Source organism: Mycobacterium sp. 852002-53434_SCH5985345, from assembly GCF_001667155.1.
Taxonomy (GTDB): Bacteria; Actinomycetota; Actinomycetes; order Mycobacteriales; family Mycobacteriaceae; genus Mycobacterium.
This window is the reverse complement of the sequence record NZ_LZIE01000053.1, coordinates 111502-168038: the sequence shown is the minus strand read 5'-3', so window position 1 is coordinate 168038 and position 56537 is coordinate 111502. Positions and strand designations below refer to the sequence as shown.

General features: G+C 68.3%; 56 protein-coding genes (1 of these 56 running past the window's edge). 28 read left to right on the top strand and 28 right to left on the bottom strand.

All coding sequences use genetic code 11. The annotated features are described in order from the left end of the window. Positions 1 to 45 precede the first annotated feature (45 nt). Positions 46 to 1167 (top strand): sorbosone dehydrogenase family protein, encoded by a 1122-nt coding sequence (locus tag A5756_RS12250; protein WP_066952473.1) that lies wholly within the window; start codon positions 46 to 48, stop codon positions 1165 to 1167. A gap of 21 nt (positions 1168 to 1188) precedes the next feature. On the opposite strand, the gene gatB is transcribed toward A5756_RS12250, so the two are convergent. From gatB to gatC, 5 genes are all read right to left on the bottom strand, one after another. Then, the gene (gene gatB / locus A5756_RS12245; RefSeq protein WP_066952471.1) at positions 1189 to 2700 is read right to left on the bottom strand and encodes an Asp-tRNA(Asn)/Glu-tRNA(Gln) amidotransferase subunit GatB; all 1512 of its coding nucleotides are present in this window, start codon (positions 2698 to 2700) and stop codon (positions 1189 to 1191) included. A 155-nt stretch (positions 2701 to 2855) separates the two neighbouring features. Beyond that, positions 2856 to 4040, bottom strand: coding sequence for a MinD/ParA family protein (locus tag A5756_RS12240; protein ID WP_232005344.1), 1185 nt, complete (start codon positions 4038 to 4040; stop codon positions 2856 to 2858). Between the two features lie 135 nt (positions 4041 to 4175). Continuing rightward, complete coding sequence (locus A5756_RS12235; RefSeq protein WP_066952469.1) at positions 4176 to 5207, bottom strand: ATP-dependent 6-phosphofructokinase; 1032 nt, start codon at positions 5205 to 5207, stop codon at positions 4176 to 4178. Positions 5208 to 5250: 43 nt separating this feature from the next. Beyond that, complete coding sequence (gene gatA / locus A5756_RS12230; protein WP_066952466.1) at positions 5251 to 6732, bottom strand: Asp-tRNA(Asn)/Glu-tRNA(Gln) amidotransferase subunit GatA; 1482 nt, start codon at positions 6730 to 6732, stop codon at positions 5251 to 5253. Next, on the bottom strand, positions 6729 to 7028 hold the full coding sequence (gene gatC, locus A5756_RS12225) for an Asp-tRNA(Asn)/Glu-tRNA(Gln) amidotransferase subunit GatC (RefSeq protein WP_066952464.1): 300 nt from the start codon (positions 7026 to 7028) through the stop codon (positions 6729 to 6731). The genes gatA and gatC overlap by 4 nt, the downstream gene beginning before the upstream one ends. A 96-nt stretch (positions 7029 to 7124) precedes the next feature. On the opposite strand from gatC, the gene A5756_RS12220 reads away from it, so the two are divergent. Further along, positions 7125 to 7781, top strand: a complete 657-nt coding sequence (locus A5756_RS12220; protein WP_156659460.1) for an amino acid-binding protein — start codon at positions 7125 to 7127, stop codon at positions 7779 to 7781. A 7-nt stretch (positions 7782 to 7788) separates the two neighbouring features. Here A5756_RS12220 and A5756_RS12215 read toward each other — a convergent pair whose 3' ends face one another. From A5756_RS12215 to A5756_RS12175, 9 genes are all read right to left on the bottom strand, one after another. Then, positions 7789 to 9033 (bottom strand): glycosyltransferase, encoded by a 1245-nt coding sequence (locus A5756_RS12215; RefSeq protein WP_066952460.1) that lies wholly within the window; start codon positions 9031 to 9033, stop codon positions 7789 to 7791. Positions 9034 to 9212: 179 nt separating this feature from the next. After that, on the bottom strand, positions 9213 to 12122 hold the full coding sequence (locus A5756_RS12210) for an RND family transporter (protein ID WP_066952457.1): 2910 nt from the start codon (positions 12120 to 12122) through the stop codon (positions 9213 to 9215). 7 nt (positions 12123 to 12129) lie between these two features. Next, positions 12130 to 12576 (bottom strand): MmpS family transport accessory protein, encoded by a 447-nt coding sequence (locus tag A5756_RS12205; protein ID WP_197505510.1) that lies wholly within the window; start codon positions 12574 to 12576, stop codon positions 12130 to 12132. A 158-nt stretch (positions 12577 to 12734) separates the two neighbouring features. Further along, entirely contained in the window at positions 12735 to 13331 is a 597-nt protein-coding gene (locus tag A5756_RS12200; protein WP_066952455.1) for a TetR/AcrR family transcriptional regulator, read from the bottom strand. A gap of 39 nt (positions 13332 to 13370) precedes the next feature. Further along, positions 13371 to 14486: a cystathionine gamma-lyase gene (locus A5756_RS12195; RefSeq protein WP_066952453.1), complete on the bottom strand. Its 1116-nt coding sequence runs from the start codon at positions 14484 to 14486 to the stop codon at positions 13371 to 13373. 4 nt (positions 14487 to 14490) lie between these two features. After that, entirely contained in the window at positions 14491 to 16572 is a 2082-nt protein-coding gene (gene ligA / locus A5756_RS12190; RefSeq protein WP_066952451.1) for an NAD-dependent DNA ligase LigA, read from the bottom strand. A 36-nt stretch (positions 16573 to 16608) separates the two neighbouring features. Continuing rightward, on the bottom strand, positions 16609 to 16932 hold the full coding sequence (locus tag A5756_RS12185; RefSeq protein WP_066952449.1) for a helix-turn-helix transcriptional regulator: 324 nt from the start codon (positions 16930 to 16932) through the stop codon (positions 16609 to 16611). After that, positions 16929 to 17411, bottom strand: coding sequence for an SRPBCC family protein (locus tag A5756_RS12180; protein WP_066952447.1), 483 nt, complete (start codon positions 17409 to 17411; stop codon positions 16929 to 16931). Before A5756_RS12180 ends, A5756_RS12185 begins: the two co-directional genes overlap by 4 nt. Before the next feature lie 67 nt (positions 17412 to 17478). Beyond that, positions 17479 to 18492 (bottom strand): methionine synthase, encoded by a 1014-nt coding sequence (locus A5756_RS12175; RefSeq protein ID WP_066952445.1) that lies wholly within the window; start codon positions 18490 to 18492, stop codon positions 17479 to 17481. A gap of 106 nt (positions 18493 to 18598) precedes the next feature. Between A5756_RS12175 and A5756_RS12170 the strand changes: the two genes are divergently transcribed. Next, positions 18599 to 19234: a sensor domain-containing protein gene (locus A5756_RS12170; protein WP_066952443.1), complete on the top strand. Its 636-nt coding sequence runs from the start codon at positions 18599 to 18601 to the stop codon at positions 19232 to 19234. Here the strand turns inward: A5756_RS12170 and mnmA are convergent. The 7 genes from mnmA to A5756_RS12135 all read right to left on the bottom strand — a co-directional run bounded on the left by mnmA (position 19231) and on the right by A5756_RS12135 (position 27525). Next, positions 19231 to 20307, bottom strand: coding sequence for a tRNA 2-thiouridine(34) synthase MnmA (gene mnmA / locus A5756_RS12165; protein WP_066952441.1), 1077 nt, complete (start codon positions 20305 to 20307; stop codon positions 19231 to 19233). The genes A5756_RS12170 and mnmA overlap by 4 nt on opposite strands. Further along, complete coding sequence (locus tag A5756_RS12160) at positions 20308 to 21486, bottom strand: cysteine desulfurase family protein (RefSeq protein ID WP_066952439.1); 1179 nt, start codon at positions 21484 to 21486, stop codon at positions 20308 to 20310. 53 nt (positions 21487 to 21539) lie between these two features. Next, complete coding sequence (locus A5756_RS12155; protein WP_066952438.1) at positions 21540 to 22388, bottom strand: 1-acyl-sn-glycerol-3-phosphate acyltransferase; 849 nt, start codon at positions 22386 to 22388, stop codon at positions 21540 to 21542. Beyond that, positions 22385 to 23245, bottom strand: coding sequence for a GNAT family N-acetyltransferase (locus A5756_RS12150; protein ID WP_066952436.1), 861 nt, complete (start codon positions 23243 to 23245; stop codon positions 22385 to 22387). Before A5756_RS12150 ends, A5756_RS12155 begins: the two co-directional genes overlap by 4 nt. Before the next feature lie 161 nt (positions 23246 to 23406). Continuing rightward, positions 23407 to 25113: a GAF domain-containing protein gene (locus A5756_RS12145; RefSeq protein ID WP_066952435.1), complete on the bottom strand. Its 1707-nt coding sequence runs from the start codon at positions 25111 to 25113 to the stop codon at positions 23407 to 23409. A gap of 624 nt (positions 25114 to 25737) precedes the next feature. Beyond that, positions 25738 to 26694 carry an electron transfer flavoprotein subunit alpha/FixB family protein gene (locus A5756_RS12140; protein ID WP_066952434.1) on the bottom strand — a complete coding sequence of 319 codons (957 nt, stop codon included), beginning with the start codon at positions 26692 to 26694 and terminating at the stop codon, positions 25738 to 25740. 39 nt (positions 26695 to 26733) lie between these two features. Further along, on the bottom strand, positions 26734 to 27525 hold the full coding sequence (locus A5756_RS12135; RefSeq protein ID WP_066952432.1) for an electron transfer flavoprotein subunit beta/FixA family protein: 792 nt from the start codon (positions 27523 to 27525) through the stop codon (positions 26734 to 26736). A gap of 229 nt (positions 27526 to 27754) precedes the next feature. On the opposite strand from A5756_RS12135, the gene A5756_RS12130 reads away from it, so the two are divergent. The 5 genes from A5756_RS12130 to A5756_RS12110 all read left to right on the top strand — a co-directional run bounded on the left by A5756_RS12130 (position 27755) and on the right by A5756_RS12110 (position 33818). Beyond that, entirely contained in the window at positions 27755 to 28564 is an 810-nt protein-coding gene (locus A5756_RS12130; RefSeq protein ID WP_066952430.1) for a bifunctional 2-polyprenyl-6-hydroxyphenol methylase/3-demethylubiquinol 3-O-methyltransferase UbiG, read from the top strand. Between the two features lie 26 nt (positions 28565 to 28590). Further along, positions 28591 to 30141, top strand: coding sequence for a glycoside hydrolase family 57 protein (locus A5756_RS12125; RefSeq protein WP_156659471.1), 1551 nt, complete (start codon positions 28591 to 28593; stop codon positions 30139 to 30141). Positions 30142 to 30154: 13 nt separating this feature from the next. After that, positions 30155 to 31399: a glycosyltransferase family 4 protein gene (locus A5756_RS12120; protein ID WP_066952680.1), complete on the top strand. Its 1245-nt coding sequence runs from the start codon at positions 30155 to 30157 to the stop codon at positions 31397 to 31399. 8 nt (positions 31400 to 31407) lie between these two features. Continuing rightward, a complete protein-coding gene (locus A5756_RS12115) occupies positions 31408 to 32763 on the top strand; it encodes a TIGR01777 family oxidoreductase (RefSeq protein ID WP_066952426.1) in 1356 nt (451 codons plus the stop codon). 68 nt (positions 32764 to 32831) lie between these two features. Continuing rightward, positions 32832 to 33818, top strand: coding sequence for a hypothetical protein (locus A5756_RS12110; protein WP_066952424.1), 987 nt, complete (start codon positions 32832 to 32834; stop codon positions 33816 to 33818). A 40-nt stretch (positions 33819 to 33858) separates the two neighbouring features. On the opposite strand, the gene A5756_RS12105 is transcribed toward A5756_RS12110, so the two are convergent. From A5756_RS12105 to A5756_RS12095, 3 genes are all read right to left on the bottom strand, one after another. Next, positions 33859 to 34536: a phosphodiesterase gene (locus A5756_RS12105; protein WP_066952422.1), complete on the bottom strand. Its 678-nt coding sequence runs from the start codon at positions 34534 to 34536 to the stop codon at positions 33859 to 33861. 80 nt (positions 34537 to 34616) lie between these two features. Then, on the bottom strand, positions 34617 to 35342 hold the full coding sequence (locus tag A5756_RS12100; RefSeq protein ID WP_066952420.1) for a hypothetical protein: 726 nt from the start codon (positions 35340 to 35342) through the stop codon (positions 34617 to 34619). A gap of 116 nt (positions 35343 to 35458) precedes the next feature. Continuing rightward, positions 35459 to 35953, bottom strand: a complete 495-nt coding sequence (locus tag A5756_RS12095) for a MarR family winged helix-turn-helix transcriptional regulator (RefSeq protein WP_066952418.1) — start codon at positions 35951 to 35953, stop codon at positions 35459 to 35461. Between the two features lie 339 nt (positions 35954 to 36292). Between A5756_RS12095 and A5756_RS12090 the strand changes: the two genes are divergently transcribed. From A5756_RS12090 to A5756_RS12050, 9 genes are read left to right on the top strand one after another with little or no spacing between them, the layout of a single operon-like run. After that, entirely contained in the window at positions 36293 to 37429 is a 1137-nt protein-coding gene (locus A5756_RS12090; RefSeq protein ID WP_369828630.1) for a polyprenyl synthetase family protein, read from the top strand. A gap of 27 nt (positions 37430 to 37456) precedes the next feature. Beyond that, positions 37457 to 38989 carry a phytoene desaturase family protein gene (gene crtI, locus A5756_RS12085; RefSeq protein WP_066952414.1) on the top strand — a complete coding sequence of 511 codons (1533 nt, stop codon included), beginning with the start codon at positions 37457 to 37459 and terminating at the stop codon, positions 38987 to 38989. Next, positions 38986 to 39942 carry a phytoene/squalene synthase family protein gene (locus A5756_RS12080; protein ID WP_066952412.1) on the top strand — a complete coding sequence of 319 codons (957 nt, stop codon included), beginning with the start codon at positions 38986 to 38988 and terminating at the stop codon, positions 39940 to 39942. Before crtI ends, A5756_RS12080 begins: the two co-directional genes overlap by 4 nt. Further along, entirely contained in the window at positions 39939 to 40262 is a 324-nt protein-coding gene (locus A5756_RS12075; RefSeq protein WP_066952410.1) for a lycopene cyclase domain-containing protein, read from the top strand. The genes A5756_RS12080 and A5756_RS12075 overlap by 4 nt, the downstream gene beginning before the upstream one ends. Further along, on the top strand, positions 40259 to 40570 hold the full coding sequence (locus tag A5756_RS12070) for a lycopene cyclase domain-containing protein (RefSeq protein ID WP_066952408.1): 312 nt from the start codon (positions 40259 to 40261) through the stop codon (positions 40568 to 40570). Before A5756_RS12075 ends, A5756_RS12070 begins: the two co-directional genes overlap by 4 nt. Next, positions 40557 to 41279 carry a class I SAM-dependent methyltransferase gene (locus A5756_RS12065; protein WP_066952406.1) on the top strand — a complete coding sequence of 241 codons (723 nt, stop codon included), beginning with the start codon at positions 40557 to 40559 and terminating at the stop codon, positions 41277 to 41279. Before A5756_RS12070 ends, A5756_RS12065 begins: the two co-directional genes overlap by 14 nt. After that, on the top strand, positions 41276 to 42811 hold the full coding sequence (locus A5756_RS12060) for an FAD-dependent oxidoreductase (protein ID WP_066952404.1): 1536 nt from the start codon (positions 41276 to 41278) through the stop codon (positions 42809 to 42811). The genes A5756_RS12065 and A5756_RS12060 overlap by 4 nt, the downstream gene beginning before the upstream one ends. Continuing rightward, on the top strand, positions 42808 to 43818 hold the full coding sequence (locus A5756_RS12055) for a DUF5914 domain-containing protein (RefSeq protein ID WP_066952402.1): 1011 nt from the start codon (positions 42808 to 42810) through the stop codon (positions 43816 to 43818). The genes A5756_RS12060 and A5756_RS12055 overlap by 4 nt, the downstream gene beginning before the upstream one ends. A 10-nt stretch (positions 43819 to 43828) precedes the next feature. After that, positions 43829 to 44188, top strand: coding sequence for a DUF2784 domain-containing protein (locus A5756_RS12050; RefSeq protein WP_066952678.1), 360 nt, complete (start codon positions 43829 to 43831; stop codon positions 44186 to 44188). Here the strand turns inward: A5756_RS12050 and A5756_RS12045 are convergent. Beyond that, positions 44178 to 44438, bottom strand: coding sequence for a hypothetical protein (locus A5756_RS12045; protein ID WP_066952399.1), 261 nt, complete (start codon positions 44436 to 44438; stop codon positions 44178 to 44180). The two genes, A5756_RS12050 and A5756_RS12045, sit on opposite strands and share 11 nt — an antisense overlap. A 104-nt stretch (positions 44439 to 44542) precedes the next feature. On the opposite strand from A5756_RS12045, the gene A5756_RS12040 reads away from it, so the two are divergent. The 6 genes from A5756_RS12040 to A5756_RS12015 all read left to right on the top strand — a co-directional run bounded on the left by A5756_RS12040 (position 44543) and on the right by A5756_RS12015 (position 48139). Next, a complete protein-coding gene (locus A5756_RS12040; protein WP_066952397.1) occupies positions 44543 to 44836 on the top strand; it encodes a lipopolysaccharide assembly LapA domain-containing protein in 294 nt (97 codons plus the stop codon). A 151-nt stretch (positions 44837 to 44987) separates the two neighbouring features. Then, positions 44988 to 45416 (top strand): hypothetical protein, encoded by a 429-nt coding sequence (locus tag A5756_RS12035; RefSeq protein ID WP_066952395.1) that lies wholly within the window; start codon positions 44988 to 44990, stop codon positions 45414 to 45416. Continuing rightward, the gene (locus A5756_RS12030) at positions 45416 to 46897 is read left to right on the top strand and encodes a DUF2867 domain-containing protein (protein WP_066952393.1); all 1482 of its coding nucleotides are present in this window, start codon (positions 45416 to 45418) and stop codon (positions 46895 to 46897) included. Before A5756_RS12035 ends, A5756_RS12030 begins: the two co-directional genes overlap by 1 nt. A gap of 13 nt (positions 46898 to 46910) precedes the next feature. Beyond that, on the top strand, positions 46911 to 47126 hold the full coding sequence (locus A5756_RS12025) for a DUF2945 domain-containing protein (RefSeq protein ID WP_066952391.1): 216 nt from the start codon (positions 46911 to 46913) through the stop codon (positions 47124 to 47126). 8 nt (positions 47127 to 47134) lie between these two features. Further along, entirely contained in the window at positions 47135 to 47395 is a 261-nt protein-coding gene (locus A5756_RS12020) for a DUF3140 domain-containing protein (protein ID WP_232005343.1), read from the top strand. Between the two features lie 159 nt (positions 47396 to 47554). Continuing rightward, positions 47555 to 48139 (top strand): MarR family winged helix-turn-helix transcriptional regulator, encoded by a 585-nt coding sequence (locus A5756_RS12015; RefSeq protein WP_066952389.1) that lies wholly within the window; start codon positions 47555 to 47557, stop codon positions 48137 to 48139. Here the strand turns inward: A5756_RS12015 and A5756_RS12010 are convergent. Both A5756_RS12010 and fni read right to left on the bottom strand, forming a co-directional pair. Further along, positions 48136 to 49386: a glycosyltransferase gene (locus tag A5756_RS12010; RefSeq protein ID WP_066952387.1), complete on the bottom strand. Its 1251-nt coding sequence runs from the start codon at positions 49384 to 49386 to the stop codon at positions 48136 to 48138. The genes A5756_RS12015 and A5756_RS12010 overlap by 4 nt on opposite strands. A gap of 11 nt (positions 49387 to 49397) precedes the next feature. Further along, positions 49398 to 50444 carry a type 2 isopentenyl-diphosphate Delta-isomerase gene (fni, locus tag A5756_RS12005; RefSeq protein WP_066952385.1) on the bottom strand — a complete coding sequence of 349 codons (1047 nt, stop codon included), beginning with the start codon at positions 50442 to 50444 and terminating at the stop codon, positions 49398 to 49400. 145 nt (positions 50445 to 50589) lie between these two features. On the opposite strand from fni, the gene A5756_RS12000 reads away from it, so the two are divergent. The 4 genes from A5756_RS12000 to A5756_RS11985 all read left to right on the top strand — a co-directional run bounded on the left by A5756_RS12000 (position 50590) and on the right by A5756_RS11985 (position 55194). Further along, positions 50590 to 52689 (top strand): MMPL family transporter, encoded by a 2100-nt coding sequence (locus tag A5756_RS12000; protein WP_066952382.1) that lies wholly within the window; start codon positions 50590 to 50592, stop codon positions 52687 to 52689. Next, positions 52686 to 53165 (top strand): TspO/MBR family protein, encoded by a 480-nt coding sequence (locus A5756_RS11995; protein ID WP_066952380.1) that lies wholly within the window; start codon positions 52686 to 52688, stop codon positions 53163 to 53165. Before A5756_RS12000 ends, A5756_RS11995 begins: the two co-directional genes overlap by 4 nt. A gap of 15 nt (positions 53166 to 53180) precedes the next feature. After that, entirely contained in the window at positions 53181 to 54509 is a 1329-nt protein-coding gene (locus tag A5756_RS11990; protein ID WP_066952378.1) for a deoxyribodipyrimidine photo-lyase, read from the top strand. A gap of 133 nt (positions 54510 to 54642) precedes the next feature. Next, positions 54643 to 55194, top strand: a complete 552-nt coding sequence (locus A5756_RS11985) for a DUF4333 domain-containing protein (RefSeq protein WP_066952376.1) — start codon at positions 54643 to 54645, stop codon at positions 55192 to 55194. A gap of 7 nt (positions 55195 to 55201) precedes the next feature. Here the strand turns inward: A5756_RS11985 and A5756_RS11980 are convergent, their stop codons facing one another. Continuing rightward, positions 55202 to 55939: an acyltransferase gene (locus A5756_RS11980; RefSeq protein ID WP_066952374.1), complete on the bottom strand. Its 738-nt coding sequence runs from the start codon at positions 55937 to 55939 to the stop codon at positions 55202 to 55204. A gap of 177 nt (positions 55940 to 56116) precedes the next feature. Here A5756_RS11980 and A5756_RS11975 point away from each other — a divergent pair, with 177 nt between their 5' ends. Next, positions 56117 to 56537 carry the beginning of a PQQ-binding-like beta-propeller repeat protein gene (locus A5756_RS11975; RefSeq protein WP_066952676.1) on the top strand. The gene runs 833 nt beyond the window's last position, so only the first 421 of its 1254 coding nucleotides appear in the window; it begins with the start codon at positions 56117 to 56119; the stop codon falls past the right edge of the window.

Genomic DNA, 56537 nt, shown 5'->3' with positions numbered 1-56537 from the left:
CAGGCATGTGGCGGCGGCGGGCGCACTATCCGTAGCCTGTCGGTCATGCGACTACGGCACTCGGTTCGGTGCGGGTTTGCCGCGCTTTGCGCGGTGGTGCTGGTCGCGAGCGGCTGCGCGCGGTTCAACGACGCCCAGTCGCAGCCTTTCACCACCAACCCGGAACTCAAGCCGCAACCCAGCTCGACGCCTCCCCCACCGCCGCCGCTGCCGCCGACGCCGTTCCCCAAGGCTTGCCCGGCTCCCGGCGTGATGCAGGGCTGCCTGGAGAGCACCAGCGGACTGATCATGGGGCCCGACAGCAAAACCGCGCTGGTCGCCGAGCGCACCACCGGCGCCGTCAAGGAGATCTCGGTCAGCGCCGAGCCGAAGGTGAAGATGGTCATCCCGGTCGACCCGTCCGGCGACGGCGGCTTGATGGACATCGTGCTGTCCCCGACCTATGCGCAAGACCGGCTGATGTACGCCTACATCAGCACGCCCACGGACAATCGGGTGATCCGGGTGGCCGATGGCGACATCCCCAAGGACATCCTCACCGGGATCCCCAAGGGGGCGACCGGCAATACCGGCGCGCTGATCTTTACCAGCCCCACCACGTTGGTGGTGCTGACGGGTGACGCCGGTAATCCGGCCGCCGCATCTGACCCGAAATCGCTGGCGGGCAAGGTCCTTCGCATCGAGCAGCCGACCACCATCGGTCAGGCGCCGCCCACGACGGCGCTGTCGGGCGTCGGCTCCGGTGGCGGCTTGTGCGTCGATCCGGTGGACGGCTCGTTGTACGTGGCCGACCGCACGCCGACGGCGGATCGGTTGCAGCGAATCACCAAGGCTTCCGAGGTCTCCACGGTGTGGACGTGGCCGGACAAACCCGGCGTGGCCGGCTGCGCGGCGATGGACGGGACCGTGCTGGTCAACCTGATCAACACCAAACTGACGGTGGCGGTGCGGCTGGCGCCGGCGACGGGTGCGGTCACCGGCGAACCCGACGTGGTGCGCAAGGACACCCATGCCCACGCGTGGGCGCTGCGGATGTCACCGGACGGAAACGTCTGGGGCGCAACGGTCAACAAGACCGCCGGGGATGCCGAGAAGCTCGACGACGTGGTGTTCCCGTTGTTCCCGCAGGGCGGCGGATTCCCCCGCAACAACGACGACAAGACCTAGCGGACGCTGCGAGAGCTCTCGTCAGCTCTGCCCGCAGGCGGCCAGCACCAGTTCGCGCACCCGGGCCGCGTCGGCCTGCCCCCGCGTGGCTTTCATCACCGCGCCGACGATCGCCCCCGCCGCCGCCACCTTGCCGCCGCGGATCTTTTCCGCCACATCGGGATTGGCTGCCAGCGCCTCGTCGACCGCGGCCTGGGTCACCGAATCGTCACGCACCAGCTCGAGGCCGCGGGATGTCATCACCTGCTCGGGTTCGCCCTCGCCGGCCAACACCCCCTCCACGACCTGGCGGGCCAGCTTGTTGGACAGCTTGCCCTCGTCGACGAGTGCGATCACCGCGGCGACCTGGGCTGGGGTGATCGCCAGTTCGTCGAGGCCGATGTTCGCTTCGTTGGCCTTCTGCACCAGGAAGTTTCCCCACCAGGCGCGCGCCTGCTCGCTGGCCGCGCCGTGCTTGACGGTCTCGATGACCAGTTCCACGGCGCCGGCGTTGACCAGATCGCGCATCACCTCGTCGGAAACGCCCCACTCCTGCTGAATCCTCTTGCGGCTCAGCCACGGGAGCTCCGGGATCGTCTGGCGTAGCCGCTCGACCAACTCGCGGCTGGGCGCGACCGGTTCCAGGTCGGGCTCGGGGAAGTAGCGGTAGTCCTGGGCCGTCTCCTTGGCGCGGCCCGGGCTGGTGTACCCCGCCTCGTGAAAGTGCCTCGTCTCCTGGATGATCCGGCCGCCGGATGCGAGGACGGCGGCCTGCCGTTGCATCTCGTAACGCACCGCCACCTCAACGCTTTTCAGCGAGTTGACGTTCTTGGTCTCGGTGCGCGTCCCGAACTCGGTCGTTCCGGTCGGCATCAGCGACACGTTGGAATCGCAACGCATCGAACCCTGGTCCATCCGAACATCGGATACGCCCAAGGCCCGCAACAGGTCTCGCAACGCCGTGACATAGGCACGGGCGATCTGCGGCGCCCGGGCACCGGTACCGACGATGGGCTTGGTCACGATCTCGATCAGCGGTACCCCGGCACGGTTGTAGTCGAGCAGCGACGTGGTGGCGCCGTGGATCCGGCCGGTCTCACTGCCCAGGTGGGTCAGCTTGCCGGTGTCTTCCTCCATGTGCGCGCGCTCGATCTCGACCCGCCAGGTGGTGCCGTCGTCCAACGGCGCTTCGAGGTAGCCGTTGATGGCGATCGGCTCGTCGTACTGGGAGATCTGGTAGTTCTTCGGCATGTCCGGGTAGAAGTAGTTCTTCCGCGCGAAGCGGCACCAGGGCACGATCTCGCAGTTCAGCGCCAGCCCGATCCGGATGGCCGATTCCACCGCCGTGCGGTTGAGTACCGGCAGCGATCCGGGCAGGCCGAGGCATACAGGACATACCTGGGTGTTGGGTTCGGCGCCGAAAGCGGTGGAGCAGCCGCAGAACATCTTGGTGACGGTCGACAGCTCGACGTGCACCTCGAGGCCGAGTACCGGGTCGAAGCGCGCGATGACGTCGTCGTAGTCCATGAGATCGGCGCTGGCAGCAACACTCATGCCGTCGATCGTAGTGGTGACCGCGAGCGCGGCGGAGCCGGGCGAAGCGGGTCACCACCATCAGGCGTAGTGGTGACCGCGAGCGCGGCGGAGCCGGGCGAAGACCGCGAGCGCGGCGGTGGGGGCACCTCCCGCTTGCGGGGGACCGGGCGAACTCAGGGCCAGTGCGGCGAGCGCGGCACCGGGAACCGATTGCGCTCCTCACCCCTGCCGGGGAACATGTCGGCCAGCACGGCCGCCATCTCCAGGTAACTGCGCCGGCTTTCCTTGCTCAGCCGATCCAGCTCGATCTGTTTGCCCTCGTGTATGTGGCGATCGAACGGCAGCACCACCGTCGCGGCGACGCGTGCGGACAATCGCTCGAGTTCCTTGGCGGCCAGCAGCTCTACCTTGGCCGGCTCGACGTGGTTGATCGCCAGTATCGTCGACCGCACCAGCGCTTGATATCCGTTGTTGCCCAACCAATCCAGCGTGGTCGCCGTCTTGCGTATCGCATCGATCGAAGTGCTGGTCACCACGACCAGCGCCCGCGCCTCGGGCAGGACCGCGTCCATCACACCGGAATTGAGGGCCTTGGCGCAGTCCACCAGCACCACCGAATAGTGATTTCGCAGCAGCGAAAACGCTTTCACCACATGGTGACGCTCGAGCCGCCAGTCGGTGTGCGCATAGTCGGGCAATCCGAGCACTTCCAGGCCGAAATTGTTCATGTAGGTGTGCGCCCGGACATCCGCATAATTCGTGATCGCCCCGTCGGCGAGCAGGTCGGCCATGTTCAGGGAGTTAGGACGGCCATGCCGCTCCACCAAATCCCCGGCGTCGATGTCGACGGCGATGATCCGGTCGTGGCGCACATCGGCGAACGTGGACCCCAGCGCCTCCACCACCGAGGTCTTGCCGGCGCCGCCTTTGAGGTTGAGGACGGCGATGGGAAATGCGCCGCCCACGACCGCGCGAATGCGGTTCCGCAGGTCCTCTTTGTACTGCGAGTCCTTGCCGGGGCCCAGATCAACGCCGGTCAGGCGATGGACCACCTTGCGCCAGTTGAACCGCGCGGAGCCCTCGTGTCCCCGCTGGTCGAGTCCGTCCAGCGCCGTCCCGCCCGGAAGTCGCGCCGGCCGCGGCGGCGCGGGGACGCGCGCGGGCCGGGCGGGCGGGGGCGCCTGGAACGGCGGACGGCGGATGGACGGATCGGAGCGATGGGCCTGCGGCACCGTGGCCGCCGCCGGATCGCCGTCGACGCGCCGAGGTGGTTGCGGCGGATTGAGCGGCGGGGCCGGGGGCCCCGCCGACGCCGCGGGATGCTGAACGACTCCGCGAACCGAACCGCGGTTGCTCACATCCCCGGTATAACCCCTGAGGACCAGTCCGGAAACCACCAATTTGCGCCGACGGGTCCTAAGCTGGTCCATCGCCGGGCAAATTCAGGCCGGCGTCAGCTCGAAGCCACCCAACGTTTGCCGAACCGGCCGGGATCACCCGAAGAAGGCGGCGGCGTCGTCGTAGCGACTTTCCGGCACCAGTTTGAGCTGGCGGACCGCGTCGGCCAGCGCCACCCGGCCGATGTCCTGCCCCCGAAGCGACACCATCTGGCCGTATTCGCCCGCGTGCGCGGCGTCGGCGGCGTTGACGCCGAACCTGGTGGCCAATACCCGGTCGTAGGCCGTGGGCGTCCCGCCGCGCTGAACATGGCCCAACACGGTCACCCGGACGTCCTTATTGATCCGCTTCTCCACTTCGGCGCCCAGCTGGGCCGCGACGCCGGTGAACTTCTCGTGGCCGAACTCGTCAATTCCGCCTTCGCGCAACGAGATCGAGCCGGGGACGGGTTTGGCACCCTCGGCGACGACGCAGATGAAGTGCGCATCCCCGCGCTGGAAGCGGCGTTTGACCAGCCGGCACACCTCCTCGACGTCGAAGGGCTGTTCGGGAATCAGCGTCATGTGCGCGCCGGAAGCCAGCCCGGCGTTCAGCGCGATCCAGCCGGCGTGCCTGCCCATCACCTCCACCAGCATCACCCGCTGGTGGGATTCGGCGGTGCTGTGCAGGCGGTCGATGGCCTCGGTGGCGACCGTCAGCGCGGTGTCGTGGCCGAAAGTGACGTCGGTGCAATCGATGTCGTTGTCGATCGTCTTCGGCACCCCGACAACGGGCACGTTCTCGTCGGACAGCCAGTGGGCGGCCGTCAGGGTGCCCTCGCCGCCGATCGGGATGAGGACGTCGATGCCGTTGTCGTCCAGCGTCTGCTTGATCTGGTCGAGCCCGGCCCGCAACTTGTCGGGATGCACCCGGGCGGTCCCCAGCATCGTGCCGCCCTTGGCCAACAGCCGGTCATTGCGATCGTCGTTCTGCAGTTGTATGCGCCGGTTTTCCAGCAACCCGCGCCACCCGTCCTGGAAGCCGACCACCGACGAGCCGTACCGGGCATCGCAGGTGCGCACCACCGCCCGAATGACGGCATTCAGCCCCGGGCAGTCGCCGCCTCCGGTGAGAACTCCGATCCGCATGCCCTCATCTTGCCCTGCCCGACACTCGCACGGCGACGAAAGGTCAGATGGCGGACGGCAGCGGGCCGCGGGCGGCCTCGTAGGCGGCACCCACCCGGTACAGGCGGTCATCGGCCAGCGTCGGCGCCATGATCTGCAGCCCGACGGGCAGGCCGTCGTCGGGCGACAACCCCGACGGCACCGACATGCCGCAGTGCCCGGCCAGATTCAGCGGCAGCGTGCACAGGTCGAACAGGTACATCGCCAGCGGATCGTCGACCTTCTCGCCGAGCGCGAAGGCGGTGGTCGGGGTCGCGGGCGACACGACCACGTCGACGGACTCGTACGCCTTGTCGAGGTCGCGGGCGATCAGCGTGCGCACCTTCTGCGCCTGGTTGTAATAGGCGTCGTAGTAACCGGCCGACAGCGCGTAGGTGCCGATCATGATGCGCCGCTTGACTTCCGGCCCGAAACCGGCGGCCCGGGTCAGCGCCATCACTTCCTCGGCGCTGTGCGTCCCGTCGTCACCGACGCGCAGGCCGTAGCGCATCGCGTCGAAGCGGGCCAGGTTGCTCGACACCTCCGACGGCAAGATCAGGTAGTAGGCGGCCAGCGCGTATTCGAAGTGCGGGCAGTCGACTTCGCTCACCTCGGCGCCCAGTTCGGTCAGCTGACCGACGGCCGCCTCGAAGGAGGCCAGCACTCCCGGCTGGTAGCCGTCGCCGCGCAGCTGCTTCACGACCCCGACGCGCACGCCCTTGAGGTCACCGGCCGCGCCCGCCTTGGCGCCCCCGACGACATCGGGCACCGCGGCGTCGACGGACGTGGAATCGCGGGGGTCGTGCCCGGCGATCACCTGGTGCAGCAGTGCGGTGTCCAGCACCGTGCGCGCGCACGGGCCGCCCTGATCCAACGACGAAGCGCACGCCACCAACCCGTAGCGCGACACCGTGCCGTAGGTGGGTTTGACGCCGACCGTCGCCGTCAGCGCCGCCGGCTGCCGAATCGAGCCGCCGGTGTCGGATCCGATGGCCAGCGGCGCCTGGAATGCGGCCAACGCCGCCGCGCTGCCGCCGCCGGACCCGCCGGGCACCCGGTCGAGGTTCCACGGGTTGCGGGTGGGCCCGTAGGCGGAGTTCTCCGTCGACGAGCCCATCGCGAATTCGTCCATGTTGGTCTTGCCGAGGATCGGGATGCCGGCGGCACGCAACCGCATGGTGACGGTGGCGTCGTAGGGGGACCGCCAGCCTTCGAGGATCTTGGAGCCGCAGGTGGTGGGCATGTCGACGGTGGTGAAGACGTCCTTGAGCGCCAGCGGCACCCCGGCCAGCGGCGACGGCAGGCGCTCCCCCGCGGCCACCGCCGCGTCGACCACGGCCGCCGCGGAAAGCGCCTCGTCGGCGGCCACGTGCAGGAAGGCGCGATACCGGTCGTCGGTCGCGGCGATCTGGTCCAGGCACGCCTGGGTGACCTCGACCGACGACAGTTCCTTGGCGGCGATCCGGGCGGCCAGGGTCGCGGCGTCGGCTCGGATGACGTCGTTCACTCGCTGTCTCCCAGGATCTGCGGCACGGCGAAGCGGCCATCGGCGGCCTCGGGCGCCTCGGCCAGCGCCTCCTGCTGGGTCAGGCAGGGGGTCGGCTCGTCCGGGCGGGTGACGTTGACGTCCTTGAGCGGATTGCCGGTCGCTTCGACGCCGGTGACGTCGACCGCCTGCACCTGGCTGACATGGGTCAGGATGGCGTCGAGCTGGCCGGCGAAGCTGTCGAGCTCGCTATCGGTCAGCGCCAACCGGGACAGCCGGGCCAGGTGCGCCACCTCGTCGCGGGAGATCTGAGACACGACAGGAAAGCCTAGCCGCGAGTGTGCGGGCGGGTTCAGGCCCGTTGGTTCTGCGCGAAAATGCAGTCCACGCATCGCTGTGTAACAGTGTTGGCCGTGCCGTCGTATCTGTTGCGCATCGAGTTGGTCGACCGCCCGGGCAGCCTGGGCTCGCTGGCCGTGGCGCTCGGTTCGGTGGGCGCCGACATCCTGTCGCTCGACGTGGTCGAGCGCAGCTCGGGCTATGCCATCGACGACCTGGTGATCGAGTTGCCGCTGGGGGCGATGCCGGACACGCTGATCACCGCCGCGGAGTCGCTTTCCGGCGTCCGGGTGGAGAGCGTGCGCCCGCACACCGGGTTGTTGGAAGCCCATCGCGAGCTCGAGCTGCTCGACCACGTCGCGGCCGCGGGCGACAAGGCGTCGCGGCTACAGGTGCTGGCCAACGAGGCGCCCAGGGTGCTGCGCGTCAGTTGGTGCACCGTGCTGCGCGGCACGGGCGATAAGCTGCAGCGCCTGGCCTTCAGCCCGGGCACACCGGAGACGCCGGCGGATTCCGCCCCGTGGCTGCCCATCGAACGGGCCGCGACGCTGGACAGCACGGGCGAGTGGGTGCCACAGTCGTGGCGCGACATGGACACCACGATGGTCGCCGCCCCGCTGGGCGATCCGCATACGGCCGTCGTGCTCGGCCGCCCGGGCCCGGAATTCCGGCCGTCGGAGGTGGCTCGCCTGGGCTATCTGGCCGGGATCGTCGCCACCATGCTGCGCTGAACGCCAGCTATGCGGGCACCGGGTCCAGCAGGCTGTTGTAGATGGCGATGATCTTCTCCGTTTGCACGGATTGACGGCCGCTGTCGCGGTGTTCGGTGGCGACGCCGGACATTTCCCGCAATCGGTCGCGGTCCGAGGCGAGCGCACGAATCGCCGCCGCCAGTGCGGACGGGGACGGGTCAGCGGCGAGGATGCCCCCGCCTTCCGGAACGGTTTCGCTCAGCGCGGGGTCGCAGTAGATGACGGGCGACGACATGGCCACCGCTTCCAGGAGGACGAGCCCCTGGGTGTCGAAATCATAGGACGTGAACAGCAGCGCATCGCTCGATCCCATCGCGACCAGGCAGGCTTCGCGGTCGACCCGGCCGTGCAGGCGGATTCGGTCAGAGAGTCCGGCCGAGTGGATGAGTTTCCTCATCGACGCCTCGAGGTGACCCTGGCCGTAGATGTCGAGTGTGCAGTTGTCGACCTGGGCGACGGCCTCGATCGCTTCGAGAGCCCGCTTCTCCGACGATAGGCGCCCACACCACACGAGTCGGAGCGGCTCGTCGTCCGACAAGGCGCCGACCACGGCCGTCCGGGCCCGGTCGACGACGTCATCGTCAAAGCCGTTGGAAATCGCCGATATTGGACGGGTCACCCCGCGTTTGGCCAGCGACCGCGCGAAATGCCGCGTCGGTGTGATCTGGTGGTCCACGGCTTGTGCGTTCGCCACCATGAACCGCCACGCCAGTCGCGAAGCCGCACTTTCCTTTTCGGGGGTCAGGTGGAATTCCTGCGCGAGGTACCGCTTCTGCACCTGACTGACCAATATCGCCAGGAACAGCGGGGCCGGGGTGGCTTGCTCGAAATACGTGTCGTAGCGAGTGTGTTTGGTCTGAACCACCGGAATGCCGTGGCGGCGAGCGGCTTCCACCCCGGCTATCGCCACACCCAAGTCACCCTGGGTGTGCACGATATCGATGGGTCCCCGGCTGCCGAACGCCTCGTCGATGATCGCGCGATTCGCCTTGGAGGGCCACACCAGAACAAAGTCCTCATGCCTGCCCAATTTGCGCATGATCGGGTCGATGACGGGCACCGGCTTCAATTCGACGACGCAGGGGTCCGGATCGACCGCGCCGGGCATCGGTGCCGTGAAGACCGTGACCCGGTGCCCACACTGCTCGAGCGCACGACGCTGGGTGGCCACCGAAACCTGCGTCCCCCCGAGGCCGTCGGGATGGAGATCGGTGAACAGTGCGACATGCATGGGAGAACCTCGCGAAGAGTTGAGTCGGGTGACGGTTGCCCATCGGATTTGGTCGGCAACCTACGATCGCCCCGCCCGCTCTGCCACGAGGGAGACCAAGCGGTCGTCGGACGCATCCTACTGACCGGCCCGGCGCCCCGCGCGGGGTGTGGCGGCGCGGCGGTTGCGACCGGGCTAAATCAGTGCGCCTGCGAGTTCGATCCCGCCAGCACCGCATGATCGTCGTCGTCCCACAGCAGCAGCTGCCGGACCGCCGGCCGCGAACCGTAAGGCCGCAGCATGGTGCTCGCCGGGCGCGGCCGCACCCGCTGCGGCCACCAGAACCACCGCCCGAGGATTTTTGCGACAGAGGGCGTCATGAACGAGCGCACGATCAGCGTGTCGAACAGCAAGCCGAGACCGATCGTCGTGCCGATCTGACCGAGAACCTGAAAACCGCTGAACACGAACGCACACATGGTCACGGCGAAGACGATGCCCGCCGAGGTGACCACCGACCCGGAGCCGGCCATCGCGCGGATGATGCCGGTGTTCAGGCCGGCATGAATTTCTTCCTTGAACCGCGAGATCAACAGCAGGTTGTAGTCGGATCCGACCGCCAGCAGCAGGATCACGGCAAGCGCGAGCACGACCCAATACAACTGGATGCCGAAGAGGTACTGCCACACCAGAACCGACAACCCGAACGAGGCGCCCAGCGACAGGGCGACGGTGCCCACGATGACGAGCGCGGCGATCAGACTGCGCGTGATGATCATCATGATCAACAGGATGAGACTCAGCGCGGCGAACGCCACGATCATCAGGTCGTACTTGGCGCCATCCTGGATGTCCTTGTACGTCGAGGCGGTCCCACCGAGATAGATCCCCGCGCCCGCCATCGGCGTGCCCTTCAGGGCCTCGCGCGCGGCCTTGGCCATCGGATCGATGTGCGAAATGCCCTCGGGCGTCGCGGGATCGCCTTCATGCGTGACGATCATGCGCGCGGCCTTACCGTCGGGTGACAGGAACAGTTTCAGCCCGCGCTTGAAATCGGGGTTGTTGAAAACGTCGGGCGGCAGGTAGAAGGTGTCGTCGTTCTTGGCGGCGTCGAAGGCCCGCCCCAACGCCGTCGCATTGTCGATCGCGGCCGCGGTCTGCGCGTAAATGCCGGACAGCGTCGCGTAATTGGCCAACGTCAGATCGCGGTTGGTCTGCTGGCTGTCGATCTGCGGAGGTATGAGCGCCACCAGTTTCGGCTGCAGCGCGTCGAGTTTGTCGAGCGAAGCCGTGAGGCCTTCGAACTTTTCGGTGAGTTGGTCAATGCCGTCGAGCGCGTCGAAGAGTGATCGGAAAGCAAAGCAGATCGGAATGTCGAAGCAATGCCTTTCCCAGTAGAAGTAACTCCGCACCGGCCGGAAGAAATCGTCGAAGTTGGCGATCTTGTCGCGCAGATCCTGAATTGTGCCGAGAGTGTCGTGAAAGCTTTGAGTTTCGTCGTGGGTGGTGTTGGCCAACTGCTGCTGCAGCTCGTACTGCTGCCTGAGGATGTTGATGGTTTTGTTCAGTTCATTGGCCTGCTTGAGCGCATCCTCGGCCCGATCTCGTTGATAGGTCAGGTTTTCCTGCTGCGCCGCGCTGGAATTGCTGACCACGAACGCGAGCGAGCTGTGGACCAGTGGGGTGCCCAACGGACGGGTGATGGTCTGCACCTGCGCGACGCCGGGAACGTGAAATACCGCCTTGGCCACCTTGTCCAGGACGAGCATGCTTTCCGGGTTACGCATGTCGTGGTCGGTCTCGACCATGAGCAATTCGGGCTCGAGCCGGGCCCGCGAGAAATGCTTCTCGGCGGCGGTGTAGCCCACATTGGCCGGCGCGCTGGCGGGCATGTAGGGACGAGTGTCGTAACTGGTCTTGTATCCGGGCAAGGCGATCAGACCGACCAGGGCCAGCGCGCAGGCCGCGGCGAGAACGGCACCGGGCCAGCGCACGATGGCGGTGCCGATCCGCCGCCAGCCGCGAGTTCTGACCGCGCGCTTGGGGTCGAAGATGCCCACCCTGGCGCCCAGGGTGAGGATCGCAGGCCCCAGGGTGAGCGCGGCGCACAGTGCGACGAGGATGCCCAGCGCGGCCGGAATACCCAAACTCTGGAAGTAGGGCAGCCGGGTGAAGCCCAGACAGGCGACCGCGCCGGCGACGGTCAGCCCCGATCCCAGCACGATATGGGTCGTGCCGTGATACATGGTGTAGAAAGCTCTTTCGCGGTCTTCACCGGTTCCGCGCGCTTCCTGGTAGCGGCCCACGAAAAATATCGCGTAGTCGGTGCCCGCGGCAATCACTAAGAGCGTCAACAGATTCGTCGCATACGTCGACAACCCGATGACGCCGGCGTTCCCGAGAAACGCGACCAGGCCCCGCGCGGCCGACATCTCGATCAGGACCGTGGCGAGCACCAGCAGCGTGGTGAGCACCGAACGGTAGACGAAAAACAGCATCAGGGCGATCACGCCGACGGTGATCATGGTGACCTTCGCGGTTCCCTTGCTGCCGACGTCGAACTGGTCGGAGATCAGTGGCGCCGCGCCGGTCACGTAGGCCTTGACGCCGGGCGGCGGCTTCATGCGCTCGACGATGTCGCGCAGCGCCCCGACGCCCTCGTTCGCCAACGCCGAGCCCTGATTGCCCGCGAGGTTCACCTGAACGTAAGCGGCCTTGCCGTCGCTGCTCTGCGACCCCGCCGCGGTCAGGGTGTCGCCCCAGTAGTCCTGGACATGCTCGACGTGCTTTTTGTCCTGCTCGAGCCGGCGGATCATCTCGTCGTAGAAACGGTGCGCGTCCGCGCCGAGCGGCTTGTCGCCTTCCAGCACGATCATGGCCGAGCTGTCGGTGTCGAACTCGTGAAACTTTTCACCGATGCGCTTGATGGCCTTGAGCGACGGGGCGTCGGGCGAGTTCAGCGCCACATTGTGCGTCTTGCCAACCTCTTCCAACTGCGGCACCGCGATGTTGGTGATCGCGGCCAGCGCCACCCAGAACAGCAGGATGGGCAATGCGAGCCGGCGGATGGTGCGCGGGACGCGGGCCCGCGACTGTTCGTGGTTGCTCATCGGGAATTCATCCAGACTTGTCGAGGCAGAAGGTGTAGGCGTCGGCTTTGTCAACGGTGCGTTGGTCTTTCACTTCCCCGTTGACGGTGATGCGGCAGCCAAGACTGTCTCCGTTGCCCTGCGCCACGACGTTGCCGATGACCGCGGGCTCCGTCGTGGTGATCGTGAACGACCACGGCAACGGGGCGTCCTTGACTTGCTGCGGCTGGGCGTTGACATCAAGGTAGTTGATGGTCGCGGTTGCGCCGGGCCTGCCAAAGACCTCGAGCACCACCTGCTTGGGGTTGAACGGGACGATCTCGTTGGCCAGACCGCTGTCGGCCGAGGTGCTGCTCTGGGAGCCGAAGATTCCGTGCAGGCGATAGATGGCGAAGCCTGCGAGCACGACGACCAGCACCGCAACCATCACCATCCACCCGCGCTTGACGAGGGCTGCCAACGAAATCCCCTTCACCCGTTCACCTTTCGATCATCGGGCGACACCGTCACCCCCGAACCGACGGCGGCAGCCGGCGGGCCGGGCGTGATCGACAGGTATGACAGTACGGTACGGGACCGTACTGTACAAGAGACGCGAGCGTACACATTCCGTCTCGGCGGATTAACCCGCCGTTACGCGGTGGTTCTGGTCAGACCCGGGATGAGGAACCCGTCGACGAGCGCTTGCACGGTGCGGCGGGTGGGTGGCCGGCCGGGGATGATGGACCGGAAGATGAGGTAGCCCGGCAGCAGGTCCCAGAGTTCGTCGGTGATGACTTCCTCGCTGATCTCACCGCGGTCGACTGCCTGATGCAGCACATGCTGAATCAGCGCCTTGCGCTGCTTGAGGAATTGCTCCTGCAAAGCGTCGTTGAGCGCCGGGTGCCGCGACACCTCGACCATCACCGCGCGAATGGTGCTGGCGTGCTCGGCGCCGTGCTGACCGCACGTCTCCCCCAGGCTCAACAGATCGCCTCGCAAAGTGCCGGTGTTCGGCGGAAGCGCGACCTGGCGGACGCCTTCGATGAAGGCGGCCAGGACCAATTCCGCCTTCGAAGGCCACCGCCGGTACACCGTGGCCTTGCTGGCGTGGGCGGCACCGGCCACGGCTTCGACGGTCAGTTGGTCATAGCCGTGTTCCTGCAGCAGCCGCAGGGTCACGGCCAGTATCTCGGCCTCGCGGGGTGACCACGGCGATGCCTGCGTGCACTCCTCGACCGTCTGCGTCATAGCGCCCACGATAGGACCGCTTCGGCGATGCGGGCCACTTTATGACCGGATGATGTTGAGCGCCTGCTCGATGTCGGCGACCAAATCGTCGGTGTCTTCGATGCCCAGCGAGATGCGCGCGAACCCGTCGGGGACGTGATCGCCCCAGCGTGCGCGGCGGTCCACCGAGGTGTGGAGGCCACCAAAGCTGGTGGACGCGATGAGCAGCTCGCTGTTGTCGATGAGGGTGTGGACCGCGGCGGCGTCGGCCAATTCGGCCGAGACCAGACCGCCGAACCTGCGCATCTGCGCCATGGCCACGCGATGCGCCGGGTCCTCGGCCAACCCCGGGTAGCGGACCGCACGGACCGCAGGGTGGCGGGCCAACATCGTCGCCACCGCCCGGGCGTTCTGGCATTGACGCTCGAAGCGCAGACCGGCACTTGCCAGGCTGCGCAACAGCAGCCAAGCCTCGAACCCGCCCAGAATCGCACCGGCGAGCAGTCGTTGGCGCTCCGCGCCTGCGAGCAACTCGGGATCGTTGGTGGCCACGTAGCCGGCCACCAGGTCGCTGTGACCGGACAACGCCTTGGTGGCGCTGGCCACCACCGCGTCCGCCCCCAGCGACAGCGGCTGCTGACCCAACGGGGTGGCGGCGGTGTTGTCGACGATCAAGCGTGCACCGCGGCCACGGCAGACGGTGGCCAACCGGTGCAGATCGATCACATCCAACGCCGGGTTGGTGGGAGTTTCGGCCAGCACCACGTCGGCGGCCGCGGCAGCGTCATACATCTGCGGGCTCGACGCCTCGATGACGGTCACACCCGCGGGCACCAGGTCTTCCCTGGCCAAGCGGCGCACTTGGTAGTAGCCGTCGGCGGGCACCACCAGAGCCGATCCCGGCGTCGCCAGCGCCCGCAGCACGGCGCCGATGGCCGCCATACCCGAGCCGAACACCAGCGCACCGGTCGCCCCTTCCAGCTCGGCGAGCGCCGACTCCGCTTGCCGCCAGGTGGGATTCGAGCTGCGGCCGTAGCTGTCCGACGCGCCGGTTTCGTCGCCGGACAGGTGGTAGGCGGCGGCCAGCACCGCCTGCGGCGCCACCGGTTGCCCCGAAATCGCCTGTGGGCTGGCCGCTTTGAGGCTGCGGGTGGAATCGCCGTAGCGACCGCTCATCGGCCTAGTCCGCCGGTGTTTCCGGCGGGCCCTCGGCCAACAGCTTCCGGAAGCCGTCCTCGTCGAGGACCGGCACGCCCAGCTCGATCGCCTTGTCGTACTTGGATCCCGGTGCGTCCCCGGCGACGACGAAGTCGGTCTTCTTCGACACCGAACCGGCGGCCTTCCCCCCGCGCGCGATGATCGCTTCCTTGGCGTCGTCGCGCGAGAAACCGGCGAGCGAACCGGTGACGACAATCGTCAGCCCTTCCAGCGTGCGGGGCACGGTGGCGTCGCGTTCGTCGGCCATCCGCACACCGGCGGCCCGCCACTTGTCGACGATCGCGCGGTGCCAGTCGACGGTGAACCACTCGGTGAGCGCGGCGGCGATCGTCGGTCCGACACCCTCGACCGCGGCCAGCCGCTCGGTGGACGCCGCCATGATCGCGTCCAAATCACCGAACTCGGTGGCCAGCGCGCGCGCGGCCGTCGGCCCGACATGCCGGATCGACAGCGCCACCAGGACACGCCACAGCGCCACCGATTTGGCCTTTTCGAGGTTGTCGAGCAGCCGCCTGCCGTTGGCGGACAACGCGCCGGCCTTGGTCCGGAAAAGCTCGGTGCGCAACAGGTCTTCCTCGGTGAGGGTGAACAGGTCACCCTCGTCGGCGATCACCCCGGCCTTCAGCAGCGCGATGGCCGCCTCGTAGCCCAGCCCCTCGATGTCGAACGCTCCCCTGCCCGCGACGTGAAAGACGCGCTCGCGCAGCTGCGCCGGGCAGGACCGGGCATTGGGGCAGCGGATGTCGGCGTCGCCCTCCTTGGCGGGCGCCAGCGTGGTTCCGCATTCGGGACACGTTGTCGGCATGACGAACTCGCGCTCGGACCCGTCCCGGAGGTCGACGACGGGGCCGAGCACCTCCGGGATCACGTCGCCCGCCTTGCGGATCATCACCGTGTCGCCGATCAGCACCCCCTTGCGCTTGACCTCGGCGGCGTTGTGCAGGGTGGCCAGCCCCACGGTCGATCCGGCCACCTTCACCGGCGTCATGAACGCGAATGGCGTGACGCGCCCGGTGCGTCCGACGTTCACCCGGATGTCGAGCAGCTTGGTCTGTGCCTCCTGGGGTGGATACTTGTACGCCACCGCCCAGCGCGGCGCGCGCGACGTCGTTCCCAGCCGGCGCTGCAGCGCAAAGTCATCGACTTTGACCACCACGCCGTCGATTTCGTGGTCGATGTCATAGCGGTGCTCACCCCAATACCCGATCCGATCCTCCACGGCGGCGAGGCCACGCACGCGCGCGGTCTCTTCGGCCACCGGCAGGCCCCAGGTTTTCAGCGCGGTGTAGGCCTCGTGCAGCGTCTTGGGCGCGAACCCGTCGGTGCGGCCGATGCCGTGACAGATCATTCGCAGCTTGCGCCGCGCGGTCACCGCTGGGTTCTTCTGCCGCAGCGAACCGGCCGCGCTGTTACGCGGATTGGCGAACGGCGCCTTGCCGTCCTCGACCAGGCTGGCGTTGAGCGCCTCGAAATCGGCGAGCATGAAGAAGACCTCGCCACGTACCTCGAGCACGGCGGGAAGTGGCAAATCGGCACCGGCGGTAAGCCGTTCGGGCACGTCGTCGATGGTGCGCGCATTGAGCGTCACGTCCTCACCGACCCGGCCGTCGCCGCGCGTGGCGGCCCGTTCCAGCCGGCCGTCGCGGTACACCAGCGACAACGCCACCCCGTCGATCTTGAGTTCGCACAAGTAATGCGGCTCACGGCCGATCTCATTCTCGACGCGGTTGCTCCAGGCGACCAGCTCGTCGCGGTCGAACACGTCGTCGAGGCTCAACATGCGCTCGAGGTGCGCGGCCTCGGTGAAGTCGGTGGCAAAGCCCGCCCCGCCGACCAGCTGCGTCGGCGAATCCGGAACCCGCAGCTCCGGGTAACGGTCCTCCAGCGCGACAAGGTCGTTGAACATCTTGTCGAATTCGGCGTCGGAGACGATCGGCGCGTCCTTGATGTAGTAGCGGAACTGGTGTTCGCGGACTTCATCGGCCAGTTCCTGCCACTGTCGCCGGACCTCGGGCGCCACCGAATCAGCTTCTGGTGAGCTCACCCTCGCAGGCTATCCGAGAATGCCGACACTCCCGACTCAGTCCTCCACGTATGCCCGCAGCCGGTCCACCGCCGCATCCCACCGGCGCGACAACGCGGTGAGGTAGTCACTGGCCTGGGCCAAGGGGGCCGTCCGCACCGCCCACACCCGCTCGCGCCCCCGCTTGCTGCTGGTCACCAAACCCGCCGACTCCAGCAGCTGCAGGTGTTTGCTGGCAGCCTGTCGGGTTACCGGGATGACGCCGGTGAGCTGCGATGTCGAGCTCGGGCCCAGATCGCAGAGCCGCACGATGATGCGCAGCCGGTTCGGATCACCGAGTGCGTCGAAGAGCGGCGCGCCCACGGCGACGCGACCACTCATTCGCGGGCTTCTTCCAGATACCTGCGCACCAGGCCCGCCTGGATAGCCCACCCCTGGGCGTTGGCCTCGAACGAGGACGGGCGGCGCGCTTCGGGAATGTCCTCGAATCCGGATTCGGTGATGGTGAGCAGCACGCCATCGGCAGCCTCCGACAGGGTGAACTCGACCAGCGTGGTCGGCTCTTGCTCGTAGTCGACGTCCGGGTCGACGGCGAAGGGATGCCAGCGATAGGCGAACCGCCGCTGCGGCTCGACCGCGACGATGTGCCAGGTGCTTTTCACCCCGGCGTGCGGCTCCTGACGTTTGGCGACCTCGTCGTCGACCGTGGTCGGGCTGATCACCGCGCCGACCGAAGTCCCGGCGACGAAGGGCCCGTCGAAGCGGACGCCGAACCAGCGGCCGAACTCGTCGGCGTCGCTGATGGCCCGCCATACCCGATCCAACGGTGCGTGCAGCACGACGCTCTTCTCGATCCTCATACGCAACCTCCTGGTTGCCTATTAGTCCATCACGCGACCAGAAAAAGCGCAACTTTTTGGTTGCCTATCAGATGGCGTCGGGGTCCTCGGCGAACGCCTCGGCCGCCTTGCGGGCCAGCTCGATCGCCAAACGGGCCCACTCGGGCGTCGCACCGGCCAGGCCACACGCCGGGGTGACGCCGATGCGGTCGCGCAACGCCGAACGAGCGAAGCCGAGCCGATCCGTCACCGCAACCAGCGCGGCGGCCACCTCCTCGGTCGACGGCCGACGTGGCGGTGCGTTGCCGGCAACCACTCCCAGCATCACCGTGCGGCCCGATTCGACGAAGGCGGCGATACCGTCGAGATCCGCCGCGCCCAATGTGTTGGCGTCCACCGATACCGCATTAAAGCTGCTGTCCTGCAACATCTTCCACGGCAGTTCCGGAGCGCAACTGTGCAATAGCACCTCGCCTCCGACCGTGGCGACACAAGTGTCGAGCAGGGCGGCGGCCACCGCTTCGTCGAGCGGCGCCACCGGGCTCAGCGCCGTCACACCGCCCAGCCGCCCGCCCAATGCCCGCGGCAGCGCCGGCTCGTCGAACTGCACCACCACCGGTGTTTCGAGGCGGCGGGCCAGCGCCGCGCGGTGGGCGGCGACGCCTTCGGCCAACGACGCCGCCAGATCGCGCACGGCGCCGGGGTCGGTGATGGCCCGGTGGCCATTGGTCAGCTCTAGCTCGGCGGCCAGCGTGATCGGCCCGGGAGCCTGCACCTTGACCACGCGGTCGCCACCGCCCAGGCCGGCTACCTCCCAGGCCTCTTCCAGCGCGTCCATGTCCTCGTCGAGGAGACTCACCGCGCGACGGACGACCGCCCCCGGCCGAGCGGCAACGCGATAGCCGCGCGGCACGATGTCGATGGCCACATCGATCAGCAGCGCGCCGGCCCGGCCGAGCATGTCGGCGCCGACTCCGCGGGCGGGCAGCTCGACAATGTGGGGCAGCCCGCCGGCCAGCTCCCCGACGACGACCTCGGCGGCCTCCCGGGGCTTGATGCCGGGCCACGACCCGATGCCACTGCCGATCGCGAAAACACTCACCCGCCCAACCGTATTCGACGCCACCTCAGACGCCCATGGCCAGGGGTGTCTGCCGCGCGGCCGCACGGGTAGGTTCGACGCCGGAAGGGTGCGAAACGTGTCGCGGATGGCGAGATTGGCACGCCCGCTGCTGTGCTGCGGGGCAGTGGCGCTGGCTGCCGCGTGCACCCGGGTGGTGGACGGCGCGGCGGTGGCCGGATTCGGTGCCCCGCACAGGTCCGTGCACGGCGTCAATGTCGACACGGTCCTGCTGGACCAGTCGCGGATGCGCGCGATCACCGGCGCCGGCGAGCACCTCACGATCATCCCCTCCATGGACGGCACCAGCCTGGTTGACATCGACGCGCTCGCCGACACCACGCCGCACGAATGCCGATTCATCTACGCCGAGACGGCGACGTTCGGGCCCGAGGTCGAAGAGTTCCACAAGACGACCTTCCAGGACCCGCCCGACGGCGCGCTGATTTCTGAAGGGGCCGCGGCCTACCGGGACGTCGACACCGCACAGCGCGCGTTCGGCGCGTTGGTGACCACGGTCCGGGACTGCGCGAACGACTCGTCGGGCCAGCAATACGTCGGCGACTGGAAGGCCGACGCCGGTTCGCTGCACCTGCGGCCCGGTGGCTGCGGCCGCGACTACCGGCTGCGTTCGGTGGCCATTCTGGAGGTCACGTTCTGCGGCTTTGCGCAATCGGTGTCCGACATCGTGATGACGAACATCGTCGCGAACGTGCCGAACTAGCGCGCGGTGGCGGCGATGATGGCGCTGCCGAGCACCTCGTCACCGCCCGGGTCGGGGCGGTACAGCACCAGCGTCTGACCGCACGCGACTCCGCGAAGGGGGGCGCGCAACCGCACGACCAGCTCGTCGCCGACCAATTCCGCTACGGCACCTACAGTTTCACCGTGCGCCCGCACCTGCACCACGCACTCGACGGGACCAGACGGCGGCCGTCCCGCGGTGAAGACCGGCTCACGCCCGCGCAACTCGCGCACGTCGAGGTCGGCCGCCTCCCCTACCCGCACGGTCGCGGTGTCTGCGTCGATGGCCGTCACGTAGCGCGGGCGGCCGTCGGGCCCCGGCCCGGCGATGCCCAAGCCTTTGCGCTGGCCGATGGTGAAGCCGTGCACCCCATCGTGCTCGGCGAGCACAGCGCCGTCGGCGCCGACGACGGTGCCGCGGCGGACCGCGATGCGCTCGCCCAGGAATGCCCTGGTATTCCCGGACGGGATGAAGCAGATGTCGTGGCTGTCCGGCTTTTCCGCGACCGCGAGGCCGCGACGGGCGGCCTCGGCGCGGATCTGCGCCTTGGGGGTGTCGCCGATCGGGAACGTGGCGTGGCGCAGCTGCTCGGCGGTCAGCACGGCCAGCACGTAGGACTGGTCCTTGTCGCAGTCGACCGCGCGGCGCAGCCGCCCGCCGGACAGCCTGGCGTAGTGGCCGGTGGCCACCGTGTCGAAGCCCAGCGCGAGGGCTTTCGCCGACAGCGCCGAGAACTTGATCCGCTGGTTGCACCGCACACAGGGGTTGGGCGTTTCGCCGCGCGCGTACGACGAGACGAAGTCGTCGATCACGTCGGCCTGAAATCTCTCGGCGAAATCCCAGACGTAAAAAGGGATTCCGAGGACGTCAGCGACGCGGCTCGCGTCCGAGGCGTCTTCCTTGGAACAGCACCCGCGCGAGCCGGTGCGCAACGTGCCGGGCGCGGTCGACAGTGCCAGGTGCACGCCGACCACGTCGTGCCCGGCGTCGACCATGCGGGCGGCGGCGACAGACGAGTCGACGCCACCGCTCATCGCGGCGAGTACCTTCACTTAAGGAGCCCCCGCGGCGGCCAGTGCGGCCCGGCGGGCGCGGTCCACCGCCGCGGGCAGCACCTGTAACACCGCATCGACATCGGAATCAACGCTGGTGTGCCCCAACGAAAGTCGCAGGGACCCGCGGGCACTTGTCGGGTCGGCCCCCATCGCGAGCAACACGTGCGACGGCTGCGCGACGCCGGCGGTGCACGCAGACCCGGTCGAACACTCGATTCCGTTGGCGTCCAACAGCATCAACAGCGCGTCGCCTTCACAACCGCGGAAGGTGAAGTGCGCGTTGCCGGGCAACCGCAGCGGGTCGCGGGCACCGTTGAGGCCGACGTCCTCGATGCCGGTCAGCACCCCGTCGATCAGGCGATCGCGCAACGCCCGCAGCCGCGCGCTATTCGTTTCGAGGCTGTCCACCGCGATGCGGGCCGCGGCCGCCATGCCGACCGCGCCGGCGACATCGGCGGTGCCGGAGCGAATGTCTCGCTCCTGTCCGCCCCCGTGCGCCAGCGGGACACATGCCACGTCGCGGCGCAGCAGCAGCGCACCCACGCCCGGAGGACCGCCGAATTTATGCGCGGCCACGCTCATCGCCGAGAGCCCGCTGGCGGCGAAGGCCACCGGCAGCTGCCCCACCGCCTGTACGGCGTCGCTGTGCATCGGAACCCCGAATTCGGCCGCGACCGCGGCGAGCTCGGCGGCCGGCATGACGGTGCCGACCTCGTTGTTGGCCCACATCACCGACACCAGCGCGACGTCGTCATGGCTGCGCAGCGCCTCACGCAGCGCGGTCGCCGACACCGATCCGTCGGCACCGGTCGGCAGCCAGGTCACCTCGGCGCCTTCGTGTTCGACGAGCCAGTTCACCGAGTCCAGGACGGCGTGGTGTTCCACCTCGCTGGTGATGATGCGCCGACGGCTTGGTTCGGCGTCGCGGCGGGCCCAGTAGATGCCCTTGACCGCCAGGTTGTCGCTTTCGGTCCCGCCCGCGGTGAAGATGACCTCGGACGGACGCGCGCCCAGCCGGTCGGCGATCAGCTCGCGGGATTCCTCGATGCGCCGCCGCGCCGTCCGGCCGCTGGTGTGCAGCGAGGAGGCGTTGCCGACAGTGCCGAGCACCGCCGTCATCGCCTCGACGGCGGCGGGGTGCATCGGCGTGGTGGCCGCGTGATCCAGGTAGACCATGACGCGACCCACGATACCGGCAGGTCCGAGGGCCTCCGGAGCCCACTACTCTGTTAGGAGGCCACCAGCACGGGCCCGTGCCCGGCGGGCCGGGTCGCTCGCGCGCCCACCACCGACTGGCAGCGGCGCGCCAGGGCTCGCCGATCGGTCCCCGGGAGCTGCAGAGATTCGACGTGCACCCGCGCCAGCGTCCGTCGCACGGTCAGCAGCCGGCGGATGGACCCCACGAGGGTCTCGTCGCCGACGAAGGCCGGCACGGTCGAGACGCTGCCGTCGGCGTGGTGGTAGGTGAGTCGAAGCGGCTGCACCGGACGGCCGGCGTCGATCGCGGCCTGGAACATCGCGGGATAGAAAGCCCCGCCGTCCCGACCACACCAGGTGGTGCCCTCCGGGAAGCACACGACCGTCTGGCCGCCGCTCAGCCGGCGGGCGACGGTGTCCACCACCGCGGGCAGCCGGCGCAGACTGGACCGCTCGATCGGGATGATTTTCAGGATGCGGGCCACGATCCCGGTGGCGGGCCCGGTGAACATGTCGGCCCGCGCGACGAACGACCCGGGCAACACCGAGCCGATGGCGAAGACGTCGAGCCAGGACATGTGCGGGCTGACCACCAATACCCCGCTCAGGTTGCGAATCGGGCTGCCGGTGACCGTGATCCGGATGCCGAAGCAGCGCAACACCATCCGGCAGTAGATGCGCTGCACCCGCGTCCGCCCGGGCAGGGGCATCGCCAGCAGCGCCACCCCCGGCGCCAGCACTAGCGCCAGCATGAGGCGAAGCGTCACCCGCAGCGCGACCAACAGCGGCCGCGAGGCCGCCACCTCGCCGAGACGCACACAACCGGCGTCACACGTTGCGCGCGGGAGCCAGGAGTGCGCGCCGGCCGCGGAAGCGTTCATCGGTCGCCGCCGGCCATTTGCGAGGCCGCCGATACGGACCGGAGGCGTTTCAGATATCGGGTATCGGCGCGCCCCTTGTCGAGTAGGACGCAGAAATCACCCACCCCGAAGTCGGGGTCGTGCGCGGGCTCGCCACACACCTGGGCACCCAGCCGCAGGTAACCGCGCATCAGCGCCGGGACCGACGGGCGCGCGGGCGCCGGGATGTCGTCGAGGGCCGTCCCGTCGACGATCACCGGGCGGTGCGGACGCACCCGGTACTGCGCCGGTGCGGCGTGCCGGCTCAGGATGAAGTCGCGGACGCCGCGCAGCTGACGGCCCGGGGCCCGATTCTCCGGATCGTCGGAATCACCGCAGACCGGCACCGACACGCAGCCGGTCACGTAGTCGTAGCCGTAGCGGTCCAGGTAGGCCAGGATGCCCGCCCACATCAGCAGCACGACGCCGCCGTTGCGGTGGCCCTCGCGCACCACCGCGCGTCCCATCTCCACCAGCGACGGCCGGAGCGGGTCGAAAGCACGGATATCGAACTCCGTAGCGGTGTAGAGGCCCCCGGCCGCGATAGCGCCCGCGGGCGCCAGCATGCGGTAGCAGCCCACCAGTTCGCCGGTGCTGTCGTCGCGGACCAGGAGGTGGTCGCAGTGCTCGTCGAACCTGTCGACGTCGCGTCGGTCGTGGTTGTTCGTCGGCAGCGCGAAGCCGGGGGTGCTGGAAAAGACGTCGTACCGGAGCCGCTGCGCCGCCTCGATCATGCTGGCGTCGGTGGACAGCAAGAGCGAGTAGCGGGGCCCGGCGGGCGGGCCGGCCGCCGGGCGTTCCGGTTTGTCACTGGGTATGAGGACAGAAGCGATGCTCATGACACACAACGTGGCCGAGCCGATGAGCTAGTCGGCATCGGGGCTGTGACATGTCGGTGCACGTCAGATGACGAACTGTGGCGGAAACGGGGGCAAGGAAACAGCTGGTCAACGGCTGGGAAAACAATTGTCTAGCCGGCCGTCACCGACCGCATCCGGGGTCAGGGATTCTGCAGCGGCGCGCTCCAGCGCACCCGGGTGCCGCCCCCGGCAGGACTGGTGATCGCGCAATCGCCGCCAAGGTCTTTGGCGTGGCGGGCGATCTCGTCCAGGCCACCGTAGGAGTGATCCAAGGCGGCGCCGCGCCCGTCGTCGGTGATCTCGATGAGCAACTCATCGGTGACGGTGACCTCGACGGCGATGGTCGCGGCGCGCGAGTGGCGCACCGCATTGCTGAGCGCTTCGCTGACGACGGCTTCGGCGTGTTCGGCGAGTTCGTCGCTCACCGCGGTCATCGTCCCCGCCATGCGCAGCGTCGTTCCCTCGTTAACTTCGTCGGTGAGGCGCCCGAACGCGTCCTGGACGCGCTCGGCGAAACTGCGCCGTCGCGCCGGCGGGTGCTGCAGATCGAAGACCGTGCACCGGATGTCGCCGATGACGGCCTGCAACTCGTCGACGGATTGGGCCACCCGCGCCGCGAGTTGCGGTGAGCGGAGGCGGCCGACGACTCCCTGCAGTTCCATGCCTACGGCGAAGACGCGACTGATGACCTGGTCGTGCAGATCTCGGGCGATGCGTTCCCGGTCGACCAACACGCTCAAGTCCCTCGCGTTGCGTCGTTCGGTGGCCAGCGTGAGGACGATCGCGGCGTGATCGGCGAAGTCGCGAACGAGGTCGAGATGCTCTTCGTCGAAGGGAGCCGCGTCGGTGTTGCGCGCCACCACGATCACGCCCAGCGTCTGCTGGTCGGATCGAAGCGGCACCAAGATCGCGGGTCGCTCGCCGACGTCGGTGAATGCCGGGATGGGTCGGCGGAACGTCTCGGTGAGCAGGGGGCGGCCGGACCGGAATACGTCGCCCGTGGTGGATCCCCGGACCGGAACCTCTTGTCCCACAACCTCCTTGGCGTGCAGGCCGACCGCCGCGGACACCACCAAACGGTCTACGTCATCGCTGGGTTGATCCGGGTCGACCGGCACCAGGACGATCGCCTGCTCGGCGTCCGTCAGCTCTGCTGCGCGTTCGGCGATCAGTTGCAGCGGCGGCAGATCCGGGTGCGACTCCGAGAGCAGGGCGGTGCTGATCTCGCGGCTCGCGTCGGTCCATCGGGCACCCGCGCGGACCCGGTCAAACAGCCGGGCGTTGTCGATGGCCACCGATGCCGCCGACGCCAGTGCCCGCAACGTGATCTCGTCGGCCTCGCTGAAGGCGCGCCCGGGCCGGTCGTCGGTGACATACAGGCTGCCGAACACCGCGCCGCGGATGATGACGGGCATGCCCAGGAAGGCGCCCATGGGTGGGTGGTGCTCGGGGAACCCAACGGCGGCCGGATGTTCGGACAACTGCGCCAGGCGCAGCGGCTCGGTGCGGTCGCGGAGGGCGCCCAGCACCCCTTTGCCCACCGGCAGATGACCGACCAGCCGCACCGTGTCGGAATCCATACCGCTGTGCACAAAGGATGCCAAAAGCCCCTCCGGGCCCCATACCCCGATCGCTCCGTAACGGGCGCCGGTCATGCCGATCGCGGCGGCCACGATGCGGTGCAATATCGCGTCCAGTTCAAGATCGGAGCCGATCTCGATCGCTACTTGCAGCAGTTGTGCCATCTGTTGACGGTCGGCAACCAACTCGTCGAGCTGCTCATGCATCCGGCTGAGATAATCGGGGCGGCGCAGCCTAAAAGCCGATTTACCCTCGTCTTCGCGCATGTCTCGACCTTCCCCGACTGACGCCCGGCGGCCGGAAAGATAGTCGAAGCCCCAGCTGAAAAAAATGTTTGCTGGGCTGGGCAAGTCACCGTCTGGGGGTGGAGTCTTTTTACTAGAAAACCCACTGTATCAGTTAAAAGTGCGGGCTGCCCCAATATTGCTATGCGTTACGTATAGCCGTAACCTGCCGTTATGGCTGCGTGCCGCTTGCAGTGTTGGGAGTGCGGCACGGCCTTCTACGGTCGCGCCGACGCACACTATTGCAGCGGGGCGTGCCGACAGAGATCCCACCGCGCCATCGCCCGACGCCGTGCCGCCGATAAGGTCGTGCCCCTACCCGGCTTGGCAGGCGCCATCGCGCGGGCGCGACGAGCCCGCGAGTCGGCCCGCGCCGCCCGCGAACGTGCCATAGCCACCTGCGGCGCAGCGTCGGCAGCCGTCGCCTCGGTGATCCGTCCGACCGATGACGAAGACCGCGGTGAGCCGGCTCGCCCCAGTGATGACCGATAGCGACTTGGTAAAGCGCTACCACCCGCGCTATCGAATTCGGCGATCGGTCAATGGTTCCGTTGGTGCGCAAGAGCCCCCGACACGTTTGTGTCGGGGGCTCTTGGGCTAAGCGACTCAGCCCTTGCGTGCCTTGATGGCGTCGGTCAGCTGCGGAGCAACCTTGAACAGGTCTCCCACCACGCCGTAGTCGGCGATCTCGAAGATGGGCGCCTCTTCGTCCTTGTTGACCGCGACGATGGTCTTGGACGTCTGCATGCCCGCGCGGTGCTGGATGGCTCCGGAGATGCCCAGCGCGATGTAGAGCTGCGGCGACACCGTCTTGCCGGTCTGGCCGACCTGGAACTGGCCCGGGTAGTAGCCGGAGTCGACCGCGGCGCGCGACGCGCCGACGGCGCCACCCAGCGAGTCGGCCAGGGCCTCGACCACGCTGAAGTTCTCCGCGCTGCCGACCCCGCGACCACCGGACACCACGATGGTGGCCTCGGTGAGCTCCGGCCGGTCACCGGCGACCGCCGGTTCGCGGGCGGTGATCTTGGTGGCGTTCTCGGCGGGCGCGGGCACCTCGACGGTCACCTGCTCGCCGGCGCCGGCCTGCGGCTCGGCGTCGACGGCGCCACCGCGCACCGTGATGACCGGGGTATCGCCGTTGACCTGCGACTCGACGGTGAACGCCCCACCAAAGATGGAGTGCACCGCCTTGTTGCCTTCCTGGACGCCGACCACGTCGACCAGCAGGCCGGATCCGATCCGGGCGGCGAGGCGGCCCGCGATCTCCTTGCCGTCCGCGTTGGCGGAGAGCAGGACGGCGGCGGGCGCGTTCGACTCGGCCAGCGCGGCCAGCACGTCGACCACCGGCGTGATCAGGTAGTTCTCGGCGTCGTCGGACTCGGCGACGTAGATCTTGGCGGCGCCCGCCTCCTTCAACCCGTCGACCAGCGGCGCGGCCGTTCCGGGCTTGCCGACTACGACGGCGGCCGGATCGCCCAGCGCGCGGGCGGCGGTGATCAACTCGGAAGTGACTTTTTTCAGTGCGCCTTCGGCGTGCTCAACGAGCACCAAAACTTCAGCCATGGTTTCTTCGCTCTTCTCGTCTGTGGGTTGGGTGCTCGTCTAGATGATCTTCTGGCCGACCAGGTACTGGGAGATCTGGTTACCGCCCTCACCCTCGTCGGTGACCTTCTCACCCGCGGTCTTCGGCGGCTTCGGCGTCGACGACAGCACCGTCGACCCGGCGTTGGCAAGCCCGACCTCGTCGCTTTCGACGCCGATCTCGGCGAGGGTCAGCACCGTGACCTCTTTCTTCTTCGCGGCCATGATGCCCTTGAAGGACGGGAATCGCGGCTCGTTGATCTTCTCGGTCACACTCACCACAGCGGGCAACGACGCCTCGAGCGTGAACAGGCCGTCGTCGGTCTCGCGTTCGCCGGTGATCTTGCCGCCCTCGATGGACAGCTTGCGCAGGTGGGTCAGCTGCGGCAGGCCCAGGTACTCGGCGATGATGGCCGGCACGGCGCCGCCGGAGCCGTCGGTGGACTCGTTACCGGCGATGACGAGCTCGGTGCCCTCGATGGTGCCCAGCGCGCGCGCCAGCGCCCAGGCGGTTTGCACCACGCAGGAGCCGCGCATGCCGTCGTCCTTGAGGTGGACGGCCTTGTCGGCGCCCATCGACAGCGCCTTGCGGATCGCCTCGGTGGCGCGTTCGGGGCCCGCGGTCAGCACGGTCACCGAACCGTCGCCGCCCTCCCGCTCGCGGATCTGCAAGGCCTCTTCGACGGCGCGCTCGTTGATCTCGTCCAGCACCGCGTCGGCAGCCTCGCGGTCCAGCGTGTAATCGCCGTCGTTCAGCTTGCGCTCCGACCAGGTGTCTGGGACCTGCTTGATCAGGACCACGATGTTCGTCATGAGTGTGGTTCGTCCTCCTATTGAAGGAGCCTCGCAGCAGTCGACCACGAGACTTTCAGTACGCGTTTAGCAGCGCACGGTCGTGTTACTACTCGGTAACTTTGTGCAGCCTGCATTCACACCATAGCGGGTCGTACTGCACGTTCTTGCGGCATGTCTACCGTCGGCAACCGGGGGCTCCCCGCTCCCGGTTCGCGAATCCGACACTTCGCGTTAGCCTGCCTATGCGATGAGCGCAACCGTCCCCGACGTCCCCCGACGCAGCCCCGGCGATCCCTCGCCGTCGGCTGACCCCGTGCTGACGTTGACGGGCGAGCGCACCATCCCGGATCTGGACGTCGAAAACTACTGGTTTCGCCGCCACCAGGTGGTTTACCAGCGACTGGCGGGACGCTGCGCGGGCCGCGAGGTGCTCGAGGCCGGCTGCGGAGAGGGGTACGGCGCCGACCTGATCGCCGGCGTCGCGCGCCGGGTCGTGGCCGTGGATTACGACGAGGCCGCGGTGGACCACGTGCGCGCGCGCTACCCGCGGGTGGAGGTGCTGCGGGCGAACCTGGCCGAGCTCCCGCTGCCCGGCGCGTCGGTGGATATTGTGGTCAACTTCCAAGTCATCGAGCACCTGTGGGATCAGCCACAATTCGTGGCCGAGTGCGCGCGGGTGCTGCGGCGCTGCGGGTTGCTGATGGTGTCCACACCCAACCGGATCACCTTCTCCCCCGGCCGCGACACCCCGATCAACCCGTTTCACACCCGCGAACTCAACGCCGGCGAGCTGACGGAGTTGCTGGTGGACGCGGGCTTTCGCGAGGTGTCGGTCAGCGGGTTGTTCCACGGTCCGCGGCTGCGGGAGATGGACGCGCGCCACGGCGGCTCCATCATCGACGCGCAGATCCAGCGGGCGGTGGCCGGGGCGCCCTGGCCGCCGGAGCTTCAGGCGGACGTCGCCGCGGTGACGTGTGACGACTTCGAGATCCTGGACAGCGGCCGCCGTGACATCGACGACAGCCTGGATCTGATCGCAATCGCGGTAGCGCCGTGAGTAATTCGCACGACCGGGTGCCCGGCATGTTCACCCTGGTCCTGCACACCCACCTGCCGTGGCTGGCGCATCATGGGCGGTGGCCGGTCGGCGAGGAGTGGCTCTACCAATCCTGGGCGGCGGCCTATCTGCCGCTGATGCGGGTGCTGACCACGCTGGCAGACGAGGACCGCCAGGGGCTGGTCACGCTCGGCGTCACTCCGGTGGTCAACGCGCAGCTCGACGACCCCTACTGCCTCGACGGCATGCATCACTGGCTGGCCAACTGGCGACTGCGGGCGGCCGAGGCCGCCAGCGTGCGGTCCAATCCCCGTTCGAAGTCCGCGGGCTTCTTGTCGTGCGCGCCGGAAGCGTTGCGCGACTTGGGTATTCGCGAATGCGCCGAGGCGGATCAGGCGCTGAACGAATTTGCCACCCACTGGCGGCACGGCGGTAGCCCACTGTTGCGGGGCCTGATCGACGCCGGCACCGTGGAGTTGCTCGGCGGCCCGCTGGCCCACCCGTTCCAACCGCTGCTCGCGCCGCGGCTGCGCGAGTTCGCCCTGCGCGAAGGGCTGGCCGATCCGCAGCAGCGGATGGCGCACCGCCCGAGCGGAATCTGGGCGCCCGAATGCGCCTACGCGCCCGGCATGGAGCACGACTACGCCGCCGCGGGTGTCACCCACTTCATGGTCGACGGGCCGTCGCTGCACGGCGATACCGCGCTGGGCCGGCCGGTCGGCGACACCGACGTGGTCGCGTTCGGGCGCGACCTGCAGGTCAGCTATCGGGTGTGGTCACCGAAATCGGGCTACCCGGGGCACGCCGCCTACCGCGACTTCCACACCTACGACCACCTCACCGGGCTCAAGCCGGCGCGGGTGACCGGCCGCAACGTGCCCTCGGAGGCCAAGGCGCCCTACGATCCCGAGCGCGCCGACCAAGCGGTCGACAGCCATGTCGCCGACTTCGTCGAGGTGGTCCGCAACCGGCTGACGAGCGAATCCGAGCGGATCGGGCGGCCCGCCCACGTGGTCGCCGCCTTCGACACCGAACTGTTCGGCCACTGGTGGTACGAGGGCCCCACGTGGCTGCAGCGGGTGCTGCGCGAGCTGCCCGCCGCCGGCGTGCGGGTGGGGACGTTGAACGACGCCATCGCGGACGGATTCGTCGGGCGCGCAGTGCAATTGCCACCCAGCTCGTGGGGTTCGGGCAAGGGCTGGCAGGTGTGGGCCGGCGACAAGGTGGCCGACCTCGTCCAGCTCAACAACGAAGTGGTCGACATGGCGCTCAGCACCGTCGACAAGGCGCTGTCGCAACGGGCGTCGCTGGACGGGCCGCTCCCCCGCGACCACGTCGCCGACCAGATCCTGCGCGAGACCCTGCTCACCGTCTCCAGCGACTGGCCGTTCATGGTGAGTAAGGACTCGGCCGCCGACTACGCGCGGTACCGCGCCCACTTGCATGCCCACGCCACCCGCGAGATCGCGGGCGCGCTGGCGTCCGGCCGGCGTGACGCCGCCGGGCGGCTGGCCGACGGATGGAACCGCGCCGATGGACTTTTCGGCGCGCTGGACGCGCGCAGGCTGCCCCGATGAGCGGGGCGACACCGTGAAAGTCCTGATGGTGTCGTGGGAGTACCCACCGGTGGTGATCGGCGGGCTCGGCCGGCACGTGCATCACCTATCGACCGCGCTGGCCGCCGCCGGCCACGAGGTCGTCGTGCTGTCCCGCCAGCCCACGGGCACCGACCCCAGCACGCACCCGTCGTCCGACGAGGTGGTCGACGGTGTCCGGGTGATCGCGGCCGCCCAGGATCCGCACGAATTCTCTTTCGGCGCCGACATGATGGCGTGGACGCTGGCGATGGGCCATTCCATGATCCGCGCGGGGCTGTCGCTGAAGAAGCGGGGCACCACCCGGTCGTGGCGTCCGGACGTCGTGCACGCGCACGACTGGCTGGTGGCTCATCCCGCGATCACACTCGCCCAGTACTACGACGTGCCAATGGTTTCCACCATTCACGCCACCGAGGCCGGACGGCATTCCGGCTGGATCTCCGGCGCCATCAGTCGTCAGGTGCACGCCCTGGAATCGTGGTTGGTGCGCGAATCCGATTCGCTGATCACGTGTTCGGCGTCAATGGGCGACGAGATCACCGAACTGTTCGGTCCGGGCCTGGCCGGAATAACGGTCATCCGCAACGGTATCGACGCCGCGCGCTGGCCGTTCGCCGAGCGGCGAGCGCGCACCGGTCCCGCCGAACTGCTCTACCTCGGGCGGCTGGAGTACGAGAAGGGCGTGCACGACGTCATCGCCGCCCTGCCGCGGATCAGGCGCAGCCATCCCGGGACCACATTGACCATCGCCGGCGAGGGCACCCAACAGGAGTGGCTCGTCGACCAAGCCCGAAAGAACCGCGTGCTCAAGGCAATTCGGTTCGCCGGGCACCTCGACCATGCCGAGCTGCTCGCGGTGCTGCATCGGGCCGACGTCGCGGTGCTGCCCAGCCACTACGAGCCGTTTGGGATCGTCGCGCTGGAGGCCGCCGCGGCGGGCACTCCGCTCGTGACGTCGAACATCGGCGGCCTGGGCGAGGCGGTGATCAACGGCCGGACCGGGGTGTCTTGCGCGCCCCGCGATATCACCGCGCTGGCCTCGGCCGTGCGGATCGTGCTCGACGATCCGGCTGCCGCTCAGCGCCGCGCCCGCGCCGCCCGCGAGCGACTCACCTCAGACTTCGACTGGAAGACCGTGGCCGGCGAGACCGCCCAGGTGTATCTGGCGGCCAAGCGCGCCGAGCGGCAGCCGCAGCCGCGCATGCCCATCATCGAGAACCCCCTGCCGAACCGCTAGCCTGTAGTATGGGGTTGGAATATTCGAGCGTGGTCGACGCGCCGATCGCCGACGTCTTCGCCTGGCACGCCCGGCGGGGCGCGTTCGCTCGGCTCTCGCCGCCGTGGCAGCCGATGCGACTGGTCACCGAGGCCTCGTCGCTGAAGGACGGTCGGGCGACGCTGGCGCTACCGGGCGGCCTGCGCTGGGTCGCCGTCCACCAGGCGGCGGGTTACGACCCGCCGCGGCGCTTCGTCGACGCGATCGGTGGCGACGGCCTGGCCGCGCTGCCGGCACGAATGGCAGTGCGCTGGCGGCACACCCACGACTTCGAAGACGTCGGCGACGGCCGCACCCGGGTCATCGACCGGGTGGACACGCCCGTGCCCGAGTCGTTGCTGCGCCCCATGTTCACCTACCGGCACCGTCAGCTGGCCGACGATCTGGCCGCGCACCGGCTGGCCGCCGACAACGGGCTGGCTCCGGCGACGGTCGCGATCACCGGAGCGTCCGGGCTGGTGGGTTCGGCGTTGACCGCGTTTCTGAGCACCGGCGGCCATCGCGTCGTCCGGTTGGTTCGCCACGCCCCGCGGACCGACGACGAGCGGCAGTGGGATCCCGACGACCCCGACCCGGCACTGTTCGACGGTGTGGACGCCGTCATCCATCTCGCGGGCGCCTCGATCGCCGGCCGGTTCACCGAGAAGCATCGACATGCCATCCGCGACAGCAGGATTGACCCGACCCGCCGGCTGGCTGAAGCTGTGGGCCGCGGCCCACAGCGGCCGGACGTGTTCATCTCGGCTTCGGCGATCGGGTACTACGGATACGACCGCGGTGATGACATCCTGACCGAGGACAGCGACCGCGGCGACGGCTTTCTCGCCGATGTCGTGGCGGATTGGGAGGCGGCGACCGCACCCGCGGCACAGGCCGGGGTGCGGTTGGTGCAGGTGCGCACCGGCATCGTGCAATCCCCGCGCGGCGGAACGTTGAAGCTGATGCGTCCGTTGTTCAGCGCCGGCCTGGGCGGCCGGCTCGGCGACGGCAGGCAATGGCTCTCGTGGATCGGGATCGACGACCTGGTCGACATCTACCACCGCGCCCTATGGGACGAAGCACTGGCGGGACCCGTGAACGCCGTTGCCCCTCAACCGGTTCGCAACAGCGAATACACCGCCACCCTGGCTCACGTCGTGCACCGGCCCGCGGTGTTGCCGGTGCCGTCGCTGGGGCCTCGGCTGCTGCTCGGCGAGCAGCGCGCCCGCGAGCTCGCGTGCGCCAATCAGCGAGTGGCCCCGCAAAAGCTGACTGCCGCCGGGCACCGGTTTCGCCAGCCAGACCTCGACCAAGCCCTGCGTCACCTGCTCGGGCGCACCGGCTGAGGACTAGGACCTCCCGCATTTGGGCCTGATCAAGCCCGATCCGCTCACCTAAATGGTTCAATTTCTTAATGATCTCCGGTGCGCTGGTCCGGCGCGCCCGTCGCACCAGCGCGGCCGCAATGTGCGTCGCCGCGGTGGCCGCCGTGCTGCTTGGCCCGCGCCAGGCCGGCGCCGAATCCACGGAAGCGGACAGCACGACCGACGTCGCATGCGCGACCGAGACCCGGGCGGTTCCGACGACATGGTATTTCCCGAGCACGCCGCCGGTGGGATTGGTCTGGCTGCAGCACGGCTTCGTCGAGGGCGCGAAGGTCTGGTCCACCTTCGCCGCCGAGCTCGCCGGCAGCGGATACCTCGTGCTGGCCACCAAGCTGCCCACCGTCAACCCCTTCGGCTGCACCGTGGAGCACCTCATTGACAACACCGGCTTCCTGAACAACATCGCCGATGTCTTTGCCCACAAAGACGATCCGACTGGCGCGTTGGCGTCATCCTTCGCGATGGCGGCCGCCAAGGCCGGCCGGTCTGTCATCCCGCTACCCGACAAGTTGGTTTTCGTGGGGCATTCGGCAGGGGCCGAGGCCGTCGAATACGTCGCCGAGCGCCTGCACACGGCTTATCCGGACACCTTCGCCCAAATGCGCGGCATCGTCAGCGAAGACGGCGTCAAGTCGTTCCTCGGATCCAACACCGACCAAGCGCTGGCAGGTTTGGCGGGCACCACGCTGCCTATCTACGCCACGGCGTCGCCCCATCTGCTGTGCAACTTTTTCCAACTCGGTACGAAGGCGATCGAACGGTTCCTGTCGGACCGGACATTTCATGGGGTGAAGATCGTCACCGGCGCGCACGGCGACGCGCTGGGACCGTCGTCGCCGGCGTACGAAAACCTGGTGTGCGGTCGTCCGAAGCCGGGCAATGTCGCGGCGGTATGGGGCCTCACGCGGGGCTGGATCGCCGATATGTTCGCGGGGACCCTGACACCCGATTTCTACCCGGGCGGAAGCTACTACAACGAACTCTTGACGGACGGCACCATCAGCACGCTGCCGTGACGGGGTGCGGCGCCGATGCGCTTGGACACGGCGCCGCCCCCTAGTTCGCGTCTCGGCCGCGACGGCTCCGCCGATAAGCCCGGGCCCGCAGGTCGGCGAGCCACCGCGGGTGCAGGCTCAGGCCGGGAGGAGTGTTGATGACGGGATCAAACGATACGTCCCCCGCCCGTTCGGGATCGATGACACCGGTCAGCGCGAGCCGGCCCAGTGGCGTGAAATCGCCTGTACCACAAGCCTGATCGAGTGACACCTCGATTTTGTCATGGTCGAGCCGGTTGCGGACGCTGTTCAGCGAGAGGCCGGGGCCGTCGATCTCGCTCACGATCCGGGCCCTGAGCCACCAGTTGTCCCCCTGATAGTGCAGCGGCATCAGGGTGGTCAGAGTCTGACCGCTCCAGGAGATGGCCGGCCGCAGTGCCAGCGCGCGGGACAGCACCCCCGAGCCCGAGGAGACGAGCAGGATGTCCCATGGCCCGGGAGCCTGCTGCGGCGTTGACCGGAAGGCCAGGCCGATGAAGTCCGGCAAGGCGCCCGGGGTGCCGCTGGCCTTGGACACCCGCGCGACAATCTCGGACGACGATATGGGCAGCCCCTGACCGGGGGGCGCGACCCGTTCGAGGAAGCCTTCCGCCAGCACCCCGATGGGATGGAACAACCGTTTTCCCCGGATAGCGGAGCCCCACTGGAAGGGCGCCGCGACAAGATCGGAAACATTCACCGGCGGCGGGTTCCCGTTTCCCGCCGAAGAAAACGCGCTCGGACGGTTGCCTTCAGGCGAGCTTCAAGAGTCCAGAGCGGTCACGCGATCACCCGATGTCCGATCATGCGCGCTTCACCGGGCAATTGTTGCTGCTGATTCTGTGAGCGACCGTCGATGTAGACCTGCTGCATGACTGCCTGCCACGACTCGATCTCGGGCACCGATCCCCAAATCCCCTCGAACAACCCCACGATCACGGCCCGGTTGTCGTCCGTCAGCGCATAAACGGGGCCGCCGAAGTCACGGCTGTCCACGGCGACGTCTTCAATGATGAAGCGGCCATCGCTGACGGAGCTGATCGATCCGCACCGCTGGCCGTCCGCCCGGCGGAACTGGCACACCGGCAGGCCGGGTTGCGCGCGCAGGCCGGGCGACGACGTCAGCTGCCGGCCAGTCGGCAACACGTCCGAGGCCGTCACGGTCGCACCAAGCCCAATGACCTCGTATTCGACGGGCAGCATCGCGCCGTTCGCCGCCGTGTCGTCGGCGGCCTGGCGGCGCGCGAGCACCACCGTTCCGACCGGGTTTCCGTCCCGGTCGGTGACTTCCGACGTTCCACTCTCGCATTGGCCGCTGGTCACCGCGACCCGCAACCGGGGCTCAACCAGGCCGACCATGCAAACCGTGCCACCTTGCCGGATCTCCATACCGGGAAACACCGTGACGGCCGGATCGGCGGTCGCCGAGCCCGGGGATCCGACGACCATCAACGCGAACGCGAACACGATCGCCAGGCGACCGCACCGGCAGCTGACCGCTTCCATTGGGCCACACCACCCCTCACGTAAGTCCGACGATTTTGCCGGACACGCTGATGAGCCGTGGATACCCGCCGGCAATGCCGTCAAACCGGCAAAAAGCCAGCTCGGAGGTCGCCCGATCAAGGCCGGGGGCCGCTTCCGTCGCCCTGGAATCGCTGCATCGCGTCGATCATCGCGCCGAGCACCCGATGGGCGGCCATCAAGTCCGCATCGGGCAGCTCCTCCAGGGCGACCCGGGTGAGGGCGCCCAGCGGACTGAAGAAGGACCGGGCGGTGGCCAGGCCGGTTTCGCCATGACGCAGGACGACCTTACGACGATCGTCTGGGTGTGAATCGCGACGGATGTGTCCCGAATCGATCAACCGATCGACGAGGTAGGTGATGGCCGAACCGGACAGTCCCATCCGCTGGCTGAGATCACCGGAGGTCATCGGACGCCCGGCGCCTTCTGCGACCATGACATACATCAACGCTCGGAAGTCATTGGGCCGCAGACGATGTGACATCGCGAACTGCCGCCCGATCTGGTCGGATTCGGCTGATATCTCTCGCAGATCGGCAGAGATCAGCGACTCCAGCGCATCGCGGCTCCCGCGCTGCCCGTCAGCTTCCATAACAATGTGAGCATATCCCTGAACCGCCACACAGTTCAGTTCGTTAATGGTTAATTGACTGAAATGATCCTCGGTGACGAGCTTGCCGGCAGCGCGAAGGGTCGAGGCGGCGACGACTACGACCCGCTCCCGGCTGGCGGACCGAGAAGAATTTCATTAAGTTAATGTTTAAGTTATTGAAGGTGATGGGTAAGGTCGTCCGAGGTTGAACAGGGTCGATCGGAGCGGTTGCTGTCGCAAGGGCGTTTTGATGCTCCGAGCAGCGGCGATGACCGCGTGTGTTTGAGCCGATCTAACCAGGGAATGCCAAGCCGTCCAGGAGGGAAGCGCGTGGCCAAAATGGGTGCTTTGTCGTTGACACCCGCCACCGAGTCGCCGGTAATCGCGGCGGAACGGTCAGCAGTAAAGGACTTCGACGAATGGCGCTCGGACGAATGGCGCTCGGACGTGCGGCACGCGGTTCTCGCCCACCTCGCCGACTTCGTCGCGCCACGGCGTCGCGAGCTCGACGACACGCGCATCGATGCCGCGAGCGACATCCTGACGGCGTTCATCTCCGGCGGTAAATGCGTGCGATCGACCTTCGCGTATCTGGGATGGCTCTGCGGTGCAGCGCCGTGCGAAGCGGCGTTGCAGGCGGCCGCGAGTTTCGAGCTGCTGCACGTTTTTGCGCTGCTGCAGGACGATGTCATGGACGGTTCGACCGAACGGCGGGGGCGCCCCTCGGCGCACCTTCATTTCGCCCAATGGCACCGCGAGCGTGGGTTATCCGGGTCGGCGCGACGGTTCGGTGAATCGGCCGCCATCCTGCTGGGTGACCTCTGCCTGATCTGGTCCGAGCAGATGCTGCGCGAAAGCGGCGTCCCACCCGGGCGCTTGCAGCAGGCGTGGCCCCGCTACGACACGATGCGCACGGAGCTGGCGATTGGTCAGTTCGGGGACCTGACGACCGATGTCCGGCACATGCCTCCGCTGGAGGCCGTGCTCGACGTGGCGCGGCGCAAGTCGGGCAACTACACCGTGCGGCGACCGCTGGAGATCGGCGCGGCGATGTCCGGTTGCGACGATCGAACCATGACACGACTGGGCCGCTACGGCGCCGCGGTCGGGGAAGCGTTCCAGCTTCGCGACGACGTCCTCGGCATCTTCGGCTCGCCGGCCACCACGGGGAAGCCGTGTTCCGGAGATCTGCTGGAACGCAAGGCAACCAGCGTCGTGGTGGCCGCACACCAGCTGGCCGATCCGACGACCCGCGCCGCAATGAACGAATTGATGAACGGCCACGTCCTCGACGACGATGCGCTCGACCGGTGGAAGGCGTTGATCGTCAAGACCGGGGCCGTCGCGATGATCGAGGAGATGATCAGCGACCGGGTCGCGTCGGCGCGTGAGCACCTTGGGGACACCCCGATCGACGAGGCCGTCCGTGCCGCGCTGGACGAAATGGCGGCCGCGTGTACGGATCGTGCCGAATGAGTGCCACAAGTTTGGGAGCATGCTGATATGCGGACCATCGAAGGACGCAGCGAGCACGTGGTGGTGATCGGGGCCGGCCTGGCGGGCCTGTCCGCCGCGTTGCACCTGGCGGGACGGGGGCGGGCGGTCACAGTGGTCGAGCGCGAGCCGTGGCCGGGCGGCCGCGCCGGCCGGCTCGACATCGACGGCTACCGCATCGACACCGGGCCGACGGTGATCACGATGCCGGACATCATCGACGAGACTTTGGCGGCCGTGGGGCGGAGCCTGTCGGGCCGGCTGGAGCTACTGCCGCTCGATCCGGCCTACCGGGCGGTGTTCGCCGATGGCAGCGCGCTCGACGTGCACACCGATCCGGACCGGATGGCAACCGCCATTGAAGAGTTCGCTGGCTTCGGGCAGGCAGCGGGCTACCAAAAGCTGCGCGAGTGGCTGAAGCGGTTGTACCGGATCGAATTCGACGGGTTCATCGCCGCCAATTTCGATTCCCCGCTGTCGTTGCTCACGCCCCAGTTGGCGCGGCTGGCCGCGATCGGCGGGTTTCGCAAATGGGATCGCGTGGTCAGGCGCCACATCAGCGATCCCCGGCTGCAGCGGGTATTCACGTTTCAATCGCTGTACGCCGGCGTAGCGCCCCGCAACGCTCTGGCCGTCTATGCGGTCATCGCCTACATGGACACCGTCGCGGGCGTGTTCTTTCCGCGCGGCGGCGTTCGCGCGCTCCCCGATGCCCTGGCCGCGGTGGCCGCCGACGCCGGGGTCCAGTTCCGTTACAACGCGACGGTGACCGGGCTCGACCGCGCCGGAGGGCGGGTCAGCGCCGTGCGAACGGACCGCTTGGACCCGATCGCCTGCGACGCGGTGGTGCTGACCACCGAACTGCCGAAGACCTACGAATTGTTGGGCCGCACACCGCGTCGCCCCGTGCGGCTGCGGCACGCGCCGTCGGCGGTCGTGGCTCACCTGGGCTGCCGCCGCGTCGCGTCGGACACGGCGCATCACACCATCCTGTTCGGTGACTCCTGGGATCAGACGTTCACCGACATCATCCGCGACGGACGGCTGATGCAGGATCCGTCGCTCCTGGTCACCCGCCCCACCGCGAGCGACCCGACGCTGGCCCCCGACGGGCGTGACCTGCTGTACGTGCTCGCCCCGGCACCGAACCTGGATCGCGGGAACATCGACTGGGGCAGCGTCGGCGATCTCTATGTCCACGACCTCATCGGCGATGTGGCGGCGCGGTTGCTGCCCGGGTTACCCGAAGAGGCAACGGTATTGGACGTCGTCACACCCGCCGACTGGGCGCGGCAGGGCATGGCCGCAGGCAGCCCCTTTGCGCTGGCCCACACCTTCGGGCAGACCGGCCCCTTCCGGCCGGCCAACATGGTGCGCGGCGTCGAGAACGCGGTGCTCGCCGGGTCGTCGACCGTGCCCGGTGTCGGTGTGCCCACCACGCTGATCTCGGGGCGGCTTGCCGCCGACCGCATCACCGGCCCTAATGCCGGCCGAGCCGACCGGATGGCGACACACCACGACCTGGGAGCCGGGCTGACATGATCCGCAGCGAATTGGACGCGGCCGGCATCGATGAGCCGCGCCTGCGCGCAGGCTATCGACGCTGCCGCGAGCTCAACGCCGCGCACGGGCGCACCTTCTTCTTGGCCACCCGGCTGCTGGCGCCCGACCAACGGCCGGCGGTGCATGCCCTCTACGGTTTCGCGCGCTACGCCGACGACATCCTCGACGACCTGGATCCCCAGCTGCGCACCGACATCCGCGCCCAACGACTCCAGCAACTGGCCGACGAGTTCTTTGCGGGCGGAGACCACCTGGACAATCCCGTGCTCGCCGCGGTGACCCACACCGCACGCCGGTACCGGATCGGCACCGAGTTGTTCGACGATTTCCTGGCGTCGATGCGGATGGACCTCACGGTGACCGACTATCCGGACCGCGAAGCGCTCAATCTCTACATGCGCGGCTCCGCCGAAGCCATTGGGCTGCAAGTACTTCCCGTGCTGGGGACGGTGGCGCCGGTCGAGGAGGCCGCGCCGTATGCCGCCGCGCTGGGCAGGGCATTCCAGCTCACCAACTTCCTGCGCGACATCGACGAAGACCTCTTGCGGCAACGGGTCTACCTGCCGGCCGACGAACTCGCCGCCCATGGAGTCGACCGCGAGTTGTTGACCTGGTGTCACGAACACCGCCGCACCGATCCGCGGGTCAAGGAGGCACTGGCGGCTCAACACGAGATCACCCGGGAGACTTACCGTTTCGCCGCTCCTGGCATCGCCATGCTCAGCGCCCGCTCGCAACCCTGCGTCGCGGCCGCGGCAGCGCTGTACTCGGAAATCCTGGACCGCATCGAAGAAAGCGACTTCGCGGTGTTCAATCACCGGGCGACGGTCGGCAGGGCTCGACGACTGCAGGTCGCCGGCATCGGGCTGATACGGTCGTGGCGGGCGCGCAATGGCTCGCCCGGTGTTTCGGATTCCCCGGGGGCCGCATGACCGATCGTGGGCAATATCTGTTGGTCCTGGCCGCATGCCTGGCGATCACCGCGCCCCTGGAGATGTTCGGTCCCGGCGTCTACCGGCAATGGCGGCGGCTCGTCAAGGCGGTCTGGCCGGTGGCCGCGGTATTCCTGCTGTGGGACGAGATCGCCATCGCCGCGCACGTGTGGACGTACAACGGCGCCTACATCACCGGCCTGAGCATCCCGTTCCATGTGCCGATCGAAGAGGTGCTGTTCTTCGTCGTCATCCCGATATGCGCACTGCTCACATACAACGCCGTCAGCACCATTCTGGAAAGGGTCAACCGCCGATGACGGGGGTGGGCTATACCGTTCCGGCCGTGGCGGCCGTATTGGCCGTGATCGCACTGGAATTGGCGGTGCTGCGCACGGGACTGTTCCGGCGGCCGGCCTACTGGCTGTCGATGCTGATCACCCTCGGCTTCCAGGTCCCGGTCGACGGCTGGCTGACCAAGCTCAGCTCCCCCATCGTCAGCTACGACCCTCGACACATCACCGGCCTGCGTTTCCCGTTCGACATCCCGGTCGAGGATTTCTTGTTCGGCTTCGCGCTGGCCACCGCCGTGTTGCTGGGATGGGAACGCCAACGTGCGCGTCGATGAGGCGGGTCCCACTCCCGACCAGTTGTCGGCAGCGTTCGACGCAGGAGCGACGGCCTATGACCGGCTGGTCGGCGCCAGCCCCGGTTACCACGACCAACTGCTGCTCTCCGCCCGCCGCATGCGAATCCGCAACCGCGGCAAGGGCTTACGGCTACTAGACGTCGGGTGCGGCACCGGCGCCTCGACGGCCGCGCTGCTCGCCGTGGCACCCGAGGCCGACATCGTCGCCGTCGACGCTTCACGGGGCATGCTCGACGCGGCGGAAGCGAAAGACTGGCCCCCGTCGGTGCGGTTCGTGCACACCCCCGTCGAGCAGCTGGCAGATCACGGCATCACCGGACCGTTCGACGGCATCCTGGCCGCCTACCTGATCCGCAACCTCGCCGACCGGGACGGCCAATTGCGGAAACTCCGGATGTTACTGCGACCCGGCGCCACCCTGGCGGTGCACGAATACTCGGTGCGCGATTCCGCCGCCGCCACCCGAATCTGGCACGCCGTGTGCTGGGGCATCATCATTCCCGCCGGGTGGTGGCGCACCCGGGACACGGCGCTGTACCGCTACCTGTGGCGCAGCGTGCTGGAGTTCGACGGCGCAGCACGATTCCGCACCCGCCTCGCCGATGCGGGGTTCACCGCGGTGCACAGCGAAACGATGCCCGGCTGGGAGGCCAACATCGTGCACACCTTCCTGGCGGATGCCCCATGACGGCCATCGGAACCGATCGGCGGCGCGAAACACATTCCGCGACAACCGGATTGCCGGATGCCAGTGCGCTGGAGTCACAACCCCGCGTGGTCGTCGTGGGCGGCGGCATCGCGGGCCTGACCGCCGCCACCGGACTGGCCGAACGCGGCGTCGCCGTCGAGGTGATCGAGCGCGAACCCTACCTCGGCGGCCGGGTGGGCGGCTGGACGGAGCAGCACGGCGGGACCGGCCTCGCGATGAATCGCGGCTTCCACGCGTTCTTCCGGCAGTATTACAACCTGCGGTCCCTGCTCGGGCGCATCGATCCGCAGTTGCGGATGCTCACGCCCGTCGCCGACTATCCGCTCATCGACGGGGCGGGCCGGCGGGACACCTTCCGCGGGCTGCCGCGGACCCCGCCGTGGAACGCGGTGGCGTTCGCGGCGCGCAGCCCGACCTTCCGGCTCCGCGACTTCCTGCAGATCGACGCGCGCGCGGCCGCGCCCCTGGCGGCCGTCTCGGTGCCGGGAGTCTATGAGCGTCTCGACCACTTCGACGCCGCGACCTTCCTGAAGAGCATCCGATTCCCTGAGGCGGCAAGGCATCTGGCGTTCGAGGTGTTCTCCCGCAGCTTCTTCGCCGACCCGGCCAAGCTTTCCGCGGCCGAGTTGGCGACCATGTTCCACATCTACTTCCTCGGGTCGTCCGAGGGCCTGATCTTCGACGTCCCCACGTCGAACTACGACAGCGCGCTCTGGGAGCCGCTGCGGCGCTACCTCGAGGCACGGGACGTGCGCTTCCGGCTCGGCACCGGCGCCTCGCACATCGACACGGCGCCGTCGAAACCGTTCCGGGTGCAGACCGATTCGGGCGACCACGTGGAGGCGGATGCCGTGGTGCTCGCCACCGACGTGGCCGGTCTGCAGCGCATCGCCGCGGCATCGACCGGCCTGGCCACCGACGACTGGCGCGCACAGATCGCACAGCTGCGCACCGCCCCGCCATTCGCCGTGTATCGATTGTGGCTCGATCGGCCCGTCGCCGCCCGGCGGCCGGCGTTCCTGGGCACGGCCGGCCACGAACCACTGGACAACATCAGCGTGTTGGAGCGCTACGAACGTCAGGCCGCGGAATGGTCACGCACTCACCATGGGTCCGTCGTCGAATTGCACTCCTACGCCCTCGACGCCGCGCCGTCGAGGGCCGCCATGCTGCGCCAGCTGCACAAGATCTATCCGGAAACCGCCGCGGCGCAAATCGTTTGCGAGCGGCTGCTGCAACGCAACGATTGCCCGCTGTTTTCACCGGGATCGTATGCGCACCGCCCGCCGGTGGTCACGCCGCAGCCCGGTCTGCTGTTGGCCGGTGACTCCGTCCGCGTGGATTTGCCCGTTGCACTCATGGAGCGCGCCGCGACCACGGGATGGTGCGCCGCGAACCATTTGCTGGGAAGATGGGGACTGGCCGGTCACCCGTTGGTCACGGTGCCCACCCGTGGCCGGTCACCCGTGTTGCGATGGCTCGCCAGCCGCGAAGGACCCGCCCGACGATGAATTTTCGTGAACAGCTGCAACACCTGTTGCCGGCCACTCGAGCCAAAGACTGGCCGTTGCAGGTGGTTCCGCGTACGCCGTGGGCCGAGCAGCGCCCGACCTACCGGGACGCACAACCGGCCATCATCGACGGCGCGCTGGAACGCGCCCTGCAAAGACCCACCGGGAACTGGTTCGCGTTCGCGGGCAGCACCGACGTGCGTCCCGGGCGGCCGTTCGGCGCCCGGGTCGCCGGGGTCGAGGTCGTCGCCTGGCGCGACGCGGAACACCGGCTTTGTGTCGGGCCCCGCAGTTGCCCACACCTGGGGGCCGATCTGGCCACCGGGACCGTGCACGGCGGCACACTGATCTGCCGATGGCACGGGCTGGCCCTGGACGGCCGCGCGAGCGAATTCGGCTGGAGCCCCTTGCCCAGCCACGACGACGGCACCCTGGTTTGGGTGCGGCTCGACGGCGTGGGTGGGGAGACCCCGTTGGAGGAGCCGGTGATCCCGGCCCGGCCGGCCGGTGACACCCTGGCCGCCGTCGCCCGAATGGTGGGCGTGTGCGAGCCCGCCGACATCATCGCCAATCGGCTTGACCCCTGGCACGGCGCATGGTTCCACCCGTACTCGTTCGCCCGCCTCGAAGTTCTCACCACGCCAACCGAAGACATCGATCGCTTCTTGGTGGCGGTGACCTTCCGGATGGGCCGCCTGGGCGTTCCCGTTGTCGCGGAGTTCAGCTGCCCCGAGGCACGCACCATCGTCATGCGCATCGTGGACGGCGAGGGAACCGGCAGCACAGTGGAAACGCACGCCACACCGGTCGGTTCAGGCCCCGACGGGCGGCCACGCACCGCCGTGCTGGAAGCCACCATCGCGCATTCGGACCGTCCCGGGTTCAAGCGGGCGTTCCGGGCGGCGCCGCTGATCACACCGCTCATGCGCTTCGCGGCCGGCAGGCTCTGGCGCGACGATCTGGCCTACGCCGAGCGCCGCTACCAGGTGCGTGCCGGCCTCGGCTGACGGCTTGGCCATGCGAAGAGGGTATGCCGCCGCGGTCGTGGTGACGGTCGGCGTGCACCTCGCCTACCTGGCCTACGTGCCCGCAGGCGGCTTCCTCGCGCTGCGCTGGCCGCGAACCATTGTGCTGCACCGGGCGGCCGTCGCCTGGGGGGCCGCCGTCGTCGCGCTCAAGCTGCCATGCCCGCTGACATCACTGGAATCATGGGCCCGTCGCCGCGCCGACATGGATCCGCTGCCCAGCACGGGATTCGTCGACCGTTATGTCGCAGGGCTTTTCGTTCCGTCCGGCCGCATCGGTGTCGCACAGGCATTCGCGTTCCTGTCGGCGGCCGCCTCCTGGAGCCTGTTCTCGAGGCGCGTCAGCCGCTGAGGCCGGCCTGCGGCGGCGAGGCACCGGCCCATGAAGGATCCGTGACGGGCGGCACCGCGTCGGGTTGACTCCGAACCGACTTGCGTTGCCACTTTCGTTGCCACAAAGCCCAAGTGAGCGCCGAAAGCAAAACGGCCGACACGATCAACGTCGGCCAGACGGCCAACTGGGCAAGCCACAGGTCTCGTTGCAAGCGCATCACCTTGCGCCGGCCGCGCCAGACGCGCTGCGGTACCTCTTTCACAGTCATCGCAGGCCAGATACCCCAGAACCGGCGGATTAAACGGCGGGGCACGACACGATCTCGAGGACTCCGGCGTGTTTGGCCCACTGCGTGAGGGGCTAGTCACCAGCATGAGCACTGAGCCGCACGTTCCCTCCGAGCCGTCATCCCGATCGTTCACCCGGCTGGCGGCGGCCTGGTGGGCGCTCGTCGTCGGTTTGGTGATCTTGATCATTCTGCTTATCTTCGTCGCGCAGAACACCGAATCCATAACCGTTCACTTCCTTGGCTTCCACTGGAACTTGCCGGTCGGGGTGGGCTACCTTCTGGCGGCGGTCGCCGGTGCGACCACGACGGTGCTCGTCGGCGCCGCGCGGATCATCCAGCTGCGCAGGGCGACCAAGAAGCATCTCAAGGCGCTCTGATCCTGGCAGCCGGCGCCTAAAACCCTTGCTCGGCAAGCCATCACGAGCGGACCACTATGGCGGTGCCGGTTTATTCCAGTAACTTAACTATTAAGTGTTTTAAACTATGGATCCCAGGGGAATGCCATAGCGACCGGTCGGGGAGGAAGCCATGGATCACGCAGACACGGGCGACGCCGTCGCCGAGGCGGTCGGCAAAGTCACCGAGGCACTGGAAACCGTCGAGCGCGCCCGGGGACACCTGTACTCCTTCCACCAGTTGACCGGGCGGGCCGACCTGCAGCTCGACGCCGCGGCCGCCCAGCTGCACGAGCTTGGCCACTCCGATCTGGCGCAACACATCAGCCGCGAACTGATCGGGCGCAACGTGTTACCCGGCCGGTGGACCTTCCAGGTCGTCGACGATTACGACGAGGGCTACTACCGATGCTTCCGAGAAGTCGAACGCCTGGTGCGTAGCCGGCTCACCGACGGTCGCCGCCACGCCTACGAAGCGCGGCTGAAGGAGCGCCGGCGCACGTCGGGGCATCCTGCCCACACCGCCACCCCCAACGACCACCCGGCTGAAGGAGCGAATTGATGCACTGCGTCGTGTTCGGCGCCACGGGATACCTGGGCACGCGGCTCATCCCCGAGCTGCTGGAGAACGGTCACACCGTGCGCGTGCTGGCCCGAGACCCCGCCAAGCTTGACGACGTCGCCTGGCGTGGGCAGGTGGACGTCGTTCAGGGCGACGTCGTCGACGCCACCGCCGTGCGCCGGGCGCTGGAAGGCCGACAAGTCTTGTACTACCTGGTGCATTCGCTGATGCGCCCGGACTTCGTGGACTTCGACGAACGCGCGGCCCGCAATGTGGCCGAGTGCGCGGCCCAGGCGGGGCTGTTGCGAATCGTCTACGTCGGCGGCATCACGCCCGACGGGCAGAAGCTCTCCGACCATCTGGCCTCGCGCGCGCAGGTGGGGCGCCTGCTGAGAATTTCGGGCGTGCCCTCCGTCGAGCTGCGTGCGGCGGCCATCATCGGGGCGGGGTCGGCCAGCTTCGAGATGCTGCGGTACCTCACCGAGCGGCTTCCGCTGATCGTCGCACCGCGCTGGTTGCGTACCTGCGTCCAGCCCATCGGGGTGCGCGACGTGCTCTATTACCTGGTCCGCGCGGCGGAATTGCCCGCGGAGGTGAACCGGCCATTCGACATCGGCGGGCCGGACCGCTTCACCTACACCGAAATGATCCGCAAGTACGCCGTGATCGCCGGCCTGCCCAGGCGGCCCGCGGTGCCGGTGCCCTTATTGACCCCCCGACTGTCGGCGCCGTGGGTGGACCTGCTCACCCCCATTCCTCGCCAACTGGCGGTCTCGCTGATGGAGTCGCTGGAAAACGACGTGGTGTGCGCCAACCACGACATCGCCCGGTACATCCCCGATCCCGACGGTGGACTGATGCACTTCGAGGAGGCCGTCGAACTCGCCCTCGCGCACGTGCGCGAAAAAGATCTGCGCACCCGGTGGTCGCGCGCCGACATGAACGGTGCGCCTTCCCAGCCGCTGCCCACCGATCCGCAGTGGGCCGGCGGATCGCTGTATGAGGATGTGCGTCAACGCTGTAGCAGCACCGATCCCGAAACGCTGTGGCGGGCCATCCAAACGGCCGTCGCCGAGCGCAACTGGTCGGCGTTTCCGTTGGAATGGCCCCTGCGCGGCTGGATCAACGGCGCGCTGGGCGCCGTACGGTTTCTGCGCCGGCCGCTGGACGGGCAGCAGTTGCATGAAGGCGAAGCCCTGGACTGGTGGCGGGTGGAGCGCATCGACACGCCGCGGCTGCTCCGGTTGCGCGCCGATATCCCGTTGCCGGGGCGGCTGTGGCTGGAGCTGTCCGCGAGCCCCGACGGCAATGGCGGCTCCCAGTACCGCCAGCGGGCGTTGTTTCAGCCGTATGGCCTTGCGGGGCAGCTTTTTTGGAACGCGTCGGCACCCTACCGCGACGTGGTGTTCGGCGGCATCGCCCGCGATGTCACCGCTAAGGCGCGCGGTGGCGTAAGGCCGGCTGCGGCTCGGTCATGTTGAAAGGAGAAGCGACATGGGTGAGAAGAAATTTCACGAGGGCGACAAGGTTGAGTGGCGGAGCCACGGCAGCACCGTCCGGGGAACGGTCGAGGGCGAAATCACTTCGGACACCGAGGCCGCCGGACGCACCGTGCGCGCTTCCGAAGACGAGCCGCAGTACAAGGTCCGCAGCGACAAGACGGGCGCGGACGCGGTCCACAAGCCCGGCGCGCTGCGCCCCCGGGACTGAGGTCACCGATGGCCGACGATGACGAGTGGCTTGCGACCGAGCAGTCGCAGAGTGTGGGACAGAAGCGGGGCGGCGATGAGTCGACCGGCCATGCCAGCGGTCGTCGCATTGTCCGGATACTCAGGGCCAAACGCAGTGACCTCGCGGCCGACGACTACGCGCATATGCGCAAGGTCGTCAGTTACGCCAAGCGCCACCTGGCGCAACGCCCCCGGGGCGACATCGACAAGAGCGTTTGGCGCTACTCGTTGATTGGCGCTACTCGTTGATGAACTGGGCTCACGACCCGACCAAGTCCTGACCCTCGCTGGGTCGGTGCCTGCACCGGCCAATCGCGTGCAAATGCGAGACACTTGGCGGGGTGAGCGGGCCGCGCGCGGCGGTCGCCGATACGCTGAGCGGCGAATCTTGCAGAAGGACACAGACAAGTGACCAAGCGCGGTGCCACTGATCGGCGACTAGACCGAGCCGAACTCGAGAAGTTGATGTCGGCCGACATGCGCGCACTCACAGCGCAATCGGACCGCATCGGACGGCACTTCGCCCGCCAGCACGATGTCGGCGGCACCGACTTGCACGCCTTGCTGCACATCATGGTGGCCGAAACCGCCGGGACGCCGCTGACGCCGGCGCAGTTGCGACAACGGCTGGACGTGTCCCCCGCCGCGATCACCTACCTGGTCGACCGCATGATCGACTCCGGCCACCTGCGGCGCGAACCCGATCCCGTCGACCGGCGCAAAACGCTGCTCCGCTACGAAGAACCGGGCATGGCGTTGGCCCGCTCGTTCTTCACCCCCCTGGGCGCCGAACTGCGCGCCGCCCTATCAGACCTGTCCGACCGGGATCTGGCCGCAGCACACCGGGTTTTCCTGGCGATGATGGAGGCGATGTCCTCCTTCGAAGCGCAATTCGACACGGCAACCCCCAAACAGTCGGCGAACGAAGCCAAACTCGCGCCGGCCAAGGGCCGGCGCCGGTCGGTGAGCAAGACCGGCGAGCGCCCGACCTAGCGCACCGGCCGCCGGGCCGCCGGGCCGAGCACCCGCTGCTCGATCAGGTCCGCCCCGCGCTGCACGCCACCCGTCGCGGCGAACCCGGCAGCCACGCGGCGTGCGCCGTCCGCCATCGTCATCGCCGCGCGTACCTTCGCCCTCAGCCGTGCCACGGTGAGGTGTTTGGCCGCCAGGCGGGTGCCGCAGCGAGCGACCTCGACGCGCCGGGCGACTTCGGCCTGGTCCCGCGCGAACGGCACGACGCAGACGGGTACGCCGCGGTCGAGGGCCTTCAGCGTCGTCCCCATCCCCCCGTGCGTGATGGCGCAGCTGGCCCGCTCCAGTACCGCACCGTGGGGAACGAAGCGGCATATGGTCGCGTTCGGTGGCCGGGGAAGGTCGGGCGGTATGCCCGCGGGGAACGTCGCCACCACGTGCACGGGCTCATCGGCCAGCGCCCGCAGCGCGGTCCGCCCCAGCGCGGCGTCCGGCTGTTTGATCGAGGACGTGTTCACCAGCACCACTGGCTGCTCGATGGCGGCGACCCACTCCGGCGTGGGCCGCTGGGTGGGTTCGAATACACACGCGCCGATGTGGTGAACCAAACCGTCCCAGCCGGGGTGCCGATACTCGAATGGCTCGCCGCCGACGGCCAACAGCAGCGGTGCGCGCCGCACGAAGTCGTCGACCGAGGCGACCGGCGCCACCCCCAGCCCGGCGCGAATGGCGTTGACTCGCGGCAGCATTGGCCGATCGAACAGGTGCCGGACGATCGGTCGCACCGAGGCGTCCCGCAAGTCGCCGACAATGCCGGGAAGCGGTCGAAAGCCCGGGCCGAAGGGCGGAACGCCTCGGGACCGCAGGTATGGCGTGAAGGGCGAGAACACCAGCCATGGGATGCTTCCGGCATCCGCGGCCGACATCGCCCCCCAGCAGTTCGCGTCCACGATGACGGCGTCCGGGCGGACCGCGTCCACCGCGCGCCGCAGGTCCTCGACCTCGAGCACCGCGCGCCGGCAGAGCACGTCGATGGTCAACTTCAAGACTTCCAAGGCGTTTCGGGCTCGCCAATCCTCGCCGACGATCGCCTCGATGTCCGGGGCGACGGGCTCGGCGTGCACGCCGACCCCGCGCATCGTCGCGACGCCGGCCGCCATGGTGCGGGCATGAACCTCGTGACCCCGGGCGGCGAGCTCGGCCAGCAGCGCCCCGGCCGGCAGCAGGTGCCCGAGGGCCGGCGACCCGTAGGCCAGTATCACCGCCATGTCACACGCCGCTACCAGGCTGGCGTGAGGTCGACGGCGCGCAACCCCGAAAGGCTTGCGACACCGCAACCGTGCAGGCAGACGCGAAGCTCGTCGATGAACGGCTGCAGCCAATCGACAACGGCCGCAGCGGAATCGATCGCGGCTGGCAGCAGCGGCCGAGCCACCGCCACCACGTCGGCGCCCAACGCGATCGCCTTGGCCGCGTCCATACCCGTGCGGATCCCGCCCGAGGCCACCAGCGGGATCTCCGGCAGCACCTCCCGCACCTCGACGATCGCCGTGGCGGTCGGGATGCCCCAATCGGCCAGGTGCGGGTACCGCAGCTCGCCGTAGCGGACGAACTGCTCGACCCGCGACCATGACGTACCACCGGCGCCCGCGACGTCTATCCCGGAAACGGGCAAGTCCCCTTCGTCCCCAACGAGTTCCGCGGCCGCCGCGCCGCCGATCCCGTGGCCGACCTCCTTGAGCAGGACCGGGCAATCTATCGCGTCGGCCACATCCCGCAGCCTGGCCGACGACCCGGAGAAGTCGGTGTCACCATTGCTCTGCATCGCTTCCTGCAACGGATTAGTGTGCACCGCAAGCGCATCGGCGCCCACCCGGTCGAGAGCCTTCGCGAGCTCGGGCACGGCGGCCTCGGTCAGCTGGGCCAAGCCGATGTTGCCGAACAGCAAGACATCCGGGGCCACATCACGAACGGTGAAGCTGGCCGCCGCCCGCTCACCCAGCGCGCTGTCGAGCATTATCCGCTGCGACCCGAGCATCATCCCGACACCAAGCTGTTGAGCGGCCGCGGCCAAGTTCCGGTTGATGGTGCCCGACAACTCGGCGCCGCCGGTCATCGCACCGATCAGAATCGGCGACCGCAGGTTCGCACCGAAGAATTTGGTGGCAAGGTCGATGTCGCCGAGGCTGGTCTGGGTCAGCGCGTTGTAGGGCAACCGGTAGCGCTCCAGCCCGGTACTGAGCTGCTCGTAGTTGACCTGCTCACCGAGGCACACGTCGATGTGCCGGCGCTTGCGAGTGGTCAGCGGCCCGCGGTCGGCCGTCACAGCGGGCACCCCGGCGCGACGAACCCCCGGCCCCTGACATCCATAATGTTCATAGTGCCCCTTGTTGCGTGCCGTCGGCGCCCTAATGCGTGACGATGCGTAATTTCAGTTGATTAATGGTTAATATACTGAAAGACTTTGATCCGTGGTGTGGGATGGCTTGGCCGCAGCCCTGACGGGACGGCGCTCGTGGCTGTTCGCGCTGGGCGCGCTGCTGCTGGGCATTGGTTTCATGGTGGTCGTCGGCGCAAACGCGGCGGCGGGGCAGGCGCCGTTGTCCGTGCCGCCGGCTTCCGATTCGGCCCGGGTCGACGCCATGACACGCCAGTTTCCCGCCGGGGATCACGTTCCGTTGATCATGGTCGCCAGCCGCACCGACGGCGCCGCGCTCGCCCCGGCCGACATCACCGCCGCACAAGCGGCCCGCGACCGCATGCAGGCCGCCATCCGCGCGGACGGCGCCGTGGCGGCGCCACCGGCGCAGGTGTCCACCGACGGCAAGGCGGCCATAGCGGTGGTGCCCGTCAGCGCCGATCTTTCGGGGCTGACCCTGAGCGACGCGGTCGCCAACCTGCGCAAAACGGCCTCCACCGGCCTGCCGGCGGAGCTGCAGGTCCACGTGACCGGCGGCCCGGCGTTCGGCGCCGACATCGCCGGTGCGTTCACCAATGCCAACGTCACTCTGCTCGCGGTGACGGCCTCGGTGGTGGCACTGCTGCTGATCGTCACCTATCGCTCCCCGGTGCTATGGCTGCTGCCCCTGCTGGTGGTCGGGTTCGCAGACCGGGTCGCGGCGGCGGTGGGTACCGCCGTGGCGTCGCTGACCGGGCTGAGCTTCGACGGCGCCACCTCCGGAATCACCAGTGTCCTGGTGTTCGGCGCGGGCACCAACTATGCGCTGCTGTTGATTTCGCGCTATCGGCAGGAGCTTCGGCACACAACCGAACATCGAGACGCCTTGCGCCACGCGGTGCGAATGGCGGGGCCCGCGATCGTCGCCAGCAATGCCACCGTGGTGCTGGCGTTGCTTACCTTGCTGTTCGCCTCGACGCCCAGCACACGCAGCCTGGGCGCGCTGGGGGCGTGCGGACTCGTGGTCGCCGCGGTGTCGGCCCTGGTGATACTGCCACCGCTGCTGGGACTGTGCGGCCGTCGATTGTTCTGGCCCTTCATTCCCCGCCTCGAGGACAACCCGACCACGGATTCCGGTGTCTGGCATCGCGTCGGGGAGTGGGTGAACCGGCGTCCGGCACTGGTCGCGGCCGTCGCGATCGCGGGTCTGGCGGCCCTAGCCACCGGCCTACTGGGCACGCGCATCGGTTTGTCGCAGACCGAGCAGTTCCGGGTCCACGCGGATTCGGTGGCCGGTTACGACATTGTGGCCGCGCATTTTCCGGCCGGCCTGGCCAACCCCACGCTCGTCGTCGCCCCCAGCGACCCGCGGGTGGCGCAGGCCATCACGGCGACCCCCGGCGTGACCTCGGCGACCGATTCCGGCCACTCGGCGTCCGGGCTGACGAAGTGGTCGGTGGTGATCGATGCGCCGCCATCCTCCGATCAGGCGTTCAATACCGTTGCCGCGCTGCGTGATACAACCAAGTCTGCCAACCCGGCGGCGCTGGTGGGTGGAGCGGATGCGCAGGCACTCGATGTTCGCAACGCGGCTACCCACGACCGGCATGTCCTGATCCCGGCGATTCTCGCGGTCATCCTCGTCGTGCTCTATGTCCTGCTGCGCTCCGCACTTGCGCCGCCCACGCTGCTCGCGGCGACGATCCTCGGGGCACTGGCCGCGCTCGGCCTGGGCGGCTGGGCGAGCGGCCACGTTTTCGGCTTTCCGACGCTGGACAACAGCACGCCGCTGTTCGCCTTCCTGTTCCTGGCCGCCCTCGGGGTGGACTACACCATCTTCCTGGTCACCCGCGCGCGCGAGGAATCCGCGCGGCGCGGCGCACGGGCCGGGATGGTCGCGGCGGTGTCGGCCACCGGCGGCGTCATCACCAGCGCGGGAATCGTGTTGGCCGCCGTCTTCTGCGTGCTCGGCGTGCTGCCGCTGATCGTGCTGACCCAGCTGGGAATCATCGTCGGCCTGGGCATCCTGCTGGACACCTTCGTGGTCCGCACACTGGTCATCCCCGCGCTGTTCGCCGTCATCGGTGACCGTATCTGGTGGCCCGCCGCACCGAAACCCGCCAAAGCCGTTGCAGCACAAGTCGAGTATCAACACGAACGGAGCACGCCGTGAACAAGTCAACCCTGGCCGCGACAAGCCTCGCCGTCGCCGTCGCCGGCGGATGCGGAAGCATCGCGAGCGCCAAGGCCGTTCCCGTCTGGTACGCGCGGCTGCGCAAGCCGCCGTACCAGCCTCCCAACGCCGCCTTCCCGGTGGCGTGGACCACCCTTTACGGCGACATCGCGGTCACGTCCGCCGTGGCCATCGACCGGTTTCGCGCGGCGGGACAACACGATAAGGCGCGCCGCTACGCCGCGGCGCTCGGGCTCAACCTTGTTCTCAACGCCGCGTGGAGCTGGATATTCTTTCGTTTCCACAAACTCGGCGCGTCCGCGGTCGGTGCCGCGGCCCTGACGGCCAGCAGCGTCGACCTCGCGCGCCGGACCGCACAAGCCGACCCGCGGGCCGGCCTAGCCTTGTCGGCGTACCCGCTATGGTGTTCGTTCGCGACCGTTCTGGCGACTCATGTTTGGCGGCTGAACCGCTGAGGAAACCAGCGAATCATGCCGACCCTCTTATGGTTTCGCCGCGACCTGCGGCTGAGCGACCATCCGGCGCTGAACGCCGCGGCCGCCGACGGCGAAGTGCTCGGCTGTTTCGTGCTCGATCCGAAGCTCGAGGCTTCCTCCGGCCGGCGCCGCCTCCAGTTCCTGGGTGACTCGCTGCGACAGCTGCGTGACGACCTGGATGGCCGGCTACTGGTGACCCGTGGGCGGCCCGACAAGGTGATCCCGCGCATCGCCGGGGAGGTCGGTGCGTCGGCCGTGCACATCTCCGGAGATTTCGCGCCGTACGGCACGCGCCGTGACGAAAAGGTGCGTGCCGCATTGGATTCCGTTCCCCTGGTGGCCACCGGATCGCCGTACCTGGTCTCGCCGGGCCGGGTCACCAAGAAGGACGGCACCCCCTACCAGGTGTTCACCCCGTTTCTGCGTCAGTGGCGCGAGTCCGGCTGGCGGGCACCGGCGAAATCGAGTGCCGGCTCCGCGCGCTGGCTCGATCCGGCGCAGCTGCCGTTCGAGCAATCCGAAATCCCAGATCCCGGTGCCGAACTCGACATCGCTGCCGGCGAGGCCGCGGCCCGCAAGCAGTGGAAGTCGTTCGTGGACAACGGGTTGCAACGCTACGCCGAGGAACGTAATCGGCCCGATATGCACGGCACCAGCCGGATGTCGGCGTATCTGAAGTTCGGCAGCATCCATCCCCGCACCATGGTCGCCGATCTCGACCTCCGTTCCGACGGGGCCCAGGCTTATGTGCGCGAGTTGGCATTCCGTGACTTCTACGCCGATGTGCTGCATCACCGGCCGGCCAGCGCCTGGCGCAATTGGAACAGCCAGTTCGACGGCATCCGTACCGACACGGGTTCCGACGCGAAACGCCGCTTCGAGTCCTGGAAGGCCGGCGAAACCGGCTTCCCGATGGTGGACGCCGGGATGCGTCAACTGCGCGAGACCGGCTTCATGCATAACCGGGTGCGGATGATCGTCGCATCGTTTCTGGTCAAAGACCTGCACTTGCCCTGGCAGTGGGGCGCCGAATGGTTCCTGGACCAGCTGGTGGACGGGGATATGGCAAACAACCAGCATGGGTGGCAGTGGTGCGCGGGGTGCGGTACCGATGCCGCGCCGTACTTTCGGGTGTTCAACCCGACCACCCAGGGCGAGAAGTTCGACCCGTCCGGGGAGTACATCCGGCGGTGGGTGTCCGAGCTGCGCTCGGTCGACGACGCACACCTGCGCACGGGCGAGCGGCCGGCCGACTATCCGGCACCGATCGTCGACCACGGCGCCGAGCGCGCAGAAGCGCTGCGGCGCTACCAGAGCATCTGAGCCACCAGCCACGCCAGCCCGCTCGGCAACGAATTGTCGGGTGCGTGAATGTTTGCTCAATCGCCCTACCCGAAGCTAGTTGGCATGCAATTATCAGCCGATTCACAGTTGTCAAGCCGCTCGGGAGGCACTAATGGCCCACTCCATCGTTCGCACGTTGCTGGTCTCCGGTGCCGCCGCGGGATTGCTGGCCGGCGTCAGCGCCTGTTCGTGTTCCGTGGGCTCGTCGCACACGGTCAGCAAGAGCGATGTGGCCAGCCAGATCACCTCGAAGCTCACCGACGCCGCGGGCAACAAGCCCGATTCGGTGAACTGCCCGAACGACCTGCCGGCAAAGGTTGGGGCGCAGCTCAATTGCGAGATGAAGGTCAAGAACCAGACGTTCAATGTCAACGTGACCGTGACGAGCGTGAACGGCAATGACGTCAAGTTCGACATGGCGGAGACGGTCGACAAGAACCAGGTCGCCAGCATCCTCAGCGACAAGCTGACCCAGCAGGTGGGCAGGCGACCGGACGCGGTGACCTGCCCCGACAACTTGAAGGGTGTCCAGGGCGCGACGCTACGGTGCCAACTCGTCGACGGCAACGACAAATACGGCATCGCGGTGACCGTCACCAACGTCGACGCCGGCGACGTCAACTTCGATTTCAAGGTCGACGACCACGCTGAGCCGGCCGCCTAGTAATTCTCTAGCGTGCAGCCTTCTTGCGCTCGATGTCGGCGAGCGCCGCGGCCAGTTCCGCCCGCTGGGCGGCCGAGCTCTCCCAGGCGAGCTGGCGGTTCTTGACCACCTTGGCCGGCGCGCCGACCGCGATCGAGTAGTCGGGGATGACACCGCGGACCACGGCATGTGACCCCAGCACGCAGCCACGCCCGACGGCCGTGCCGCGCAGCACCGTCACCTTCACCCCAACCCAGGTGTCGGGCCCGATCCGCACCGGCGACTTCACGATGCCCTGGTCCTTGATCGGCAGGTTGATGTTGTCCATGCGGTGGTCGAAGTCGCAGACGTAGCACCAGTCGGCCATCAGGACCGAATCGCCAAGCTCGATGTCGAGGTAGGCGTTAATGACGTTGTCGCGGCCCAGCACCACCTTGTCACCGAACCGCAGTGAGCCCTCGTGGGCACGGATCGTGTTCTTGTCGCCGATGTGCACCCAGCGGCCGATCTCCAGCTGCGCGAGTTCGGGCGTCGCGTGGATCTCCACGTCCTTGCCCAGGAAAACCATCCCCCGGGTGATGATGTGCGGGTTGGCGAGCTTGAACTTCAGCAGCCGCCAATACCGCACCAGATACCAGGGTGTGTAGGCGCGGTTGCGCAACACCCATCTCAGCGACGCCAGCGTGAGGAACTTGGCCTGGCGCGGGTCCCGCAGGTTCGATCCACGCCAGCGGCGATGGACCGGCGCGCCCCACATGCTCGTCATGGCCGGACAGCCTAGCGATCAACCGCGCCGAGATCTCCACGGGTTACCCTCACCTGTACTCGATCGCTGCCCATGCCGACGTCCGCGGAAAGGATCTGGGGAATCCAAGTGCGTGCCCGACATCTGCTGCGTGGGCTTCGGCGTTGGTCATCCGCGCTGCTGGCCGCCGCGACCACGATGGGGCTCGGCGGTTGCGCCAACACCGACTCCTGGGTCGAGGCGTCAGCCTCGGCCGGCTGGCCCGCGCAATACGGCGACGCCGCCAACAGCAGCTACACCGGCACCAACGGCGCCACCAAGCTGGCGCTGGGGTGGACGCGCTCCGTCAAGGGGAGCTTGGCCGCGGGCCCGGCGCTGAGCGCGCGCGGCTACCTGGCCCTCAACGCGCAAACGCCGGCCGGATGTTCGCTGATGGAGTGGGAGAACGACCACAACGGCCGGCAGCGCTGGTGCGTGCGGCTGTTCCAGGGCGGCGGCTTTGCGGGCCCGCTCTTCGACGGGTTCGACAACCTCTACGTCGGCCAGCCCGGCGCGTTCCTCTCCTTCCCGGTGACGCAGTGGACGCGGTGGCGACAGCCGGTGATCGGAATGCCCGCGA

What these genes read in the sequence shown, in the direction of transcription:
- A5756_RS12250 (WP_066952473.1), top strand. Translation starts at nt 46, where the DNA reads ATGCGACTACGGCACTCGGTTCGGTGCGGGTTTGCCGCGCTTTGCGCG.
- gatB (WP_066952471.1), bottom strand. Translation starts at nt 2,700, where the DNA reads ATGAGTGTTGCTGCCAGCGCCGATCTCATGGACTACGACGACGTCATC.
- A5756_RS12235 (WP_066952469.1), bottom strand. Translation starts at nt 5,207, where the DNA reads ATGCGGATCGGAGTTCTCACCGGAGGCGGCGACTGCCCGGGGCTGAAT.
- A5756_RS12215 (WP_066952460.1), bottom strand. Translation starts at nt 9,033, where the DNA reads ATGCATGTCGCACTGTTCACCGATCTCCATCCCGACGGCCTCGGGGGG.
- A5756_RS12210 (WP_066952457.1), bottom strand. Translation starts at nt 12,122, where the DNA reads ATGAGCAACCACGAACAGTCGCGGGCCCGCGTCCCGCGCACCATCCGC.
- A5756_RS12200 (WP_066952455.1), bottom strand. Translation starts at nt 13,331, where the DNA reads ATGACGCAGACGGTCGAGGAGTGCACGCAGGCATCGCCGTGGTCACCC.
- A5756_RS12195 (WP_066952453.1), bottom strand. Translation starts at nt 14,486, where the DNA reads ATGAGCGGTCGCTACGGCGATTCCACCCGCAGCCTCAAAGCGGCCAGC.
- A5756_RS12185 (WP_066952449.1), bottom strand. Translation starts at nt 16,932, where the DNA reads ATGAGTGGTCGCGTCGCCGTGGGCGCGCCGCTCTTCGACGCACTCGGT.
- A5756_RS12180 (WP_066952447.1), bottom strand. Translation starts at nt 17,411, where the DNA reads ATGAGGATCGAGAAGAGCGTCGTGCTGCACGCACCGTTGGATCGGGTA.
- A5756_RS12170 (WP_066952443.1), top strand. Translation starts at nt 18,599, where the DNA reads ATGGCGAGATTGGCACGCCCGCTGCTGTGCTGCGGGGCAGTGGCGCTG.
- A5756_RS12160 (WP_066952439.1), bottom strand. Translation starts at nt 21,486, where the DNA reads ATGGTCTACCTGGATCACGCGGCCACCACGCCGATGCACCCCGCCGCC.
- A5756_RS12155 (WP_066952438.1), bottom strand. Translation starts at nt 22,388, where the DNA reads ATGAACGCTTCCGCGGCCGGCGCGCACTCCTGGCTCCCGCGCGCAACG.
- A5756_RS12150 (WP_066952436.1), bottom strand. Translation starts at nt 23,245, where the DNA reads ATGAGCATCGCTTCTGTCCTCATACCCAGTGACAAACCGGAACGCCCG.
- A5756_RS12145 (WP_066952435.1), bottom strand. Translation starts at nt 25,113, where the DNA reads ATGCGCGAAGACGAGGGTAAATCGGCTTTTAGGCTGCGCCGCCCCGAT.
- A5756_RS12140 (WP_066952434.1), bottom strand. Translation starts at nt 26,694, where the DNA reads ATGGCTGAAGTTTTGGTGCTCGTTGAGCACGCCGAAGGCGCACTGAAA.
- A5756_RS12135 (WP_066952432.1), bottom strand. Translation starts at nt 27,525, where the DNA reads ATGACGAACATCGTGGTCCTGATCAAGCAGGTCCCAGACACCTGGTCG.
- A5756_RS12130 (WP_066952430.1), top strand. Translation starts at nt 27,755, where the DNA reads ATGAGCGCAACCGTCCCCGACGTCCCCCGACGCAGCCCCGGCGATCCC.
- A5756_RS12125 (WP_156659471.1), top strand. Translation starts at nt 28,591, where the DNA reads ATGTTCACCCTGGTCCTGCACACCCACCTGCCGTGGCTGGCGCATCAT.
- A5756_RS12115 (WP_066952426.1), top strand. Translation starts at nt 31,408, where the DNA reads ATGGGGTTGGAATATTCGAGCGTGGTCGACGCGCCGATCGCCGACGTC.
- A5756_RS12110 (WP_066952424.1), top strand. Translation starts at nt 32,832, where the DNA reads ATGATCTCCGGTGCGCTGGTCCGGCGCGCCCGTCGCACCAGCGCGGCC.
- A5756_RS12100 (WP_066952420.1), bottom strand. Translation starts at nt 35,342, where the DNA reads ATGGAAGCGGTCAGCTGCCGGTGCGGTCGCCTGGCGATCGTGTTCGCG.
- A5756_RS12095 (WP_066952418.1), bottom strand. Translation starts at nt 35,953, where the DNA reads ATGGAAGCTGACGGGCAGCGCGGGAGCCGCGATGCGCTGGAGTCGCTG.
- A5756_RS12090 (WP_369828630.1), top strand. Translation starts at nt 36,293, where the DNA reads ATGGGTGCTTTGTCGTTGACACCCGCCACCGAGTCGCCGGTAATCGCG.
- crtI (WP_066952414.1), top strand. Translation starts at nt 37,457, where the DNA reads ATGCGGACCATCGAAGGACGCAGCGAGCACGTGGTGGTGATCGGGGCC.
- A5756_RS12080 (WP_066952412.1), top strand. Translation starts at nt 38,986, where the DNA reads ATGATCCGCAGCGAATTGGACGCGGCCGGCATCGATGAGCCGCGCCTG.
- A5756_RS12075 (WP_066952410.1), top strand. Translation starts at nt 39,939, where the DNA reads ATGACCGATCGTGGGCAATATCTGTTGGTCCTGGCCGCATGCCTGGCG.
- A5756_RS12070 (WP_066952408.1), top strand. Translation starts at nt 40,259, where the DNA reads ATGACGGGGGTGGGCTATACCGTTCCGGCCGTGGCGGCCGTATTGGCC.
- A5756_RS12060 (WP_066952404.1), top strand. Translation starts at nt 41,276, where the DNA reads ATGACGGCCATCGGAACCGATCGGCGGCGCGAAACACATTCCGCGACA.
- A5756_RS12055 (WP_066952402.1), top strand. Translation starts at nt 42,808, where the DNA reads ATGAATTTTCGTGAACAGCTGCAACACCTGTTGCCGGCCACTCGAGCC.
- A5756_RS12050 (WP_066952678.1), top strand. Translation starts at nt 43,829, where the DNA reads ATGCGAAGAGGGTATGCCGCCGCGGTCGTGGTGACGGTCGGCGTGCAC.
- A5756_RS12045 (WP_066952399.1), bottom strand. Translation starts at nt 44,438, where the DNA reads ATGACTGTGAAAGAGGTACCGCAGCGCGTCTGGCGCGGCCGGCGCAAG.
- A5756_RS12040 (WP_066952397.1), top strand. Translation starts at nt 44,543, where the DNA reads ATGAGCACTGAGCCGCACGTTCCCTCCGAGCCGTCATCCCGATCGTTC.
- A5756_RS12035 (WP_066952395.1), top strand. Translation starts at nt 44,988, where the DNA reads ATGGATCACGCAGACACGGGCGACGCCGTCGCCGAGGCGGTCGGCAAA.
- A5756_RS12030 (WP_066952393.1), top strand. Translation starts at nt 45,416, where the DNA reads ATGCACTGCGTCGTGTTCGGCGCCACGGGATACCTGGGCACGCGGCTC.
- A5756_RS12025 (WP_066952391.1), top strand. Translation starts at nt 46,911, where the DNA reads ATGGGTGAGAAGAAATTTCACGAGGGCGACAAGGTTGAGTGGCGGAGC.
- A5756_RS12020 (WP_232005343.1), top strand. Translation starts at nt 47,135, where the DNA reads ATGGCCGACGATGACGAGTGGCTTGCGACCGAGCAGTCGCAGAGTGTG.
- A5756_RS12010 (WP_066952387.1), bottom strand. Translation starts at nt 49,386, where the DNA reads ATGGCGGTGATACTGGCCTACGGGTCGCCGGCCCTCGGGCACCTGCTG.
- A5756_RS11990 (WP_066952378.1), top strand. Translation starts at nt 53,181, where the DNA reads ATGCCGACCCTCTTATGGTTTCGCCGCGACCTGCGGCTGAGCGACCAT.
- A5756_RS11985 (WP_066952376.1), top strand. Translation starts at nt 54,643, where the DNA reads ATGGCCCACTCCATCGTTCGCACGTTGCTGGTCTCCGGTGCCGCCGCG.
- A5756_RS11980 (WP_066952374.1), bottom strand. Translation starts at nt 55,939, where the DNA reads ATGACGAGCATGTGGGGCGCGCCGGTCCATCGCCGCTGGCGTGGATCG.